Consider the following 55976-nt stretch of genomic DNA (forward strand, 5'->3'; position numbering starts at 1 on the left):
GGGGCGCGGCCGCGGGGGCGCGGCGGCCCGGCCGCGGGGGGGGGGGGGGGGGCCCCGGGGCCCCGGGGGGTGGGGGGGGGGGGCGCGCCCGGGCGGGGGGGGGGGGGGGGGCCCGGCGGGCCCCCGGGGTGACTCGGGGTCAGCGCCAGCGGCTGACCTCGACGTTCTCCAGCACTCCGAGGGCGTCCGGTACCAGAATGGCGGCGGAGTAGTACGCCGTCACCAGGTAGGAGATGATCGCTTGCTCGTCGATCCCCATGAAGCGGACCGAGAGACTCGGCTCGATCTCGTCGGGGATGCCGGTCTGCTGGAGGCCGACGACGCCCTGTTCGGCCTCGCCGGTCCTCATGCAGATGATCGACGTGGTGCGGGCGTCGCTGACGGGGATCTTGTTGGACGGGAAGATCGGCACCCCGCGCCAGGCGGGCACGTGGTGGCCGCCGATGTCGACGCTCTCCGGGACGAGCCCGCGCCGGTTGCACTCGCGGCCGAAGGCGGCGATGGCCTTCGGGTGGGCGAGGAAGAGCTTCGATCCACGGCGGCGCGAGAGCAGCTCGTCCATGTCGTCCGGGCTGGGCGCCCCGTCGTGCGGCTGGAGCCGCTGCCCGTAGTCGCAGTTGTTGAGCAGTCCGAACTCCCGGTTGTTGATCAGCTCGTGCTCCTGGCGCTCGCGCAGCGCCTCGACCGTGAGCCGCAACTGCTGCTCGGTCTGGTTCATCGGCTGGTTGTAGAGGTCGGCGACCCTGCTGTGCACCTTCAGCACCGTCTGCGCGACGCTCAGTTCGTACTCGCGCGGCGCCGCGTCGTAGTCGACGAAGGTGTGCGGGACGAGCGCCTCCCCCACGTGGCCGGCGGAGAGGTCGATCTCCGCCTCGCCGTAGTGGTTGGTCCGCTGATGCGGGATGGTGAGCAGACCGGCGAGGTGGCCTCGCAGCGAGTCCGCGCGCTCCGCGAGGTTGAACACATCGGCACGGCTCAGGGTGAGCAGCGTGCACGGGGTGGCCGCGCGGGCGGTGTACTCCCAGACGGCGTCGCCGTCGACCAGGCTCTGGTCGCCGAAGTACGCTCCGTCGCCCAGGACTCCGAGCTCCGTCTCGTCGCCGTAGGGTCCGGCGCCGATCTTCTCGACCCTGCCGTGCGCCAGCAGGAAGACCCGGTCCGCCGCGTCCCCCGATGCGGCGAGCACCTCCCCCGCGGCCACGTCGCGCTGCTCGCACCTGCGGGCGAGCTCGGCGAGGACCTCCTCGTCCCCGAAGTTACGCAGAGCGGGCAGTTCCCCCAGCTCGGCGGGGATCACGGTCACCCGGTCCCCGGTCTGGACGAACGTCACCCGGCCGTCACCGACCGAATAGCTGAGCCGACGGTTCACCCGGTACGTACCGCCCTGTACCTGCACCCACGGCAGCATCTTCAGCAGCCACCGCGAGGTGATCTCCTGCATCTGCGGCGCGGATTTGGTGGTCGTCGCGAGGTTCCGCGCAGCTGCCGTCCCCAGACTCTGCTGCGGCGGCGCCTGCGTGTCGCGAACCTCTTCACCAACGGACATCTGACGTCCTTTCGATCATGGGCTGACCTGCGTGCAAAAGCCTTTCAGCAGGAGGGCCCGGCCGCCATTACACAAAAGAGTGCGACTAATCCGCCTTCGGGTGGGGCACGTTGATCACCGTCGCCGGGCGGACCGCTTAATTTGCATCCCCCATGCCACTTATCTACGGTGGGCTCATGCGGTTGACGAGATTCACCGACGTGGCACTCCGCGTCCTCATGCGGCTGGCGGTCGCCGAGGGCCAGGAGCCCCCGACCACCCGCGAGGTGGCGGCCACCATGCGGGTCCCGTACACGCACACCGCGAAGGTCGTCGCCCGGCTCCAGCACCTCGGCCTCCTCGACGCCCGTCGCGGCCGGGGCGGCGGGCTCACCCTGACCTCAGCCGGCCACTCCGCGTCGATCGGCTCACTGGTGCGGGAGCTGGAGGGGCCGGAGGAGGTCGTCGAGTGCGAGGGCGACACCCCCTGCCCGCTCCGCTCGGCCTGCCGGCTGCGCGGAGCCCTGCGCGGAGCCCAGGAGGCCTTCTACGCGGCACTGGACCCGATCACCGTCACCGACCTCGTCGCCTCCCCCACCGGCCCGCTGCTGCTGGGCATCGGCAGCGGCCCGCCGCCCGACTGAGCCCGCCCACAACTCCCCCCTCCGCCCCTCCGCCCCACCGCCATCCCGGCCGCCCGAACGCATCCATGCGCACCGACGGGCCACCCTTCGCCCCTAAATACGCATCCATCATTCCAATTAGGAGCCCTTCATGCTCTCCGACCGGTCCACCGCCACTGTCCGCGCCACCCTCCCCGCCGTCGGCGCGGCCATCGGGGACATCGCCGACCTCTTCTACGAGAAGCTCTTCGCCGCCCACCCCGAGCTGCTGCGGGATCTGTTCAACCGGGGCAACCAGGCCTCCGGCGACCAGCGGCGGGCGCTCGCCGGCTCCATCGCCGCGTTCGCGACGCAGCTGGTGGAGCAGCCCGGCACCCGACCGGACGTGATGCTGGACCGGATCGCCCACAAGCACGCCTCGCTCGGGGTGACCCCGGAGCAGTACGAGGTGGTGCACACCCATCTGTTCTCGGCCATCGCCGATGTCCTGGGCGACGCGGTCACCCCGGAGGTCGCCGCCGCCTGGGACGAGGTCTACTGGCTGATGGCGGGCTCACTGATCGCCGTCGAGGAGCGCCTCTACGCGCAGCAGGGCGTCCTGGCGGGCGATGTGTGGCACACCTGGGAGGTGGCCGCCCGGGTCGAGGAGACCGAGGACGTCGCCACCTTCCTGCTGCGCCCCGCCGAGGACACGCCCCCGCCCGCCTTCCGGCCCGGCCAGTACGTCTCCGTACAGGTCGAACTCCCGGACGGGGCCCGCCAGATACGCCAGTACAGCCTCTCCTGCGCCCCCGGCTCCCGGCTGCGGTCGATCACTGTGAAGCGGGTGCGCGGCCAGAGCTCGCCCGACGGCGAGGTCTCCCGGCACCTGCACGAGCACACCCGCGCGGGCGACCTGCTGCGCGTCTCCGTCCCCTACGGGGACCTGGTGCTCGATCATCTGGACGCGCCCCTGCTGCTGGCCTCGGCGGGCATCGGCTGCACCCCCATGCTGTCGATGCTGGAGCACCTCGCGCAGGAGGGCCACCGGGGCCCGGTCACCGTCGTGCACGGCGACCGCTCACCGGCCGACCACGCCCTGCGCACCGACCACGTCCGGCTGACGGAGAAGCTCCCGGACGCCGAGGCGCACTTCTGGTACGAGACGCCGGAGGCCGGGCACCCCGTGAACCGCACCGGTCTCGTCGACCTGGACGGCATCACCCTACGACCGGGCACGCACGCCTATCTGTGCGGCCCGCTCCCCTTCATGCGGGCCGTCAGGACCCGGCTGCTGGAGGCGGGGGTGCGGCCGGCCGACGTCCATTACGAGGTGTTCGGCCCGGACCTCTGGCTGGCCGCTTCCTGAAGAGGCACGTTTCCGGGAAGGCGACGGAGGCGACAATGGGCGGGTGAACCACCCGCCCCGCCTCGACGCCCTCCTGAAGCCCGAAGTGCCGTCCCCGTCGCACGAGGTTCAGGATGATCGCTTCGCACGCCACGGGGTCACCCTGCTCCTCAAGCGGGACGACCTGATCCACCCCGACCTGCCGGGCAACAAGTGGCGCAAGCTCGTCCTCAACCTGGAGGCCGCCGCCGGGCGCACCGTGCTCACGTTCGGCGGCGCGTACTCCAACCACCTCCGGGCCACCGCGGCGGCCGGGCGGCTGCTCGGGTTTCCCACCATCGGCGTCGTCCGCGGCGACGAGTTGGCCCACCGGCCGCTCAACCCGTCGCTCGCCCGGTGCGGGGCCGACGGCATGCGTCTGCACTTCGTGGACCGCACGACGTACCGGGCGAAGGCCTCCCCCGAGGTCCTGGAGGGGCTGCTGAGCCGGTACGGGGACGTGGAGGTCATCCCGGAGGGCGGCAGCAACGCGCTGGCCGCACAGGGCTGTACGGCGCTGGGGCGCGAGCTCGCCGGAGAGGCCGATGTGGCGGCCGTGGCCTGCGGCACCGGCGGCACCCTGGCCGGGCTCGCCGCCGGCCTGGACCCCGGGCAGCGGGCGCTGGGTGTCCCGGTGCTGCGCGGCGGCTTCCTGGGGCGGGAGGTGGAGCGGCTCCAGCGCGAGGCGTTCGGCGGCCCGGCCGGCAGCTGGTCGCTGGACGAGCGCTTCACCTTCGGCGGCTACGCCCGCTCCACCCCGGAGCTGGAGGCCTTCGCCATGGACTTCGAGGACCGGCACGGACTCCCCGTGGAACGCGTCTACGTCGCCAAGCTGCTGTTCGCGCTGACCGCACTGGCCGAGGAGGGGGCCTTCGAGCCGGGCACCCGGGTGGCCGCCGTAATCACCGGCGCCCCCGAGGCGCCGCACGCGCCGCTTCAGGAGTCGTCCGTCTCCCGGTAGGCCGCCGCCTCCTCCAGATCCAGCCGGCGCAGCAGCGTACGCATCATCTCGTCGTCGATCCGCCGCTCGTCCCGGAGCCGGACGAAGACCTCGCGCTCGGCCTCGATCATCTCCCTCGACAGCCGCCGGTAGGTGTCGTCCGCCGACTCCCCGGTGACCGGGTCGGCCGCGCCCAGGCGCTCCCACACGGCGTTGCGACGGCGCTCCAGCACACTGCGCAGCCGGTCGGCCAGCGGCGGCGGCAGGCTGCTGTGCGGATCGGCGAGCAGCTCGTCCAGGCGGGCCTCGGCGGCGGTGGACGCCTCGCTCTGGGCCTGCGCCTCGATGAGCGTGACGGCCTGCGGATCGGGGCCCGGCAGCTTCAGTACGCGGACGAGGACGGGCAGGGTCAGCCCCTGGATCACCAGCGTGCCGATGACGGTGGTGAAGGTCAGGAACAGCACCAGGCTGCGGGCCGGGAACGGTTCGCCGTCGTGCATGACCAGCGGGATGGAGAACGCGACGGCGAGCGAGACGACCCCGCGCATCCCGGCCCAGCCGACGATCAACGGCGCCGTCCAGTCGGTGCCCGGCTCGCGTTCCCGGACGCGGCGCGAGAGCCACCGGGGCAGATAGGTGGCCGGGTAGACCCAGACGAAGCGGACCACGACGACGGCCAGGAAGACGACGGCCGCGTAACCGAGCGCCTGCCACACCCCGAACGGGCCGAGCCCTTTCACGACGAAGGGCAGCTGGAGCCCGATCAGGGCGAACACCGTCGACTCCAGGACGAACGCCACCATCTTCCAGACGGCCGCTTCCTGAAGGCGGGTGGCGAAGTCGACCTGCCAGGAACGGTGGCCCAGGTAGAGGGCGACGACGACCACGGCGAGGACGCCGGAGGCGTGCACCCGTTCGGCCGCCGCGTACGCCACGAAAGGGATCAGGAGGGAGAGCGTGTTCTGGAGGAGCGCTTCCTTGAGATGGGTGCGCAGCCAGTGCAGCGGCACCATCAGCAGCAGCCCGACGCCGACCCCGCCGACCGCCGCCAGCAGGAACTCGCCGATCCCGGCGCCCCAGCTCATCCCCTCCCCCACCGCGGCGGCCAGCGCCACCCGGAAGGCGGTGATCGCCGTGGCGTCGTTCACCAATGACTCGCCCTGGAGGATCGTGGTCACCCGGGCGGGCAGCCCGACCCGGCGGGCGATGGCGGCGGCCGTCACGGCGTCCGGCGGGGCGACGACCGCCCCCAGGACCAGTGCGGCGGTCAGCGGCAGGTCCGGGATGATCCGGTAGGCCAGCCAGCCGACCGCGACGGTCGCGAAGAGGGTGTAGCCCACGGAGAGCAGGGCGACCGGCCGGATGTTGGCCCGCAGATCCAGGTAGGAGCTGTCCACGGCCGCCGTGTAGAGCAACGGCGGAAGCAGCAGCGGGAGCACGACGTGCGCGTCCAGGTGGTACGTCGGGACGCCCGGCAGATAGCCCGCCACGAGCCCCACGGCGACCAGGACGAGCGGGGCGGGCACCGGGGTGCGGCGGGCCGCGCCGGCGACCGCCGCACTGGCCGCGACCAGGGCCACCAGCGGCAGCGCGTCCATCCCACCGTCCTCGATCCGTCGTAACCTGCCCATCATGAGCGAGTGTGCGCATGTAGCGGATCTGCCACGCCCCGAGCCCGTGCCACTCGGCGAGACCTGTCCCGAGTGCCTGGAGGCGGGCACCCACCCCGTGCAGCTGCGGCTCTGCCTGACCTGTGGGCACGTCGGCTGCTGCGATTCGTCGCCGCTGCGGCACGCCACCGGACACTTCCGGGCGACCGGTCACCCCGTGATGCGGAGCTTCGAGACGGGCGAGAGCTGGCGCTGGTGCTTCGAGGACGGTTCGATCGTCTGAGGCCTGGGTACGTCAATGCGGCGCTGGTTCTTCGTAATTGGACGCCGCAGACCCCTAGCCACTGTGCGTACTCATGGGCTTACCATGAGTGACGGTCGGGGTATGGGGTCCGTACGACACGGCATCATGGATCCGATAACGTCGCCGAGCCGAAGAACCGTCGACGGACCGCATGGCTCCGGGCCACCCTTCCCGGAACCTCGAAAGAGTTTGTGCCACCTTGGAGGTGAGGGTGTCCCAGATCGCAGGCGAGCCCGGGAATCAGGACTTCGTAGAAGTCCGACTGCCCGCTGCGGGTGCCTACCTGTCGGTGCTGCGAACGGCCACGGCCGGTCTCGCAGCGCGTTTGGACTTCACTCTCGACGAGATCGAGGATCTTCGTATCGCGGTCGACGAGGCCTGCGCGATCCTGCTCCAGCAGGCCGTGCCGGGTTCCGTCCTCAGCTGCGTCTTCCGTCTCGTCGACGACTCCCTCGAAGTGACGGTGTCGGCGCCCACCACGGACGGCCGGGCGCCCGAGCGCGACACCTTCGCCTGGACGGTGCTCTCCGCACTGGCCGGCAAGGTCGACTCCACGGTCGCCGACGACCGTACGGTCAGCATCAGCCTCTACAAACAGCGCGGCGCGGGCCCCGGGCCGGCGTGAGCGACGGGAACGGGGACGGTCCTGTGCGGGACGAGACGATCCGATCCGGGGTGGTGCGCCCAGCAGGCATCCCGGAGCAACAGGCCCGGCCGCATCCGGTGGACGGAGCGGACGGGCCCGAGAGCCTCAACGTCGCGGTGGAGCAGCAGTCGCAGGCAGAGCGGGCGGGCCAGATGAGCGAGCACGGGCACCACGATCCACACGACCGCAGCGGGGCCCGGGCCCTGTTCTTCGAGCTGCGGGAGCTGCCCGACGGTTCGGCGGAGAAGGCCGAGCTGCGCAACCGGCTGGTGCGGATGCATCTGCCGCTGGTGGAGCATCTGGCCCGCCGCTTCCGCAATCGCGGCGAGCCGCTGGACGACCTGACCCAGGTCGCCACGATCGGGCTGATCAAGTCCGTGGACCGGTTCGACCCGGACCGGGGGGTGGAGTTCTCGACGTACGCCACCCCCACGGTGGTCGGCGAGATCAAGCGCCACTTCCGGGACAAGGGCTGGGCGGTGCGGGTGCCGCGCCGCCTCCAGGAGCTGCGGCTGTCGCTGACCACGGCCACCGCGGAACTCTCCCAGCAGCACGGCCGCTCCCCGACGGTGCACGAGCTGGCCGAGCGGCTCGGCATCTCCGAGGAGGAGGTGCTGGAGGGCCTGGAATCGGCCAACGCGTACAGCACGCTCTCGCTGGACGTGCCGGACACGGACGACGAGTCGCCGGCGGTCGCGGACACGCTGGGCTCGGAGGACGAGGCGCTGGAGGGCGTGGAGTACCGGGAGTCGCTCAAGCCGCTCCTGGAGGACCTGCCGCCGCGCGAGAAGCGCATCCTGCTGCTGCGCTTCTTCGGGAACATGACCCAGTCGCAGATCGCCCAGGAGGTCGGCATCTCGCAGATGCACGTCTCCCGGCTGCTGGCCCGCACCCTCGCGCAGCTGCGCGAGCGGCTGCTCGTCGAGGAGTAGCCCGAAGGCGTCCTCAGGCCCCGGGGGTCGCCCCGGGGCTCCGGCGGATGCCCAGGATCCGGGTGGTCGCCGGGTTCAGCACGAGCACGAGGCCGGTGACGGCGACGACCGCCAGGACGATCCCGGTGGGGATCAGCGCGCCCTGCGAGCGCAGCAGCGTCCAGGCCACGGGCAGCGCCATGATCTGGGTGATCAGCGCGGGCCCCCGGCTCCAGCCGCGCAGCAGCAGCAGTCCGCGGGCGGCGATCAGCGGGATCGCGCCGAGCGCGATCAGCGTGATTCCGACCGTCTCCGCCTGCTGGGTGCTCTCCAGGTTCCCGAGCACTCCCATGATCAGCAGATAGACGCCGCCGACGGCGAGCGCCACTCCTTCGAGGGCGTTGACCCCGGCGAGGACGGTGATCCGGGTCGGGCGCTCCGCTGCGGAGGGCGACGGCGTGGAGGGGGTCGCTTGAGTGCTCACGCCTTTCAGGTTGGCATCCCCGGGGTCCGGAAGTGAAGCCGGGGTGCGGAGGAGCCTCCCCCGTTCGGCCGTACGGCTCGGCAGCCGGTCACGTTCCGTCACCGGCCCCGAGCGCAGCGAACCGGGACTACAGCACCGAACCGCCCGGTAGGTAGGCTGGCCGTCATGCGCGCACTCCTCGTGGTCAACCCAGCTGCTACCACCACCAGTGCCCGCACCCGTGACGTGCTCATCCACGCGCTGGCCAGCGAGATGAAGCTGGAGGCGGTGACCACCGAGTACCGGGGGCACGCACGGGACCTGGGGCGGCGGGCCGCGGACAGCGACGACATCGATCTGGTGGTCGCCCTCGGCGGCGACGGCACGGTGAACGAGGTCGTGAACGGGCTGCTGCACCGGGGCCCGGACGTGGACAGCCTCCCGAAGCTCGCCGTGGTCCCCGGCGGGTCCACCAATGTCTTCGCGCGCGCCCTGGGACTGCCGAACGACGCGGTGGAGGCGACCGGCGCGATCCTGGACGCCCTGGAGAACCGGACCGAACGCACGGTCGGTCTCGGCCTCGCGGCCGGCACCCCGGGAACCGAGGACGAGTCCGTCCCCGAACGCTGGTTCACTTTCTGCGCCGGTCTCGGCTTCGACGCCGGAGTCATCGGCCGGGTCGAACAGAAGCGCGAGAGCGGGAAGCGTTCGACGCATGCTCTGTACGTACGCCAGGTGGTGCGGCAGTTCCTGAACGAGGCCCACCGCCGACAGGGTCAGATCACGCTCGACGTACCCGGCCAGGACCCGGTCACCGACCTCGCGCTCTCCATAATCTGCAACACCGCCCCCTGGACCTACCTGGGCAATCGTCCGATGTACGCCTCACCGAAGGCCTCCTTCGACACCGCGCTGGACGTCCTCGGGCTGAAGCGTCTGTCCACCCCGGCGGTGGCCCTCTACGGCACCCAGCTGCTCACTTCCAGCCCCGAGAAGGGGCCGCGCGGCAAGCACGCCGTTTCACGGCATGACCTCACGGACTTCACCTTGCATTCAAAGGTCCCACTGCCCTTCCAGATGGACGGCGACCACCTGGGACTGCGTACGAGCGTGACGTTCACAGGCGTACGCCGTGCACTGCGTGTGATTGTGTGAGTGGAAGGGCCTAAAGTCCTTTAACTCGAACGTTTGGACTGGCCCCCACCCCTAAGAAGTGCGGCTGTGACCTAGTCGACACCGAGGAATCAAAAAAAACTTTCCAGAAGGGGTTGTATCCGCCGCCGAGGTTTGCGAATCTCTACATGGCGATCGGGACGGCCCGCAACACCGGCCTCCACTGAGAGCCAGAACCCCTCCTCACCATCACAGACCACACCCAGTCCATCTGGGAGTCGGCCCGTCATCTGCGGGGGGATTCGTGAAAGCGTTCACATTCACAAGCAACAAGCGTGTAATACCAAGGAGAGGTAGCAGCCATGGACTGGCGTCACAACGCCGTTTGTCGTGAGGAAGACCCTGAGCTTTTCTTCCCCATCGGCAACACCGGTCCTGCGCTGCTGCAGATCGAGGAAGCCAAGGCCGTCTGCCGCCGCTGCCCCGTCATGGAGCAGTGCCTGCAGTGGGCGCTCGAGTCCGGCCAGGACTCCGGCGTCTGGGGTGGACTCAGCGAGGACGAGCGCCGCGCGATGAAGCGCCGCGCCGCTCGCAACCGGGCGCGCAACGCAAGCGCCTGAGCGAGAACCGCACCAAGCCTCAGCCCGGCGGCGCGTACAGAGCGTACGCACAGCCCCGCCTTCGAGTCGCAGCGCGCAGTACCCCGAAGCGCATCGCAACGTGAGCATCACGGAGCGGGCCCGGACCGTCACCACGGTCCGGGCCCGCTCTGTTGTGTGCGGTGCGCCTCCGTACCCCGTACCCCTACTTGTCGCCCTGGACCGGGAGGTCCAGCACCACCTGGGTGCCGCGTCCGGGGGCCGGGACCATGCCGAACGTGCCGCCCAACTCCCCCTCCACCAGCGTCCGGACGATCTGGAGCCCGAGGTTGCCGGCCCGCTTCGGGTCGAACCCCTCGGGCAGCCCGCGCCCGTCATCGGTGACGGTGATCAGCAGCCGCCCCTCGGTGGGCGATCCGCCGCGCACGGCGGCGACCTCCACCGTCCCGTGGTCGGCCACCGCGAACGCGTGCTCCAGGGCGTTCTGCAGAACCTCCGTCAGCACCATGGAGAGCGGGGTGGCGACCTCGGCGTCGAGGATGCCGAAGCGTCCGGTGCGCCGGCAGGTCACCTTGCCCGGGGAGATCTCCGACACCATCGCGATCACCCGGTCGGCGATCTCGTCGAACTCGACCCGCTCGTCCAGATTCTGGGACAGCGTCTCATGGACGATGGCGATCGAACCGACGCGCCGGACCGCCTCGTTGAGCGCCTCACGGCCCTGCTCGGAGTCCATCCGGCGGGCCTGCAGGCGCAACAGGGCGGCCACCGTCTGGAGGTTGTTCTTCACCCGGTGGTGGATCTCCCGGATGGTCGCGTCCTTGGTGATCAACTCGCGTTCGCGGCGGCGCAGTTCGGTGACGTCCCGGAGCAGGACCAGGGAGCCGATGCGGACGCCCTTGGGCTTGAGCGGGATGGCCCTCAGCTGGATCACCCCGCCCGCACACTCGACCTCGAACTCCCGGGGCGCGTAACCGCTGGCCACCTTGACCAGGGCTTCGTCCACCGGCCCCCGCGACGGGGCCAGTTCGGCGGTGGTGGTGCCGAGGTGGTGGCCGACCAGGTCGGAGGCGAGGCCGAGGCGGTGGTAGGCGGAGAGGCCGTTGGGGCTGGCGTACTGCACGATCCCGTCGGCGTCGAGCCGGATCAGGCCGTCGCCCACGCGCGGGGAGGCGTCCATGTCGACCTGCTGGCCGGGGAAGGGGAAGGACCCGGCGGCGATCATCTGGGCCAGGTCGGAGGCGGACTGGAGGTAGGTGAGCTCCAGCCGGGAGGGGGTACGCACGGTGAGCAGGTTGGTGTTGCGGGCGATGACACCCAGCACCCGGCCCTCGCGGCGTACGGGGATGGACTCGACCCGTACGGGCACCTCCTCGCGCCACTCCGGGTCGCCCTCGCGCACGATCCGGCCCTCGTCCAGGGCCGCGTCCAGCAGCGGGCGGCGGCCGCGGGGCACCAGGTGGCCGACCATGTCGTCCTGGTAGGAGGTGGGCCCGGTGTTGGGGCGCATCTGGGCGACGGAGACGTACCGCGTGCCGTCGCGGGTCGGGACCCACAGCACGAGGTCGGCGAAGGACAGATCGGAGAGCAGCTGCCACTCCGAGACCAGCAGATGGAGCCACTCGAGGTCGGTGTCACTCAGAGCGGTGTGCTGGCGGACGAGGTCGTTCATGGAGGGCACGTGTGGAGCGTACCTGGGGTTACCGAAGGCGTTCGAACCGATCGGCCCGCCGGGCCGTGCAGTGGGTACGACGATGGACAGGCCCGGCGCGCGGCCGGAGAATGTCGTGCACATGGATGGACACGGGCAATTGGTCTAGTCCACAATGAGTTCATCACGACCTCCGCTCTCCCCGCACAGGAGAGCGGACCGAGGCTCCGGCACTCTCTGCCCTGACTGCGCCGGTGCCTCCAGTGGCCGGAGGCACCGCACACCGCCGGCCAGGTAGGGCCTGCCTTTTGGAACAGGCCGGATCAGCGAGCGGGGTCCGGTGCGTGCAGCTGCAAGGCGGAGGAGGGAGTCGACGCGGAGCGTCGGCGACCGACGACAACGCCGCAGATGTGCGTGCCGGGGCACGCGAGCCCGGCCTGATCCGAAAGGCAGGCCCGCAGCTCCGGGCTGCGGTGCCGGGTGGGCTGAGGGTCCCGCTCTGGCGCCGCGGCCCGCGGGTGTTTCGAGGGCCGTGCCGGATGGGGCTCGTTCAGCGGGTCTCCGTGACCTTGGCCAGAGCGCGGGGCGCGTCGGGGTCCTGGCCCCGGGCGATCGTCACCTCGTACGCCAGCATCTGCAGCGGCAGGATCTCCAGGATCGGCTGCAACTCCTCCGGGACGCCCGCCGTGGGCAGCGAGAAGCCGGCCGACGCCGCCTCCACCTGGGCCTTGGGGCCGACCACGAAGAGATCCGCGCCGCGTCCGCGCAGCCGGTCCAGCACCGGCTGGAGGGCCTCGCCGCCCCGGCCGTCGGTGACCACGGCGATCACCGGGGAGATGTTGTCGACCATCGCCAGGGGGCCGTGCAGGAGGTCCGCGCCGGAGTAGGAGAGAGCCGGGATGTAGCTGGTCTCCATGAGCTTCAGGGCCGCTTCCTTGGCCGTCGGGTAGCCGTAGCCGCGCGAGGTGATCACCATGCGTTCGGCGAAGCGGTAGCGGGAGGCCAGCGCCTTGACCTCGGCCCGGCGGCCCAGGATCGCGCCCGCGAGGTCGGGCAGGCCCGCGGCGGCCGCCGTGCCGTCGTTGCCGCCCAGGCCCTCCACGAAGAGGTACAGGGAGAGCAGGGACGCGGTGTACGTCTTGGTGGCCGGGAGCGCCTTCTCCGGGCCCGCCAGGATGTCGATGTGGTACTCGGACACGGCGGCGAGCGCGGAGTCCGGGTTGTTGGTGACGGCGAGCGTGACGGCTCCGGCATCGCGGGCGGCCTGCGTGGAGGCCACCAGGTCCGGCGAGCCGCCCGACTGGCTGACCGTGATCACCAGGACGTCCCGCAGGTCCGGCTTGGCGCCGTAGGCCGTCGTGGTGGACATCGAGGCCAGTCCGCAGGGCAGGCCGAGGCGGATCTCCAGCAGGTACTTCGCGTACAGCGCCGCGTTGTCCGACGTACCCCGGGCGGTGAGCAGCACGAACCGGGGCTTCCGGGCGGCGATCTCGGCGGCGACCTCGTTGATGCGGGGCGCGCCCTGTTCGAGGATGCGGCGCAGCATCGCGGGCTGCTCGGCCATTTCGCCGGACATGATGCGGCCGGGCTCGTCGCCCTGGCCGTTCCGGTCGGCCGGAGAGGTGGCGGACATGTGGGGGGCCTCCCTGGGCTGTCGGCATCGGCACCCCCAGTCGACCAGGCAATGCGGTGGCCCGCCAGCGGGCAGGGGCGTGCGGGGTCAGGGACGGTGCGAGGTCAGGGGGCGGGCCGGGGTACGGCCGATGGGCGGACTGTTCACCGCACGGCTGCTCGATTCTGCTAAATTGGAACCTGATTGGTCTATACCACCGGCTCCCCTAGTCAGATCGGCAGGCACAGCGTGGAAGTTGTCATCGTCCCGGACGCCACGGCAGGCGGCGAACTGATCGCGGAGGCCATCGCCGCGCTGCTCACCCGCAAGCCCGACGCCCTGCTCGGCGTTGCCACCGGCTCGACCCCGCTGCCCATCTACCGTGCGCTCGCGGCGAAGGTCGCCGCCGGTGCGGTCGACGCGTCGCGCGCCCGGATCTGCCAGCTCGACGAGTACGTCGGGCTGCCCGCGGGCCACCCGGAGTCGTACCGCTCCGTGGTGCTGCGCGAGGTCGTCGAGCCGCTCGGGCTCTCCGAGGCCTCCTTCATGGGCCCCGACGGCTCGGCCGAGGACGTCCAGGCGGCCTGCGAGGCCTACGACCGGGCGCTGGCGGAGGCGGGCGGCGTGGACCTCCAGCTCCTGGGCATCGGCACCGACGGGCACATCGGCTTCAACGAGCCGTGCTCCTCGCTCGCCTCGCGCACCCGGATCAAGACGCTGACGCAGCAGACCCGGGTGGACAACGCGCGCTTCTTCGACGACGACATCGAGCAGGTGCCGCACCACGTGATCACGCAGGGCATCGGGACGATCCTGGATGCCCGGCACCCGATCCTGCTGGCCACCGGTGAGGGCAAGGCGGAGGCCATCGCCCAGACGGTGGAGGGGCCGGTCGCCTCGATCGTGCCGGCCTCGGCGCTCCAGCTGCATCCGCACGCGACGGTGGTCGTGGACGAGGCGGCGGCGTCGAAGCTGAAGCTGGCGGACTACTTCCGGGCCACGTATGCGGCGAAGCCGGGGTGGCAGGGGCTGTAGGTCTTGCCGCCGGCTGCCGTGCACGGCGAAGGGCCGGGACGCCTTGATGGTGTCCCGGCCCTTCGCCGTACTGCCGCCCGTCCGGCGAGAGGCTTTGTCCTCAATCGCCGGACGGGCTTGATTTTCCCCGGACGGGCTTGATGGTGTCAGGCCGTTGTGCCGGTGATCGCTTCCGCTGCCGCCAGGCCGCAGACCCGGGCCGCGCCGTGGGTGGCTATGTACAGCGAGCCCCTCGGGGCCGACTGGGGCAGGCCCATCTCGACCACGATCGTGTCCGGGCGGGCCGCCAGCAGGGTGTCGAGCCCCTCGTTCATCCAGGTGTGCCGGTGCTCGTCGCGGACCACGGCGACGATGCGCCGCTCCCCCGCCGCCGCCAGGATCGCGGCCGCCGGGGCGTCGGAGTCCTCGCCGTAGGTGTCCGTCCCGGTGCCGGGCAGGATCCGGTCCAGCTCGGCGGCGATGCCCCACGGGGTCTCGTCGCCGACCGCGATGTTCGCCTCCGCGCTGAACGAGGCGACGTACGCCGGCTCGGTCAGGCGGTCGCCGGAGCCGGCCACCCGGACCGCGCGGCGGGCGGCGATCAGACCGATGTCGGAGCTGACTCCGGTGCCGGGCGCGGTCCCCTCCTGCACTGCCGCGCCCGACTCCCGGATGTCCCCCCGGGCCCTCTGCGTCCAGGACGCGAGGGCTCGTACACGGGCGGCCGCGTCGGCGAGCCGCTCCTCGGTCAGTTCCCCGCCGCGCACGGCCGCGACGAGGGCGTCGCGCAGCCGCAGCACCGTCTCCTCGTCGGCCAGGCCGCCGCCCACACAGATGGCGTCGGCGCCCGCCGCGAGGGCGAGGACGGACCCGCGCTCGATGCCGTACGTACCGGCGATGGCGTCCATCTCCACGGCGTCGGTGACGATCAGGCCGTCGTAGCCCAGCTCCTGGCGCAGCAGACCGGTGAGGATCTGCGGGCTCAGGGTCGCCGGGCGGTCCGGATCGAGTGCGGGAAGCAGGATATGCGCGCTCATCACCGATTTGGAACCCGCGGCGATGGCCGCCCGGAAGGGCACCAGCTCACGGGCGTGCAGGGTGTCGAGGTCCACATCGATACGGGGCAGCGCGAGGTGCGAGTCGACCGCGGTGTCGCCGTGCCCGGGGAAGTGCTTGGTGCAGGCGGCGACACCGGCGGCCTGGAGCCCCTCGATGTACGCGGCGGTGTGCCGGGCGGCCAGCCGGGTGTCGGCGCCGAACGAGCGCACGCCGATGACCGGGTTGCCCGGGTTGGAGTTGACGTCGGCGGACGGCGCCCAGTTGAGGTTGACGCCGCACTCGGCGAGCCGGCGGCCGAGCTCCTGGGCGACGGCCCGGGTGAGGTGGACGTCGTCCACCGAGCCGAGGGCGAAGTTGCCCGGGAAGGAGGAGCCGTGCGTGACCTCCAGGCGGGTCACGTCGCCGCCCTCCTCGTCGATGGCGACGAGGACGTCGTCCCGCTCGGAGCGCAGCCGCTCGGTGAGGGCGGTGAGCTGTTCGGGCGAGGTGATGTTGCGGCCGAACAGCCCGACGGAGGCGAGGCCTTCACCGACGCGGCGCAGCAGCCAGTCCGGCGCGGTGGTGCCGGTGAACCCGGGCTGGAGCACGGCGAGCGCGTCGCGCGTCACGGTGTCCGTGGTGGAAACGAGGGTGGTCATGGGCCCGCACTATCCCTTCACAGCGCCGGAAGTGAGGCCTGCGGCCATCTTCTTCTGGATGATCATGAAGAACACGACGACGGGGATGGCGATCATGGTCGACGCCGCCATGAGGGCGCCGTAGTCCGTTCCGCGCTCGGTCGTGAAGGTCATCAGCCATACGTTCAGCGTGTACTTGGAGTTGTCGTTGATCAGGATGTACGCGAAGAGGTACTCGTTCCACGCGTTCACCAGGGCGAAGATCGACGCGGCGGCGAGCCCGGGGGCGAGCAGCGGGAAGATCACCCGGCGGAAGGCCTGGAAGCGGGTGCAGCCGTCCACCATCGCGGACTCCTCCAGCTCCACCGGGATGTTCACGACGAAGCCGCGGATCATGATGGTGGCGAAGGGCAGCGTGGAGACCAGATAGACGACGATCAGGCCCCAGTACTCGTCGATCCCGCCCATGGCGTTGAGCTGGGCGTAGATCGGGATGAGCATCGCCGTCGGCGGCAGCATCTGGACCAGGATCATGATCAGGACCAGGGCCTTGCGGCCGAAGAACCGGAACCGGCCGATCGCCAGGGCCGCCAGCGTCGCGATGATCATGCCGCCGACCACCGCGGTGACGGCGACGATCAGGCTGGACTGGATGGCGGTGACGAAGTTCGGCTGTTCGGTGGCCCGGACGAAGTTGTCGAAGGTGATCGACGTGGGCCACAGGGTCTGGTCGTAGCTGCGGATCTCCCGGTTGGGCCGCAGGGCGCTGATGACCAGCCAGTAGACCGGGAAGACCATGACCAGGGCGACGCCGAGACCGATGAGGTCGAAGTGCAGCCGGCTCTTCTTGCGGTCGGGCCGCAGCACCTGTGTTTGGGTCGAGCTGCTCATTCGACCTCTCCCGTCTTCATGAGCTGGCGCAGGTAGTACACGGCCACGCCGGACAGCAGCAGCACCGTGATCAGGGCGATCGCGGTGCCCTGGCTGAAGGAGGTGGACTCGAACGCCTTGGAGTAGGAGTAGAGGCCGAGGGTCTCGTACTCCGGCTCGGGCTTGTTGCCGCGCAGCAGCCAGATCTGGCCGAAGACGTTGAAGTCCCAGATCACCGAGAGGGTGGCGACCATGGTGAAGACCGGCTTGATGACCGGCCAGGTGACGAACTTGTAGATGCCGAACGCGCTGGCGCCGTCGAGGGCGGCGGCCTCCTCCAGTTCCTGGGGGACCTGGGTGAGGGCGGCGTACAGGGTGACGACGACGAACGGGATGGCGCCCCAGACGACCAGCAGGGTGATGATGCCGAAGCCCTGGATCGGGTCGAGGTACCAGTTGTGTCCGAGCCAGTCCTCGCCGACGACCTTGGCGATCAGGGTGTTGATCAGGCCGTAGTCGGAGTCGGCCATGAACCGGAAGATCGAGGCGGCCACCATCAGCGGCATCGACCAGGCGGCGATGAGGCAGGCGGTGAGCACCAGCCGGACCCAGGTGGAGAGCTTGCGCATGAGCAGGGCGACCAGCAGCCCGATGCCCATCGTCAGCGTCACGCAGACGATCATGAAGATGACCGTGCGGAAGGTGACCCACCAGAACTCGGAGTCGCCGAGGATGTTGGTGAACTGCTCGAAGCCGACCCATGGCGCCGGTTCGCCGGACCACAGCTCACGGCGGCCCATGTCCTGGAAGGACATGATGACCGTCTTGCCGAGCGGGTAGAGGTAGACGGCGGCGATCGCCACGATCGCCGGGAGAATCAGGAAGTAGGGGAGCAGCTCGCCCTTCTTCCGCTTCCTCTTCTGCACCCGGGGCGCATCGTCGTCAAAGGACGACTTCCCGGTCACCTGCGGGTCGGGTGGTACGGGGACCGGCGGCCCGGCGGCCTTGGTATCAGCGGCAGACACGTGGCTGACCTTCCATCGCGGGTCCGGGGCGGGCCCCGGAATTCACGGCGTTCACTGTGGGAAAGGAGCGGGGGCCCGGCGCTGACGCCGGGCCCCGCCTGGCGATCGGAAGGTCAGGCTTCCTTGTTGATCAGCGCGTTGATCTTGTCGTCGGCCTTCTTGGTGGCGTCGGCGACGGAGGAGCCCTTGACGATCTCCAGGAGCATGTTCTGGAGGATCTCCTCCTTCTCGATGGAGGCCCAGCCCGGCGCGATCGGCGTGAACCAGGCGTCCGGCACCGCGTTGGCGATGGCGGCGGTCTCCGGCTTGGCCTTCAGCGGCTCGAGCTGCTTCTCGTTGTTGGGGAGGATGTTCTTCGACGCGAGGACCTCCATGGACTTCGCGTTGGTGAAGAGGGAGATCCATTCCTCGCCGAGGTCCTGGACCTTGGACTTGGAGATCGTCGCGAGGTCCGAGCCGCCGATGAAGGACGGGAGGGCCTTGCCCTCGGGGCCGGGCATACCGGCCGTGGCGATCTTGCCCTCGAGCTTCGGGTTGCCGTTCTCGCCCGTGGTGACGCTGCCGGCCTCCCAGGCCTGGCCGTAGATGACCGCGGCCTTCTCGTTGGCCATGACGTTGGCGTGGTCCTGCTCGTCCTTCGTCACGTCGGCCTTGTTGTACTTCTTGACCAGGTCGACGAAGTGCTGGATGCCCTTCTGGGCCTCCGGGGTGGAGAGCGCGGCCTTCCACTCCTTGCTGCCCTCGTCGTACTCGGCTATCTGGCCACCGTAGGCGGCGACGTAGGACATCGCGGCGTACCAGTAGCGGCCCGGGAAGTAGAGGGACGAGGCGCGCTTGTCCTTCTTGCCCAGCTCGGCGTCGACCTTGTCCATCGCGGCGAGGAACTCGTCCTCGGTCTGCGGGAGGGCGTCGCTGCCGGTGCCGGCCTTCAGCATGTCCTGGTTGTACACGGCCAGACGGGCGCTGGCGTAGTAAGGAACGCAGTAGGTCTTGCCCTCGAAGGAGCACGTGTCCTTCAGACCCTTGATCCAGGTGTCCGAGTTCTCGTACTTCTTGGGGTCGATTTCTCCGAGTGCACCATTGAGGATGTACTGCATGGTCTCGGTATTGCCGAGTTCCACGACATCCGGGAATTTGTCGCCACCGAGGGAGGTGTCCAGCTTCTTGACCTTGTCGGCCCACTGCTGGTACTGAACCTTGACCTTGACACCCGGGTACTTCTTGTTGAACTCGGCGTTGACGTCCTTGACCAGCTCGGGCCAGGTGGACTGGGCCTCGCCCATGAGCCAGACGGTCAGGTTTTCCTTACGGTCCTTGGGTTCGGCGGACGAGTTCTTGTCGTCCGAACCACACGCCGCGACCGAAACCAACATGCCCGCGACACCGATAGCCGCGATGAGCTTGCGCTTCACGTCAAACCCTCCTCAGGGATGCTGCAACCCCACCCACCGCGAAGTCATTCGACGAGTTCTGCTGGGGCTGGACCTGGTCTTTAATGGTTTAGACCAGTACCGGGAGCTTGGCCTAGACCTTTAGGGGTGTCAAGGGTGTATAAGAAGTGCACTCGCGTCCGTTATAGGACCGACACCTAAGGGAGGGCGACGACCCGTGACCGGACCGTGCCACCATGTGAGCCGCGACAGACGGAGGAGCCGGTGACGGCAGCAACGCAGCAGTCGGGAAGGCGGGCCATGGGTGCCGACGGGGGCAGTACGGGGAGCGAGACCGGTACCGGTACGCGCACGGCGCGCGTACCGAAGTACTACCGGCTCAAGCGTCATCTCCTCGACATGACGGACACCCTGCCGCCCGGCACCCCGGTACCGCCCGAGCGCACTCTGGCGGCCGAGTTCGACACCTCGCGCACCACCGTGCGCCAGGCGCTCCAGGAGCTGGTCGTCGAGGGCCGGCTGGAGCGCATCCAGGGCAAGGGGACCTTCGTCGCCAAGCCGAAGGTCTCCCAGGCGCTCCAACTCACCTCGTACACCGAGGACATGCGCGCCCAGGGGCTGGAACCGACGTCCCAGCTCCTCGACATCGGCTATGTCACGGCGGACGACACGCTCGCCGGTCTGCTGGACATCTCGACGGGCGGCCGGGTGCTGCGCATCGAGCGGCTGCGGCTCGCCAGCGGGGAGCCGATGGCGATCGAGACCACCCATCTTTCGGCCAAACGCTTCCCGGCGCTGCGCCGTTCGCTGGTGAAGTACACCTCGCTCTACACCGCGCTCGCCGAGGTGTACGACGTCCGCCTCGCCGAGGCGGAGGAGACCATCGAGACCTCGCTCGCCACCCCGCGCGAGGCGGGTCTGCTGGGCACCGACGTGGGCCTGCCGATGCTCATGCTGTCCCGTCATTCGGTGGACGGCCAGGGCGAACCGGTGGAGTGGGTGCGCTCGGTCTACCGGGGCGACCGCTACAAGTTCGTGGCCCGTCTGAAGCGTCCGACGGACTGAGAGTCGGCAGCACGCGCACAGGCGGTGGCCCGGGGATCCGCTCCCCGGGCCACCGCCTGTTTTCGGTCATCCCGGGGCAGGAACGGATCGCGTGAACCGATCCCCCTTCCCGTCCGTGTCGTTACTGCGGAACTTCGGTGGAGACATCGGCGATGCGCGACCGGTATGCGGACAGGGGTTCCGGAGAGCGGCCGCACCACCTAGATTTCGCGCACGTTACGACAGAGATCGCGCGAGGGGACGGATCGATATGCCGGAATCGCCCACATCAGCACCACCGGTTCCACCAGCACCGGGGCGGCGAGCGCCGACCCCGAAGTCCATAGTCGTCTGGAGCCTGGTGGCCCTGGCCGGCGCCGCCGGCTGGGCCACCCTCGCGCTCTCACGGGGTGAGGAGGTCTCCGCCGCCTGGATGCTGGCAGCCGCCCTCGGCTCGTACGCCATCGCGTACCGCTTCTACTCCCGGTTCATCGCCAACCGGGTCCTGAAGGTCGACAAGAACCGCGCGACCCCCGCCGAACGGCTGGACAACGGCGTCGACTTCCATCCCACCGACCGCCGGGTCCTGTTCGGCCACCACTTCGCCGCCATCGCGGGAGCGGGCCCGCTGGTCGGTCCCGTGCTCGCCGCGCAGATGGGCTACCTGCCGGGCACGATCTGGCTCGTCGTCGGCGTCATCTTCGCCGGCGCCGTCCAGGACATGGTGACGCTCTTCTTCTCCACCCGCCGCAACGGCCGTTCGCTCGGCCAGATGGCGCGCGACGAGATCGGCCCGGTCGGCGGGATCGCCGCCCTGGTCGCGGTCTTCATCATCATGATCATCCTGCTCGCGGTCCTCGCGCTGGTCATCGTGAACGCGCTCGCCCACTCGCCGTGGGGCGTCTTCTCCATCGGCATGACGATCCCGATCGCCCTCTTCATGGGCGTCTATCTGCGCACCCTGCGGCCCGGCAAGGTCAGCGAGGTCTCCCTCATAGGCGTCGCGCTGCTGCTCCTCGCGATCGTCTCGGGCGGCTGGGTCGCCGAATCCTCGTGGGCGGACTTCTTCACGCTGGAGCCGGGCACGCTGGTCATCTGGATGATCGTGTACGGGTTCCTCGCCTCCGTGCTCCCCGTGTGGCTGCTGCTGGCCCCGCGCGACTACCTCTCCACCTTCATGAAGGTCGGCACGATCGGGCTGCTGGCCCTGGGCGTGGTCGTCTCCCTGCCGACCCTGAAGATGCCCGCGGTCACCGACTTCGCCTCCAGCGGCTCGGGCCCGGTCTTCGCCGGCTCGATGTTCCCGTTCGTCTTCATCACCATCGCCTGCGGCGCGCTCTCCGGCTTCCACTCCCTGGTCTCCTCCGGCACCACGCCGAAGATGGTCCAGAAGGAGACGCAGATCCGGGTGATCGGCTACGGCGCCATGCTGGTCGAGTCGTTCGTGGCGATCATGGCGATGATCGCGGCCTGCATCATCGACCCGGGCCTGTACTTCGCCATCAACGCGCCGGTCGGCGTGATCGGCGACAGCGTCCAGTCCGCCTCCCAGGCCGTGGCCAACTTCGGCTTCACCATCACCCCGGACGCCCTGGCCCAGGCCGCCAAGGACGTGGAGGAGACGAGCCTCCTCTCCCGGACCGGCGGCGCGCCGACGTTCGCGCTCGGCATGTCGGAGATCTTCTCCGCGGTGATCGGTGGAACGGCCATGAAGGCGTTCTGGTACCACTTCGCCATCATGTTCGAGGCGCTCTTCATCCTCACCACCGTGGACGCCGGCACCCGGGTCGGGCGCTTCATGCTCCAGGACATGCTGGGCAACGCCTACAAGCCGTTCCGCGAGATCAGCTGGAAGCCGGGCGTCTGGTTCGCCAGCGCCGTCGTGGTCGGCGGCTGGGGCTACTTCCTCTGGGTCGGCGTGCACGACCCGCTGGGCGGCATCAACCAGCTCTTCCCGCTCTTCGGCATCGCCAACCAGCTGCTGGCGGCCGTCGCGCTGGCCGTCTGCACCACCCTGCTCGTCAAGTCCGGCCGGCTGAAGTGGGCGTGGGTCACCGCGGTCCCGCTCGCCTGGGACGTGGCGGTCACCCTCACCGCGAGCTGGCAGAAGATCTTCTCGCCGGACGTGAAGGTCGGCTTCTTCACCCAGCGCGACAAGTACCAGGCGGGCATCGACGCGGGCGAGGTGCTGCCGCCCGCCAAGAACATGGACGAGATGCAGACCGTCGTCACCAACTCCACCGTCGACGGGGTGCTGTGCGCGCTCTTCGCGCTCCTCATCATCGTGGTGCTCATCGACGCCGGGCGGGTCTGCTACAAGGCCATCCGCGACCCGGAGAGCGTGAAGCTCCACGAGGCGCCGTACGTCGAGTCCAAGCTCGTCGCCCCGGCCTCGCTCATCGCGACCAAGGAGGAGAAGGCCGAACTGATCGCCGCCGGCGTCGGCCCCGAGGGCGGCGTCCGCAAGGAGGCCGCGGGAACGGGGAGCCCGTCATGACCGTCGCGGACGTACGGCGGGTGGCGGGACGGATCCGCTGGTACGTCCGTGAGCTGACCGGCGAGTCGGCGTACGACCGCTATGTGGCGCACGCGAGGACCCACGATCCGGACGCGCCGGTGATGACCCGCCGCGCCTTCGAACGCAGCCGTACGGACGCCCGCGAGGCGGATCCGCGCGAGGGCTTCCGCTGCTGCTGAGCGCCACCGGCCGGGCCGGGGCCGCCGCACCCCTTCCCGGGGCGCGGCGGCCCCTTCTCGTGCCTCGTACGGGCTCGTCCGCCGCCCGCCGCCGTTCGATTTCCCGGTGCGCGGAGCCTCCACCGTACGAAAGGATGTGCCCATGACATCGCGCTCCCGGCGGCCCCGGCTCCGGCCCGTACTCCTGACCATGACGCTGGCGTTGGCCCTGGCGGCGGCGACGGGCTGCGGCACCGAGCGGGCGCCCGGCTCGGAGGCGGCGGGGCGGAGCGGCTCGACCGCTCCGGCGCCCGACCGGGCGGAGCTGGAGGCGCGGGCACGGGCCGCGCAGACCCTCACGGAGCATGTGTGGGTGACCGAGGTCCCGGGGTACACGCTGGCCCACCAGTCGGTCGGGGTGATCGGCGACGACGGGTTCGGCAGCGTCTACACCACGCCCGAGGGCGGGCAGATCCGGCTGTCGGTGGAGCGCCGCCCGCCCGCCGTGGCCGACTGTACGGAGAATCCCGCGCCCGAGGGCGGCCAGGAGCCCCTGGTGACCTGCGAGCGGCAGGGCGAACAGTGGTACCGCGCCACGGAGTCGGGCCACGCGTACGCCCGGGAGCAGGCGGGACTCGTGGTCACGGTGAGCGGGACGCTCCGGGACGTGGACCGGGCGACGCTGCGGTCGGCCTCGCTGCTCGCCCACCGCGCCGACGACCACGAGCTGGACCGGGTGCTGCCGCCGGCCGGGGAGGCCTCCGGGCGGCAGCCGGTCGAGCGCGGCGACCTGCCGCCGGTGGGCGACGGCGCCCCGAACAACGACGTGGGAGCGAGTGGCTGATGGATCTGACGATCAGGGTGGCGGAGCCCGGCGAGTACGCCGTGCTCGGCGAGATCATCGCCGAGGCGTATCTCGGCGACGATCTGCTGGACGGCCCGCAGGACCCGTATCTGCTCAAACTGCGGGCGGTCCAACAGCGGGCGGCCGAGGCCGAGGTGCTGGTCGCACTCGACACGGACGGGACGGTGCTCGGGGGTGTGACATATGCCGCTCCCGGCACTCCGTGGCGCGACATCGCCGGTCCGGACGAGGCCGAATTCCGGATGCTGGCCGTGGCCCGCGCGGGGCGCGGCCGGGGCGTGGGAGAGGCCCTCGTGCGGGCGTGCGTCGAGCGCGCCCGGTCCACCGAAGGCGTCCGGGGACTGGTGCTGTCGACGCAGCCGGCCATGCTCTCGGCCCATAGGATCTACCGTCGGCTCGGCTTTGTGCGGACCCCCGAACGGGACTGGGAACCGGTGCCGGGCCTGCGCCTCATGACCTTCCGGCTGGAGCTGGGGGCGGTCTCCTGAGGGGCGTATTAAATCGTCGCGACACAACATGTGGGGGCCGCAGCATCTGGCGGCCCCCACATGTATGCTCGACCTCGCTGTCGTCGCAGGGGAATCCGGTGCGAATCCGGAACTGTCCCGCAACGGTGTGATCAGTGTGCTTTTGCACACCTGAAGTCCGAAGACCTGTCGACAGCGCGTCCGGCTCGACCGAACCGGACGCCAGACGTCCGGGCCTCGCGGATAGGCCGGTGGACGCCGTCAGCTGTGCTGCCCTGCCCGGGGTTTCGCGCTGCCCGGCTTCCCCGCCTTCCGCCGGCCCCCTGCCGAGCGAGGGAAAGCCCAGTGACCATCGCGCCCGCCGATCCGGTTTCAGCCACCGAATCCGCCGAGTCCGCAGCGTCCACCACGGCCGGTAAAGCCCCGAACGACGGACCCGGGACCGCCTTGCTGCGGACCCTGACCGACCTCACCGTCGATCTGCCCGACACCGACCCCGGCCGGGTCGCGGCCGCCGCGCTGCGCGGGCGCAACGCCCGTTCCGACGAGGCCGAGCTGCGCTCGCTGGCCACCGAGGCCGCCGCGGGGCTGATCTCCGAGGACCCGGCGTACTCCCGGCTCGCCGCCCGGCTGCTGACCCGCACGATCGCGGACGAGGCCGCGGGGCAGGGCGCGACGTCCTTCTCCGCCTCGGTCGCCGTCGGACACCGCGAGGGCCTGATCGCCGACCGCACCGCCGCGTTCGTGGAGCTGCACTCCACGGCGCTGGACGAGCTCGTCGAGCGGACGCTGGCGGACGGCGCCGACGACCGCTTCGGCTACTTCGGTCTCCGTACGCTGCACAGCCGTTACCTCCTGCGCCACCCGATCACCCGCCAGGTCATCGAGACCCCGCAGCACTTCATGCTGCGCGTGGCCGCCGGCCTCGCCGAGGACGAGTCGGTGCGGGCGCTGGACGAGGTCGCCGCGCTCTACGGGCTGATGAGCCGGCTGGACTACCTCCCCTCCTCCCCCACCCTCTTCAACTCCGGCACCCGGCACCCGCAGATGTCCTCCTGCTATCTGCTGGACTCGCCGAAGGACGAGCTGGACTCGATCTACGACCGCTACCACCAGGTGGCACGCCTCTCGAAGCACGCGGGCGGTATCGGCCTCTCCTACTCCCGCATCCGCGCCCGGGGTTCGCTGATCCGGGGCACCAACGGGCACTCCAACGGCATCGTGCCGTTCCTCAAGACGCTGGACGCCTCCGTCGCGGCGGTGAACCAGGGCGGCCGGCGCAAGGGCGCGGCCGCGGTCTACCTGGAGACCTGGCACGCGGACATCGAGGAGTTCCTGGAGCTCCGCGACAACACCGGTGAGGACCAGCGGCGTACGCACAACCTGAACCTGGCGCACTGGATCCCGGACGAGTTCATGCGCCGGGTCGACGCGGACACCGACTGGTCGCTGTTCTCGCCCGCCGAGGTGCCCGAGCTGGTGGACCTGTGGGGCGACGCGTTCGACGCCGCCTACCGCGCGGCCGAGGCCAAGGGCCTGGCCCGCAGGACGATTCCGGCGCGTGAGCTGTACGGCCGGATGATGCGGACCCTCGCGCAGACCGGTCAGGGCTGGATGACGTTCAAGGACGCCTCCAACCGGACCGCGAACCAGACGGCCGAGCCGGGCCGGGTCGTGCACTCCTCGAACCTGTGCACGGAGATCCTTGAGGTCACCGACGACGGCGAGACGGCCGTCTGCAACCTGGGCTCGGTCAACCTGGGCGCGTTCGTCGCGAACGGCTCGATCGACTGGGAGCGCCTGGACGCCACCGTCCGTACCGCCGTGACCTTCCTGGACCGGGTCGTCGACATCAACTTCTACCCGACCGAGCAGGCCGGGCGCTCCAACTCCCGCTGGCGACCGGTGGGCCTGGGTGCGATGGGCCTCCAGGACGTCTTCTTCCAGCTGCGTCTGCCCTTCGACTCGCCGCAGGCCCGCGCGCTCTCCACGAAGATCTCCGAGCGGATCATGCTCGCCGCGTACGAGGCGTCCTGCGACCTCGCGGAGCGCTCCGGTCCGCTGCCCGCCTGGTCCGAGACGCGTGCCGCGCGCGGTGTGCTGCACCCCGACCACTACGACACCGAGCTGAACTGGCCGGAGCGCTGGGACGCCCTGCGCGCCCGGGTCGCGAAGACCGGCATGCGCAACTCGCTGCTGCTGGCCATCGCGCCGACCGCCACGATCGCCTCGATCGCCGGGGTGTACGAGTGCATCGAGCCGCAGGTCTCCAACCTGTTCAAGCGCGAGACGCTCAGCGGTGAGTTCCTCCAGGTCAACGCCTACCTGGTGGACGAGCTGAAGAAGCTCGGCGTGTGGGACGCCCGCACCCGTGAGGCGCTGCGCGAGGCCAGCGGCTCCGTGCAGGGCTTCGCCTGGATCCCCGACGACGTGCGGGCGCTGTACCGCACCGCGTGGGAGATCCCGCAGCGCGGCCTGATCGACATGGCGGCGGCCCGTACGCCGTTCCTCGACCAGAGCCAGTCGCTCAACCTGTTCCTGGAGACGCCGACGATCGGCAAGCTCTCCTCGATGTACGCGTACGCCTGGAAGCAGGGGCTGAAGACGACGTACTACCTGCGTTCGCGCCCGGCGACCCGGATCGCCCGTGCCGCGTCCGGTCAGACGGCCGCCGCCGCCCCCATTCCCGTACAGCAGGCTTCGGCTCCCGACGCGGACGCCATCGCCTGCTCCCTCGAAAACCCCGAGTCCTGCGAGGCCTGCCAGTAATGAGCACCGACGACAACAAGAACCTGCTCGACCCGGGCTTCGAGCTGACCCTGCGCCCCATGCGCTACCCGGACTTCTACGAGCGCTACCGGGACGCGATCAAGAACACCTGGACCGTGGAGGAGGTCGACCTCCACTCGGACGTCTCCGACCTCGCCAAGCTGTCGCCGGGTGAGCAGCACATGATCGGCCGGCTGGTGGCGTTCTTCGCGACCGGTGACTCGATCGTCTCGAACAACCTCGTGCTGACGCTGTACAAGCACATCAACTCCCCCGAGGCGCGGCTGTATCTGTCGCGGCAGCTCTTCGAGGAGGCCGTGCACGTCCAGTTCTATCTGACGCTGCTGGACACCTATCTGCCCGACCCGGACGACCGGGCGGCGGCGTTCGACGCGGTCGAGGAGATCCCCTCGATCCGTGAGAAGGCGCAGTTCTGCTTCAAGTGGATGGACTCGGTCGAGAAGATCGACCAGCTGGAGACGAAGGCGGACCGCCGCCGCTTCCTGCTGAACCTGATCTGCTTCGCGGCGTGCATCGAGGGGCTGTTCTTCTACGGCGCGTTCGCGTACGTGTACTGGTTCCGCTCGCGGGGTCTGCTGCACGGTCTCGCCACGGGCACCAACTGGGTGTTCCGTGACGAGACGATGCACATGAACTTCGCGTTCGAGGTCGTGGACACCGTCCGCAAGGAGGAGCCGGAGCTCTTCGACGACGCGCTGGAGCAGCAGGTCACCGACATGCTGAAGGAAGCGGTCGAGGCGGAGCTGCAGTTCGGCCGCGACCTGTGCGGCGAGGGCCTGCCGGGCATGAACACCGAGTCGATGCGCCAGTACCTGGAGTGCGTCGCCGACCAGCGGCTCGCGCGCCTCGGCTTCCCGACGGTGTACGGCTCGGAGAACCCGTTCTCCTTCATGGAGCTCCAGGGTGTCCAGGAGCTGACGAACTTCTTCGAGCGCCGCCCGTCCGCCTATCAGGTGGCCGTGGAGGGCTCGGTCGGGTTCGACGACGACTTCTAGGCCTTGACCAGGTGGTCCCGGGCACCGGTCGGTGCCCGGGACCACGTCTGTTGCCTGGTCTGCACCCGGGGCTGAGAGGGATGGCGTGGGGCCTGTTGGGAGAATGCCCCCATGAGCAAGATCGTGAATTACAGCATGGCGAACCGCGGAGAGATCGCACGATTCCTTCCCGCGAAGGATCTGACCGCCGACAACCTGCAACTGCTGGACAGGATGCAGGCGGTGGCCCGAGCCCGCCAGGATGATCTGGACGCCCAAGGCGTGGACTGGGGACTGCCGGTGCAGGACGCCCTGGAGCAGCTGGCCTCCGGGCGTGCCGACTCCACCGCCGAATGGGCCGGAAGCGCCTACTACGCGGCTCTCCAGATCATCATCGACCACAACGGCAGCGACATATCCACGCTGGCGAGCTACCGCAGCCCCATCACCGTCTTCACCACTCTGGACGACGAGTTGAGCACGGCGGGCGTCGCAGCGGACCTGCTGCCCAGTCAGTACATCTTCAGCGGACCGCCGACCGAGATCGCGTTCCGCATTCCCCGGCCCGTGGAGGGGTCACCGGAGATCGGGTACTGGCCGATGCAGAAGGCCGGGCCCGCCATCAAGGCTTACCGTGAGGCGCTGGACCGGATCGACCCCGACCTCAGGTACGAACTGAAGGAGCTGATCGATGCCCTCGACGGCTGGTACTCCGAATGGGCTGACGGTGAAGGCTCCTTCTGGTGGGCCGAGGACACTTCGGTCTTCTTCTCCGTCGTCGGCTGAGCAGGATTCCCCTTCGGAGCGGCCGGGCAGAGCCGTGGTCGGACCGGCAGGGCTCCCCTAGACGTTCGCCCACCCCTTCGGGTAGGAGCGCCGCGTGACCTCATGAGGTCGCGCGGCTCTTTCCGTTTCTGTCAGCGCCACCTCCCCCCGTTCCGCCTCCCGCAGCTGGCGGTCGATACGGAGTTCGCGGGCGGCGCCGAGGACGACGGGCGCGAGGACGAGGGCGAAAAGTGCTGCTACGACCAGGTAGTTCAGGAATGTGTTCATGTCTCTACTCTGGACCGCCGGAGCGAAAATCATCAGTGGCAGGACTGCCATGGGACGTCAAATAGCTGCCACACTCGCTCCATGCTGACCAATGTCGCCGCCCTCCTCCTCGATGAGGTCCACCCCTTCGAACTCGGCGTCCTGTGCGAGGTGTTCGGCCTGGACCGCAGCGACGAGGGGCTGCCGGTGCACGATTTCGCGGTGGTCTCCGCCGAGGGACCCGTCCTGAACACCCACGCGGGCTTCACCATCACCACACCGCACGGCCTGGAGCGGCTGGAGGAGGCCGATCTCATCGCCGTGCCGGCGGGCAGCAACTTCATGGCGCGGGAGTATCCCGAGGAGCTCCTCGACGCGCTGCGCCGGGCCGTGGAGCGCGGCTCGCGGGTGCTGAGCGTCTGCTCGGGGGCGTACGTCCTCGGCGCGGCCGGGCTGCTGGACGGCCGCCGCTGCACCACCCACTGGCGGCACGCGGCGGAGCTGGCCCGGCGCTACCCGAAGGCGATCGTCGAGCCGGACGTGCTGTACGTGGACGAGGGCCCGGTGATCAGTTCGGCGGGCACCGCCGCCGGGATCGACGCCTGCCTGCACCTGATCCGGCAGGAGTACGGCCAGGAGGCGGCCAACACCCTCGCGCGGCGCATGGTGGTGCCGCCGCACCGGGACGGCGGGCAGGCGCAGTACATCAGCCGCCCGCTCCCCCGGAACGCCTGCGACACGGTCGGCTCGACGCTGGCGTGGATGGAACAGCACCTCGACCAGGAGATGAGCGTGGAGCAGCTGGCCGCGCTGGCGCACATGTCGCCGCGCACCTTCGCCCGGCGGTTCCAGCAGGAGACCGGGACCACGCCGTACCGCTGGCTGCTGCGGCAGCGGGTGCTGCTGGCCCAGCATCTGCTGGAGACCTCCGACCGGACGATCGACACGATCGCGGGGCAGACGGGCTTCGGTACGGCGGCGACGCTGCGACACCAGTTCGTGCGGTCACTGGGCACCACGCCGAACGCCTACCGCCGTACGTTCCGGGGCCCGGCGGCCACGGCCGTGCCCGACGTCGCCTGAGAGCGGCGCGGAAGGGTCAGACGCCGCAGCTGGGCGCCGACCAGAAGCGGCTGGGGCCCTGGTTGACGTGCACGTGGTCGTTGTGGCCGGCGTAGCCCGGGCCGAGGATCCCCCGGAAGCCGTGGTTGCGGGCCTGCTTGGCCAGCGTGCAGAGCGAGTGCGGGGAGACGCCGAGGTCGACCGCGTCACCGTACATATGACGGCTGTTGGAGGCTCCGCCGACGGCCGCGTTGCAGGAGGCGGAGCGGAAGCCGCTGGTGACGCGGATGGACTTGTCGCCGAGCGCGTGGCGCAGCGCCTCCAGCTTCCACATGCTGCTCAGCGCGTTGGCCTTGGCCGTGCCCGCCGCGACCTTCCCGCCGGCCCAGGTGCTGTTGCACTTGTTGAGCTCGGGGTACGTGAAGTGGATCGGCGTGCAGTCGTTGTCCTGGAGCGCGTAGAGCTTGGCCTGGGTGGCGGGGCCCGCGACCCCGTCGGCGGCCAGGCCGTAGGCCGCCTGGAACCGCTTGACGGCGGCGGTGGTGGCCGGGCCGTAGGAGCCGTCGATGGCGAGCACCGCGTTGTAGCCCGGGTAGCCGGCCACCCGGATCTGGAGCTGGGTGACGTCGTTGCCGGTGGCACCGGACTTCAGGGTCCGGTGCCAGGTGTAGCAGCCGTCGGCCTGCGCGGTGCCGGCGGTCAGCACCGCACCCCCCAAGGCGAATGTAACGGTCATGACAAGTCCGAGCAGAACGCGTGCGGTACGTCTCAGCACAGGGGTCTCCCTCTGAACGTCACGGTCGATGTGCCCGTGAGCCTGCCCCCGGTCAGCTACGCGCGTCAACTACCCCTGGGGAAACTGCAGTTATCTGCCAAGGGTCCGCGAAAAGCGGCAGGGGCCCGGCACCGGCGAACCGGTGCCGAGCCCCTGCCACGACGTCCTGCGGCGTCCCACGACGTCCTCAGTCGTTCGGGACGACCTCGTAGCGCGGCGTGCCCTCGTCCATCTGCCGCAGCGCGTCCTTGCGCTCCCGCTTGGAGAGCCGGTCGATGTACAGGTAGCCGTACAGGTGGTCCGTCTCGTGCTGGAGGCAGCGCGCGAAGTAGCCGCTGCCCCGCACCTTGATCGGGTTGCCCTGCGCGTCCTGTCCGCGCACCACCGCGTAGTCGGGGCGGGCGAGCGAGGCGTACGCGGTCGGCACCGAGAGGCAGCCCTCGTTGGAGTCGTCCAGCACCCGTGCCTCGGGGGCCAGCTCCTCCAGGACCGGGTTGCAGACCACTCCGGTGTGCCGGTTGCCGTCGTCGTCCGGGCAGTCGTAGACGAAGACCTTCAGGTCCACGCCGATCTGGTTGGCGGCCAGGCCCACGCCCTCGGCCGTCTTCTGGCTGGCGAACATGTCGTCGATGAGCCGCGCCAGCTCGTCGTCGAACGCCGTGACGTCCTTGCACTCCTTGTGCAGCACCGGGTTGCCCACGACCGTGATCGGACGGGAGGTACCGCGCTCGCGATAGGCCGCCTCGCGCTCCTCGCAGTCCTCCGTGTCGACGAGGAACCCCTCGTCGTCCACGCCGATCCGCCCGTCCGTCTCCTGCTGCGACATGTCCGCCGTACGCCTTCCTGCAAAACCTGAACTCGGTGACCCCGCCGCTTCCCGTCAGAGCCCGGGAACCACGGGTGGAACAGCACCGCGATCGGTGCGCGTACAGCCTACGGGCACAGGTCAGCAGACTTCTTCGAGATCCCGCCACTCGCGGCTGTCCGGGCTGTCGGCGACCCAGCCGTCCAGCAGCCCGCGCACCAGACCGGCGGGGGCCGCGAGACCGCACTCGCGCTCCGGGACCCACAGGTCACCGGCGCCCGCGGTGCGATGGCCGAGCGGTCCCGGGTGGCCCGGCTCGCTGTGGTCGTGCGGGTCCAGGTGCTCCCCGTCGCCCTCGTCGCTCTCCATCCGGCTCTCCGAACACGCCCGGCACAGCAGCCGCACGGACGAGGACCAGTCCTCGGCGGCGAACCCGGCGTCCGACGCCAGCTTCTCCAGCGCGTCCCGGTCGTCCTCGGTGGCCGCCTCCAGCAGCACCACCCAGGTCGGCACCGGGGAGGGCGCCCACAGCTCGATCTCGTCGAACACCGGATACGCGGGCCCGGCCGCGGTGACCCGCTCGCCGTTGGGCACCCCGTCGTGCAGGACGACCTCGCCCCAGCGCCGCCCGGAGGACGGCAGCGGGATCGAGAGCACCTCGATCCGGGCCGGGTCGAGCCGGCGGCCCCAGACCACCTCGGCCTCGCCCTCCGGCGAGAGCCGCACGGCGGCGCTGCCCAGCTCCATGCCGGTCGGCTCGGTGGTGGCCGCGCTGTGCTGGCCGCCGCCGGGGACCTTCAGTCCGTACGCCTGCCAGGCCCGCCGCGCCAGCGGCCAGTCCTGGAGCGCGGTGGCCGCGATCCCCACGTTCCACCAGTCCGGGGCGCCGGACTCCCGGTCGAGCAGCGCGACGGCCCGCAGGCCCGCCGCCCTCGCCTGCTCCCAGTCGTGCCGGAACTTGTGCAGCAGCGCCAGATTGAACCAGGACTCCGAGAGCCAGGGCTCCAGATCCGCCGCGCGCGTCAGCAGCGCCCCCGCGTCCTCGTACCGGCCGTCGCCGATCAGCGTGAACGCGCGGTCCGTGGCCTGCCGCCAAGAGGCGGACGGCCGATGCCGTACCTTCCCGAAGATCCTCACGATTCCCGCCTGTCCCGACTGGACACCCTCGTCATCCGCTCTGCTTTCGCATCCAACCATGCCCGGCCGGACGCCCGCTCATTACCCATGGGTTACCCAGCTCCGGCCGGGGTCAGACCGCCCCGCGCGAGGACGCGTCCCAGCGCCTCCACCACCTGCGGCTGGTGGTCGTGCCCGGTGGAGAGCCTGAGCCGCTCCAGCGCGCCGAGCGGCCCGCCCACGCATTCCCCGCGCAGGTCGTCGTATGCGTTGACCGTCCTGACGATCCTGGCGGCGGGCAGTTGTTCCCGGTACGGATCGGCCTGCTGCTCCACCACCGCCGCGACCGCCGGATCGACCCCGGTGCGGCGCACCACCGCCCCGCCGAGCAGGGCGATCCGGCGCTGCTCGGCGGCGGGCAGCCGGGCGGTCGCACCGCCGGTGACCGGGTCGAGGAGGGAGAGCTGGCCGATGTCGTGCATCAGGGCGGCGTGCTCCAGGACGGTCAGCTGCGGCCCGGTCAGCCCCAGCTCCCGCCCCACGGCGACGGCGAGCGCGGCGACCCGATGGGCATGGCCGGGCGGGGTGTACCCGGCGATCTCGGTGGCGCGGGCGAGCGAGGCCATCGTCTGCCGGCGGGTCGTGCGGACGGCCGCGTACCGGCGGATGGAGACCTGCGTGAGCAGCAGCGGCCCGCAGAGCACGGGCAGCGCCCACGGCCCGGCGACCGCGACCCCCAGCGCCAGCACCACGCCGGTCGCGCCGACCGCGGTCCCGATCCCGGCGAGCGCCCGCACCTCGTCGGCCAGGAGCGGACCGTACGGGGGCGGGGCGCCGAGCCCTTCGGGGCGGGCCGCCGAACGCGCCAGGAGGGCGGCCAGCAGGGCGTCGCACAGGGCGGTCAGTGCCAGGACCGCGAGCGGGAACAGCGCGAAGTACGGCCCGTCGCCGAACCAGCGGGCGGCCTGGCCGGAGTTGTACAGCGGCTGGAAGCAGACCGCCGCGAAGCCCACGGTCAGGGTCCGGCGGGCGGCCCGGTCCGCGTCCACGCACCGGCCGCCCGCCACCCGCGGGACGCCGGCGAGCACCTGCGCGGCGACCACCACGGCGATCACCTGGAGCGCCCCGTGCGTGGTCGGCCGCCCGGCGCTGTCCCCGAGCAGGGCGTACGCGAGGGCCCCGGCGGCGGCGAGCGGCGCGGGCTCCCGCTCCCCGGGGGCGGCGCCCCGGCGGGCCAGTTCCCCGGCGGCGACCAGGAGCCCGAAGGCCAGGGCGTGGCCGGGTCCGGCGAGCCCGTGTACCAGGGTGTGGGCGAGGGCGACGAGGGCGAGGAGAAGCGCGGCCCCGCGCACCGCGAGGACGGCGGGGGCGGGCAGGCCACTCCCGTACGGGGCCCTCATCGGCGGCGGACCCGGGACGGACGGGTGCCCGCAGGCGGCCGGGGACCGGCGACCGTGTGCCCCGCCGACCGGGCGGCGGGCACGGGCCCCGGTCCACGGCGGGCCCCGTCGACCGCACCGTCCAGCGCTCCGCCTGCCGCACCGTCCACCGGGCCGTGCGGTTCGTCGGCCGTGACGGCGGTGTCGGCGGCGCTCCAGCCGTGCCGGTCCAGCGCGCGGTCCAGCGCCCGCACCATCCGGGGGTCGAACTGGCTGCCCGCGCACCGCTCCAGCTCGGCGAGCGCGGCGGCCACCGGGCGGGCCCGGCGGTAGGAGCGGGTGGAGGTCATCGCGTCGAAGGCGTCGGCGACGGCGACGACCCGGGCGAACTCGGGGATCCGCGAGCCGCTGAGCCCGTACGGATAGCCGCTGCCGTCGAGCCGTTCGTGGTGGTGCAGGATCGCGTCGCGGGCCTCGTCCAGGAAGCCGATGCCCCGGACGATCTCGTGCCCGTACTCCGGGTGCAGCTCCATGATCCGGCGCTCCTCGGGGGTGAGGGGCCCGTCCTTGCGCAGGACCCGGGTGGGGACGCCCAGCTTCCCGACGTCGTGCAGGATCCCGGCGAACCGGAGTCCTTCCACCCGGCTCTCGTCCATGCCGAGTTCACGGGCGATCAGGACGGAGGCCCGGCCGACCCGCTCGCTGTGGCCCCGGGTGTAGGCGTCCTTGATGTCGACGGCGTGCACCAGGGCGCGGATGGTGGCGCGGTGGGCGGCCTGTTCACGGTGGTACTGGGCGAAGACCCAGCAGGAGAGGTACATCGGCAGCAGGACGAGGAGCGCGGAGAGGGGACCGTACGGGCTCCGCCACAGGACGGCCATCATCAGCCCGGCGAGCGCGTGGACCAGATGCGGCCCGAGCGCGCGCGGCAGCAGTGTGCGGGCCGTACGGAGCGGGGGCCTGCGCTCGGCCGCCGCGAGGATGACGCCGTCCAGCGCGGTCAGCACCAGGCTGAAGGCGACCGCCGCGGCGCAGGCGGGCAGCAGGGCGCGGGGGAAGTCCGGGGCCGCTCCCCCGCCGCCGAGGGTCGCGGGGCCGCCGAGGGCCGTGTGGACCCAGGAGGCGGCGGCGCAGGTGAGGGCGAGCTGGGCGGCCCGCCAGATCCGGCGGGCCGCGTACGGCGGCTGCTCCACCCGCCCGGCCAGTGAGCCGCCCACCGCCACCAGCGCGGCGGCCGCGGGCGGCAGCAGGAAGACGGCGGTGAGGAGGATCGGGAGGAACGACCCGGCGGCGAGCGGTCCGGAGCCCTGGGCGAGCACGCGGCGGCCGGCCGACTCGCAGCCGATACCGAGTGCGGCGAGCAGGGCCGCCGTGCCCCACGGAACCGGGGCGTCGGGGGCGTACGCGGGGAGCGCGCACCAGATCGCGCAGAGGACGGCGGCCAGGATGCAGGCACGTGCCGCCGCCGGTGTGCCCCTCACGCCCGCACTCGCCCCCAGCATGGTCGATGGACGCGCCACGCTAGCGAGTTGAGCGGCTCACCGAGCCGCTACGGATCCGATTAGCACATTCGGGTGACTATTCGGCGGCGGTCGCCGACCGGTCCGCGTCCTGCACGGACACATCGTGATCGGGCACGGTCTCACCGGCCCGGATCAGATCGATCCGGCCCATCACCTTGGAGCGCAGGTCGGTCGGGACGTCGTCCTGTCCGCAGCAGCGCTTGACCAGCTTCTTCACGGCCTGTTCGAGGCCGTACTTCTCCAGGCACGGGGAGCACTCCTCGAAGTGCACCTCGAACTTCGTGCAGTCGCCCTCGGGCATCTCCCGGTCGAGAAACTCGTAGAGATGGTCGAGGACCTCCGAGCAATCCGTCTCGTGCGGCTCTCCGCAGCTCATGAGGCCGAGCCCTTCCGATCGTCCGAGTCACCGGCACCGGCCGCGACGAGCCCGCGCTCACGGGCGTAGTCCTCCAGCATGCCGCGCAACTGACGGCGGCCGCGGTGCAGCCGGGACATCACCGTACCGATGGGAGTCCCCATGATGTCCGCGATCTCCTTGTAGGCAAAGCCCTCGACATCGGCGAGATACACGGCGATGCGGAACTCCTCGGGAATCGCCTGGAGCGCCGACTTCACGTCGGAGTCCGGGAGATGGTCGAGCGCCTGGGACTCCGCCGAGCGCAGACCGGTCGACATGTGCGACTCGGCCCGGGCCAGCTGCCAGTCCTCGATCTCCTCGGCGGCGCTGCGCTGGGGCTCCCGCTGCTTCTTGCGGTACGAGTTGATGAAGGTGTTGGTGAGAATGCGGTACATCCACGCCTTGAGGTTGGTGCCCTCACGGAACTGGTGGAAGGAGCCGTACGCCTTGGCGTAGGTCTCCTGGACCAGGTCCTCGGCATCGGCGGGGTTGCGCGTCATGCGCAGTGCGGCCGAGTACATCTGGTCGAGAAAGCCGAGGGCGTCCCGCTCGAAGCGCGCGTTGCGCTCGGCTGACGTCTCCGGTGCACGGCCGTCGTCGGTCCCTGTGTCGGTCCCAGTGACCGGACCCACCTCCTCCAACGATGTGGCGGAGCCGAAACCGGACCCGCTCGCCTCGGAGAATAGTCGACCTTGCTTGGCGGCGGCCTGTCGATTACCGGCGCCCAGGGGCCGCTCGGGGGTGGTCCTCGCCGCAGGCAGCACGCTCCACTCCAGGTCAGCGGCGTTCGAGCGGCTGGGGCAGATGGTCGAACCCATGCGACGGACTCCCTCTCCACGTACGACGTTGTTGTACCGACGTCCCGAACAACAGCGCCCCCGCGCGGAGCATTCCCGGGGCCTGTGCCACGCGCGGGAGGCTCCGGGCCACCCATGTCGCCCGCTACGTCGTCCCCTGCGCCACCCGTTACGTCATCCGCTACGTCATCCGAGTGACGTGAGCCACCCGGCGACCGCGTCGGTGAGGAGGCGCATTGTCTGCTCCTCGGTCGTCCCGGACCTCTTCGGCACCGCGAACCCGTGGTCGCCGTGCGGCACTTCGGTCAGCTCGTAGGGGCCGGGCGGGAACTCGTCGGGCCGGCCGAACGGGTCGTTGCCGCCCTGGACCACCAGGGTGGGCACTCCGGCGCCGAGCAGTTCGTCGGCGCGGGACCTCTCCGGCTTGCCCGGAGGGTGCAGCGGAAAGCTGAGCGCGAGGACGGCCGCCGCGCCCAGCTCCGTGGCCGTCCGGCAGGCGACCCTGGCCCCGGCGCTGCGGCCCCCGGCGACGACGGGCAGCCCGGGAGCGGCCAGGGCGGGCCACAGACCGCGCCAGCCGGTGTCCAGGGTCTTCGGGGCGGGGGCCACCTTCTTGCCGGCCACCCGCCAGGGCTGCTCCACCAGGGCGACGGTGACACCGTGTCCGGGCAGGACGGCGGCGAGGGCCTTCAGATCGCGGGCCTCGATGCCGCCGCCCGCCCCGTGGCCGGCGGCCAGCACGAGGCGGGGCGCGGACGCGGGGACCCAGGTGATCCTGGCCTCACCGGCGTCGGTGGTGACGTTCTGCGTACTCCTTTGACGGCTCACCGGGCCATCCTCCCCCGCGCGCCGTTCAGAACAGCGTGGACTCCTCCGGCGCGGCCAGCTCCGCCAGCAGTTCGGGCCCGTTGTTGCGGACGTTGCTGACGGCGGTGGCGACCGGGTAGGCGCGCATCAGCCCGCCGGGCGGCGGCTCCAGCAGGGCCCGCAGATCGTCCTCGCCGGTGTGCGAGGGGTCCAGCCAGGTGTCCCAGCGGTCGGGCGTGAGCATCAGCGGCATCCGGGGGTGGATGTCGGCGAGGGCGCCGGGCCCCTCGGCGGGGGCGACGGCCAGCGGGGTGGTCTCGGCCTCGGTGGTGATCACCGAGCACGTCACCCACCAGGCGTTCTCGTGGTCGCCGGGCAGCGTCGTATCGCGCCAGAACTCGTACAGTCCGGCCATCGCGAAGACCGAGCCGTCGGCCGGGGTCACGAAGTAGGGCTGTTTCCGGGCCCTTTTCTTGCCCTTCTTCTCCTCCAGCTGCCGCTCCTGAGAGCCGGTGACCCACTCGTAGTAACCGTCGGCGGGCAGGATGCAGCGGCGCTGGGCGAAGGCGCGGCGGAAGGAGGGCTTCTCGTGCACGCTCTCGGCGCGGGCGTTGATCATCCGGGCGGCGCCCTCGGGGGTTTTCGACCAGGACGGCACGAGTCCCCATTTCAGGGCGCGCAGCTGACGAACCGGACGCCGGTCGTCGGCGTCCTTAACAGGACGCTCCAGAACCGCGTAGACCTCTTTGGTCGGCGCCACGTTCCAGTCCGGCTCCAGGGTCTCGGTGGGTTCCCACTTCTCGACGCCGAAGAGCTGGGTCAGGTCCTCGGGCGCCCGACTGGCTGCAAACCGTCCGCACATGGATGCCAGACTGCCACGACCGCCCACCCTCACCGCAAGGAGTCGCCCGCCGATGAACAGCACCGAACTGGGCGATCTGTGGGATCGCGTCACCGGAACCCAGTCCGCTCCCGAACAGTGGCTGGTGGTGGTGACGGCCGCCCTGGCGCTCATCGCCGTCGTGCCGAACCCGATATGGCGGCTCGCGCGCAACACCATCACCATCGCGCACGAGGGCGGCCACGGACTGGTGGCCCTGCTCACCGGGCGGCAGCTCTCCGGCATCCGGCTGCACTCGGACACCAGCGGGCTGACCGTGAGCCGCGGCAAGCCGACCGGGATCGGCATGATCCTCACGGCGGCGGCCGGCTACACGGCCCCCTCGCTGCTGGGCCTGGGCGGCGCCTGGCTGCTGACGAACGGCCGGATCACCCTGCTGTTGTGGGTGGCGACGGCCCTGCTCGCGGTGATGCTGGTGATGATCCGCAATGTGTACGGGGCCCTCACCGTCATCCTGACCGGCACGGCCTTCCTGCTGGTGTCCTGGCTGGCCTCCTCGGACGTGCAGTCGGCGTTCGCGTACGCGGTGGTGTGGTTCCTGCTGCTGGGCGGGGTGCGGCCGCCGTTCGAGCTCCAGTCCAAGCGGCGCCACGGCGGCGCCCCGGACTCCGACGCCGACCAACTGGCCCGGCTGACCCACGCCCCTGCGGTGCTGTGGCTGTTCCTCTTCCACGCGGTGTCGCTGTCCTCGCTGATCGGCGGCGGACGGTGGCTGCTGGGGTGGTGAGACCGGGCAGGGCGCTCCGGTCCGTACCACTCTCTCGTTACGAGTCGGTTTCCGCCCTTTTGGTCAGGATCAGGGTCGGCGGGGAACCACTAAAGTGATGGCCATGACCGAGAGTTCCGTGCACCCCGCCCTCTGGCCCGCCCCCCACGCGAGCGGAGCCGTCGACGCGACCGTCACCGTGCCCGGATCCAAATCGGTCACCAATCGCGCGCTCGTGCTGGCCTCGCTGGCCGCCGAGCCGGGCTGGCTTCGCCGCCCGCTGCGCTCCCGCGACACCCTGCTGATGGCCGAGGCGCTGCGCGCGATGGGCGTCGGCATCGAGGAGACCGTCTCCTCCTCGTCCGCGACCAGCCCGTCCGCCGCGGCCTCCCCGGACAGCTCCGGCGAGGCCTGGCGGGTCATCCCGGCGGGGCTCCACGGTCCGGCCACGGTCGATGTCGGCAACGCCGGCACGGTGATGCGCTTCCTGCCGCCCGTCGCCACGCTCGCCGACGGCCCGATCCGCTTCGACGGCGACCCCCGGTCCTACGAGCGCCCGCTGACCGGCGTGATCGAGGGGCTGCGGGCGCTCGGCGCGCGGATCGACGACGACGGGCGCGGGGCGCTGCCGCTGACCGTGCACGGCGGCGGGGCGCTGGAGGGCGGACCGGTGGCGATCGACGCCTCGTCCTCCTCGCAGTTCGTCTCGGCGCTGCTGCTGTCGGGGCCGCGCTTCAACCAGGGCGTGGAGGTCCGGCACACCGGTTCCACGCTCCCCTCGATGCCGCACATCCGGATGACCGTCGACATGCTGCGGGCCGTCGGGGCCCAGGTCGACGAACCGGAGACGGGCGGCGAGCCGAACGTGTGGCGGGTCTCCCCCTCCGCCCTGCTCGGCCGGGACCTGACGATCGAGCCGGACCTGTCCAACGCCCAGCCGTTCCTGGCCGCGGCCCTGGTGACCGGCGGCCGGGTCACCATCCCCGACTGGCCCGAGCGGACCACTCAGCCGGGTGACGCGCTGCGGGAGATCTTCACCGCGATGGGCGGCAGCTGCGAGCTGACCGAGCGCGGGCTGACCTTCACCGGTACGGGCCGGATCCACGGCATCGACGTGAACCTCGGCGAGGTCGGCGAGCTGACCCCCGGCATCGCGGCGGTCGCGGCGCTGGCCGACTCCCCCTCCACGCTGAGCGGCGTCGCCCATCTGCGGCTGCACGAGACGGACCGGCTGGCCGCGCTGACCAAGGAGATCAACGAGCTGGGCGGCGATGTCACCGAGACGGCCGACGGGCTGCACATCCGCCCGCGCCCGCTGCACGGCGGCGCCTTCCACACGTACGACGACCACCGTATGGCCACCGCCGGGGCGATCATCGGCCTGGCGGTGAAGGGCGTGGAGATCGAGAACGTGGGCACGACCGCCAAGACCCTGCCGGACTTCCCGGACATGTGGACCGGAATGCTCGGGGCCTAGAAGATGCGCCGCTACGGGAAGAACCCCGACGAGGACGACATCCGCGTCCGCCCCAACCGCAAGGGCAACCGGCCGCGTACGCACATCCGGCCCAAACACGAGGACGCCGAGGACGGCATGGTCCTCACCGTCGACCGGGGCCGGCTCACCTGCCTCGTCGAGGGCCGGACCGTGGTGGCGATGAAGGCCCGCGAGCTGGGGCGCAAGGCCGCCGTGGTGGGCGACACCGTCTCCATCGTCGGCGATCTCTCCGGCGAGAAGGACACCCTGGCCCGGATCGTGCGCATCTCCCCGCGCCGTACGGTGCTGCGCCGCACGGCCGACGACGACGATCCGTACGAGCGCGTGGTCGTCGCCAACGCGGACCAGCTGGCGATCGTCACCGCGCTGGCCGACCCGGAGCCGCGCCCGCGCATGATCGACCGCTGTCTGGTGGCGGCGTACGACGGCGGGCTCACCCCGCTCCTGGTGCTGACCAAGTCCGATCTGGCGTCACCGGACAAGCTGCTGGAGGCGTACACCCCGCTCGGCGTCCCGTACATCGTGACCAGCCGTGAGGAGCTGGAGAGCGGGGACGCGGCGGACCAGGTGCGCGCGTTCCTCAACGACCGGGTCACCGCCTTCGTCGGGCACTCCGGGGTCGGCAAGACGACGCTGGTCAACGCCCTGGTGCCGAAGGACAGGCGGCGGACCACGGGCATCGTCAACGCGGTCACCGGCCGGGGCCGGCACACCACCACCTCGGCACTCGCGCTGCCGCTGCCCGGCGACCGGGGCTGGGTGGTCGACACCCCGGGCGTGCGGTCCTTCGGGCTGCACCACGTCGACCCGTCCCGGGTCATCAACGCCTTCCCCGACCTCCAGCCGGGCACCGAGAACTGCCCGCGCGGCTGCACCCACGACGAGAACCAGCCCGAATGCGCGCTGGACGCCTGGGTGGCCGAGGGGCACGCCGACCCGGCACGGCTGGACTCCCTGCGCAGGCTGCTCGCGACCCGGGAACGGCGCGAGGGCGACTGACGGCGCATGCGGCCGGAATCGGCCGCGACGGCGCGGGCATGTTTGCGAGCTTCAACGACTGGTAAAGGCATAATCGCACCGAGCGGGACGAAGCCGTCACCTATGCGGGAGGCAACCGACGATGCCCTGGCTGCTGGTCGTGGTCGCAGGACTGCTGGAGACCGGCTTCGCCGTGTGTCTGAAGCTCTCCCACGGATTCACCCGGCTCTGGCCGACGATCGCGTTCGCCGCGTTCGCGCTCGGCAGTTTCGGTCTGCTGACCCTGGCGCTGAAAAAGCTGGACGTCGGTCCGGCGTACGCTGTGTGGACCGGGATCGGGGCGGCCGGGACCGCGATCTACGGCATGATCTTCCTCGGTGACGTGGTCTCCACGCTGAAGCTGGTGTCGATCTCGCTGGTGATCATCGGTGTGATCGGCCTCCAGCTGTCCGGCTCCGCCCACTGAGACCCGCCGCCCCCTGAACCACCGGCCGCGACGCCTCCCGGACGAGGCGGAGCGCCCGGCTGTCCGCGGTGTCGTCGCCCGGCACCGGGACGATCACACAGGACAGCGCGAGGCGTAGCGCGATCTCGCAGCGCCCGGCGGCCGCCTCGGGCACCGCGGCCGCCAGCCGGTCCCGTACCAGCGCGAGCAGCTCCCCGGGGGCCGGCGGCGGCAGTCTCCCGCCCGTACGCCCTTGGGAGCCCGGACCACGGTCCGGGCGGGGCAGCCCCTCGGCCCAGTGCCCCGTGAGCAGCGCCTTGACGAGCGCGTCCTGGCGGGCGGCCCGTACGGTCCACAGCGCGACGGCGGCCGGACGGTCGGGCGCGGGGGCGGTCAGGGCGCGGTCCACCCCGGCGAGATAGCCGTCGGCGGCCCGGCGCAGCAGGGCCCCGGCCAGTCCGCTCTTGGTGCCGAACTCGTTGTAGAGGGTCTGCCGTGAGACGCCGGCCAGAGCGGCGACGTCGACCATCCGCACGGTGTGCCAGGGCCGGTCGGCGAGCGCCCGGAGGGCGGCGTCCAGCAGTGCCTGCCGCGCTGTCGGCATCGTCGCCACCCCCGCCCCGGGACCCTGCGGTTCAGAGTTGACGCGCTCCCGGGGGCTGTCAAGGGTCCCGGGGGCGGCGGGGGCGCTGTAGCCCGCGGCCGACCGCGCTGGATACTGTGACGGCATGCCCGACTACCACGATGATCTGCGCCTCGCCCACGTACTGGCGGACGCCGCCGACGCGACGACGATGGACCGGTTCAAGGCGCTCGACCTGAAGGTGGAGACCAAGCCGGACATGACGCCGGTGAGCGAGGCCGACAAGGCCGCCGAGGAGCTGATCCGGGGCCACCTGCATCGAGCCCGCCCGAGGGACGCGATCCTGGGCGAGGAGTACGGGATCGAGGGCAGCGGACCGCGGCGCTGGGTGATCGACCCGATCGACGGCACCAAGAACTATGTGCGCGGCGTGCCGGTGTGGGCCACGCTGATCTCGCTGATGGAGGCCGGCGAGAACGGCTTCCAGCCGGTGATGGGCGTGGTCTCCGCGCCCGCGCTGAACCGGCGCTGGTGGGCGGCGAAGGGCGCGGGCGCGTTCACCGGCCGCAGCCTCACCTCCGCGACCCGGATGCAGGTGTCGAAGGTGGAGCGGATCGCCGACGCCTCGTTCGCGTTCTCCTCCCTGGCCGGCTGGGAGGCGCAGGGCCGCCTCGACGGCCTCCTGGATCTCACCCGGGCCTGCTGGCGGACGCGGGGATACGGCGATTTCTGGCCGTACATGATGGTCGCGGAGGGTTCCGTGGACATCTGCGCGGAGCCGGAGCTGTCGCTGTGGGACATGGCGGCGACCGCGATCATCGTGCAGGAGGCGGGCGGCCGGTTCACCTCGCTGGACGGCGTGGACGGTCCGGGCGGCGGAAACGCGGCGGCCTCGAACGGGCCGCTCCACGACGAGCTGCTGGGCTACCTCAACCAGCGCTACTGAGACCCGGGCCGGTCACCGGGGGTGCGGCGCGTGCTCGCGCACTCCCCCGGTGCACGCCCGTCCACCCCTTGTCGACCCGCCCCAAGGGTGCAACTCTGAGAGTCCCCCCACTTGTGAACTTGTGAATCGACTCACAGAGTCGACTCACCGAGGAGGTGGCTCGTTTCATGCTCGTCCGTGACGCCATGAGCACGGTGGTCCTCACCATCGGCCCCACCCACACGCTCCGCCAGGCGGCCCGGCTGATGTCGGCCCGCCGTATCGGGGCAGCTGTCGTCCACGACCCGGACACCTGCGGACTCGGCATCATCACCGAGCGCGACATCCTCGACGCGGTCGGATCGGGGCTGGACCCCGACCGGGAGACCGCGTCCGCCCACACCACCACCGACGTGGTGTTCGCCGCCCCGGCCTGGACCCTGGAGGAGGCCGCGGAAGCCATGACGCACGGCGGGTTCCGGCATCTGATCGTGCTGGACGGAGACGGCCCGGTGGGCATCGTGTCGGTGCGCGACATCATCCGCTGCTGGGCGCCCGTGCGCCGTACGGTCGCGGCCGCCGGCTGACGCCCCGGGCACCGGCGGGGCTCCGGAACGACCGGTGGGCCGGACCCCCGCGAGGAGGTCCGGCCCACCGGTCGACGACAGGCGTCCGGTCAGCCGCGAAGGGCCTGGACCGCGGCTTCCAGCCGCTTGCCGAAGTCGCCGTCCGCCTGGCGGAAGTTGTTGACCGCGCGCTCGGCGATGTCGTCGCGCGAGACCTTGGCGATGAACCCGGCGAGGTTCTCGATCAGCCGGACCTTCTCGTCCTCGGAGAAGAGCCGGTAGAGGTCGCCCGCCTGCACGAAGTCGTTGTCCTCGGCATGGGCGGGGGCCTCGGTGTTACCGGTGGCGCCGGTGACCGGGAGCGGCTGCCACAGCGGCCGGTCGGTCTGGAACGGGCCGCCGAAGCTGTTCGGCTCGTAGTTCTTGGCGCCCTTGTGACGGCCGTCGTAGAGGAAGCCGTCCCGGCTGTTGGTCCGCGCCTCGGTGGCGTGCGGGCGGTTCACCGGCAGGTGGTCGGCGTTGATGCCGACGCGGTAGCGGTGGGCGTCGCCGTACGCGAAGAGGCGGCCCTGGAGCATCTTGTCCGGGGAGGGGCCGATGCCCGGCACGAAGTGGGCGGGGCTGAAGATCGACTGCTCGACCTCGGCGAAGATGTTCTCCGGGTTGCGGTTGAGCTCCAGCTTGCCGATCTCGATCGGCGGGTAGTCCGCGTGCGGCCACACCTTGGTGAGGTCGAACGGGTTGAAGCGGTAGCCGGCCGCGTCCGCCGCGGGCATGATCTGGACCTGCACCGTCCAGGACGGGAAGTCACCGCGCTCGATCGCCTCACGGAGATCACGCTGGTGGCTGTCGGGGTCCTCGCCGGCGAGCTTGTCGGCCTCGCCCTGGGTGAGGTTCTCGATGCCCTGGTCGGTCTTGAAGTGGTACTTGACCCAGAAGACCTCGCCGGCCTCGTTGTTCCACTGGTAGGTGTGCGAGCCGTACCCGTTCATGTGGCGCAGCGTGGCCGGGATGCCGCGGTCGCCGAAGAGCCAGGTCACCTGGTGCGTCGACTCGGGCGACAGACCCCAGAAGTCCCAGACGTTGTCCGCCTCCTGCGAGCCCGTGTACGGGTCGCGCTTCTGGGTGTGGATGAAGTCGGGGAACTTGATGGCGTCCTTGATGAAGAACACCGGGGTGTTGTTGCCGACGAGGTCGTAGTTGCCCTCTTCGGTGTAGAACTTCAGCGCGAAGCCGCGGGGGTCGCGCACGGCGTCGGCGGAGCCGAGGTTGCCCGCGACGGTGGAGAAGCGCAGGAAGGTCTCGGTCTGCTTGCCGACCTCGGAGAGGAACTTCGCCCGGGTCCACTGCGAGACGTCGCGGGTCAGCGTGAACGTGCCGTACGCACCGGCGCCGCGGGCGTGCACGATGCGCTCCGGGATGCGCTCGCGGTTGAAGTGGGCGAGCTTCTCCAGCAGCGCCTGGTCCTGGACGAGAACCGGACCGCCCGCGCCCGCGGTCTCACTGTTCTGGTTGTCCGCGACCGGAGCCCCGGCCTCCGTGGTGAGCGGTCCCTGCGTCACGTGCGCCTCCTGCGTCATGTCCTGCACAGCCTTCTGTCCTCTGTACAGCCCTGTCCCTTGGCGTATGCCGGTCTCGATCCTACAATGGACATTGTCTAAGTCAAGTGAGCATCCAAAGTCACACTCGATCGGGACTCGGTCCCTCCACTGTTAGGCTGGGCTGCATGAGCGACCTGCTGGAACGACTTCGTGGACGCGGCTGGCGTATGACGGCGCAGCGGCGTGTCGTGGCCGAGGTCCTCGACGGGGACCACGTACACCTGACGGCGGACGAGGTCCACGCGAGGGCCGTTTCCCGGCTGCCCGAGATCTCGCGCGCCACCGTCTACAACACCCTCGGCGAGATGGTGTCCCTGGGTGAGGTGCTGGAGGTCTCCACCGACCGCCGGGCCAAGCGCTACGACCCGAACGCGCACCGCCCGCACCACCACCTGGTGTGCGCGCAGTGCGGCGCGATCCGGGACGTGCACCCCGCGGGCAACCCGCTGGCGGACCTGCCGACGGACGAGCGCTACGGCTTCATGGTCTCCGGCGTCGAGGTGACGTACCGCGGCATCTGCCCGAACTGCGCCGCCACCGCCTGAGCCGACCAGACACGTCCGGGCCCGCCTGTCGAACAGGCGGGCCCGGCTCTTGTCTTGTGCCGGTCGCCTCTTCTACTGGTCGTCTCTTTGTGCCGGTCGCCGGACATGACGAAGGCCCGGATCTCGATGAGATCCGGGCCTTCGTCTTCAGTAGCGGGGACAGGATTTGAACCTGCGACCTCTGGGTTATGAGCCCAGCGAGCTACCGAGCTGCTCCACCCCGCGTCGGTGAATGCAACATTACGCCAGCGGGTCGTACGGCGCAAATTCCTTCACACCGGCCTCCTGGGCCCCGGTTTTCCGGCGTCAGGCGGCGATTGCGGTGTTACGCGGTCAGCTCCTGGTGCAGCGCCTCGCGCAGCCGTGCGGCCCGCTCGGCCACCTCGGCCGGGCCCAGCTCCACCGCCCGCGCGCACCAGCGCTGCCCCTCGGTGAGCTCGCCCCGCCGGGCGGCGAGGAGCGCCAGACGCAGCGCGGCCCGGCCGTGTCCGGCGCCGGCCGCCCGGCTCCACCACAGGGCGGCCTCGCGCTCGCTGCCCTCGCGGGCCAGCAGCAGCCCGAGGTTGAAGGCCCCGTTGCGGCTGCCCGCCTCGGCCGCCTCCCGGTACCAGTGGGCGGCGCTCTCCACGTCCCCGCGGGCGGCGGCGAGCATGCCGACCCGGACCTGGGCGCGGCGGTGGCCCTGCTGGGCGGCCCGCTCGTACCACTCCTCGCACTCGGTCTTCTCCGGCATCGGCTCGCCCAGCGCGGGCGGTCCCGGCGGCGGCTGGCGCGCGTCCAGCACTCCGGCCAGCCGGAACGCGGCCTCGGCGCTGCCGCCGCCCGCGGCGCAGCGCAGATGCCGCTCGGCCTCCCGGTCGTCGCCGTCCCGCAGCAGGGCCATGCCGACCTGGAGCGCGGCGTCGGTGTGCCCGGCGGCCGCGGCGCGCTCGTACCAGCCCAGCGCCGTACGGTCCTCGTCGCGCCCGGCGTGCAGGATGCCGAGGTTGAAGGCCGCGTCGACGCTGCCCGCCTCGGCCGCCTTGGAGAACCAGGGCTCGGCGCCGGTGTGGTCGCCCGCCTGGAGCAGCAGCACCGCGAGCGCGTTGGCGGCCTCGCGATGTCCGGCGTAGGCGGCGCGGCGATACCACTGCTCGGCCTGCGGGGTACGGTCCTGGGCGGCGCAGAGCAGCCCGAGGTTGTACGCCCCGTTGACGTCACCGGCGTCCATCGCGGCCCGGTACCAGCGCTCGGCGGTCTGCTGCTCACCGCGTGCGGCGTGCAGTGCGCCGAGTGCGTTGGCGGCGTTGCCGTCGCCGTCCTGGGCAGCGCGCAGCCACCACACGGCGGCGCTCTCCTCGTCGCCCGCGTCGCGCAGCAGGAAGCCCAGCGCGCAGGCGGCGCGCGGCTCGCCGTCCTTGGCGGAGGTGAGGTACCAGCGTCCGGCCTCCTTGAGCTCGCCGCGCTGCTCCAGGATCGCGCCGAGGTGCAGGGCGGCACGCCGGTGGCCCCGGGCGGCGGCCTGGCGGTACCACTGCTCGGCCTCGCCGACCCGGCCGGCCGCGGGCCCCGCCACGGGGCTGTCGCCGTCGGTCGCGCTCTTCGCACCGGACTCCCGCGCGTCGGGAGCGGGTGTGGGCGTGGGCGTGGGCGTGGGCGTGGGCGTGGGCAGGCCTCCGGGCAGTCCGAGGCCGGTTCCGGTTCGTCCGGAAGTGGCACTCCGGCCCAGGCCGAAGGCGTCGTGCGGGTCATCGACGGCATTCCGCTCCAGGGTGCGGGCCAGTCGGTAGGCGGCCTCCCGGTGCCCCTGCTCAGCGGCGGCGCGCAGCCAGCGCTCGGCGCCGACGTCGCTGCGGTGCTCCAGCAGGTCGGCCAGCGCGTACGCGCCCAGCGCGTGCCCCTGCTCGGCGGACTGGCGCAGCCAGTACTCCGCGCCGGGCTCGTCGCCGCGCTCGCGGAAGTGCCGGCCGAGCGCGTGCGCGGCGGCGGCGGAGCCGGCCACGGCGGCGATGCGCCACCAGCCCGCGGCCTCGTCCGGGTAGCCGCGCTGATGGAGCAGGACGCCCAGGTTGTTCGCGGCGGCCCGGTCCCCGTCGGCGGTGGCGGCGCGCAGATACCGCTCGGCGCTGTCCAGCTCACCCCGGCGCAGCAGCAGCGCGCCCAGGACGCTCATGGACGCGGTGTCCCCCGCATCGGCGGCGCGTCGGTGGCGCGCCTCGCTCTCGGCGCTGTCCGCGGCGTCGACCGCGTCCGTGGTGTCCTCGTCGGACGTGCTCGCGACGGGGCTCGGGTCGGTGGCGCCGGTCCGCTGGACCGGTGCGCCCGCCCCGGCGATGGCAGCGGCGAAAGCCGCGTCTACCGCGCTTTCCACATCTTGGCCGCGCTGCTGCACAAACCGCCCTGTCTCCAACAGAGTTGCCCTGTCCCCCATAAATACCATCGTCGCACCACCTGTAACCCGCGTACACCTGGTATATCGCGGCCAGTGAGGTCACTACAGCGTTTTGTCGACATGCCCACAGGGAGACAAGTCAAACACGTCCGGAAGCAACTGCTGCCCAGCGAACCGCACTTCACGCTCACAGCCTGGGATAGACACGGCCTCACGCACGACGGACATGACGAAGGCCCGGATCCCTTGGGATCCGGGCCTTCGTCTTTTCAGTAGCGGGGACAGGATTTGAACCTGCGACCTCTGGGTTATGAGCCCAGCGAGCTACCGAGCTGCTCCACCCCGCGTCGTTGTGTTCAAACCGTACCACGACGCGGGGTGGATTCTGCTCAGCTGCCCTGGTCGGAGCCCTTCTCGGCTCCGTCGGCCGCATCGGGCTTCCTCGCCGGATCCGCCTTGTCCGCGTCCGCCGGCTTCGTGGCGGACGCGGGCTCGGCCGAGCTGTCCGGCTTGGCGTCACCCGCCGGCTTCTCGGCGTTGTCGGCCTTGTCCCCCTCGCTGCCCGCCTTGGGCTGCGCGGCGGCGGCTCGTTCCAGGGCCTCCTGGAGAGCCTCCTGGGCCTTGCCGTAAGCCGGCCAGTCCTGCTCCTTCAGCGCCTTCTCACCGTCGGAGTACGCCTTCTGGGCGTCCGCGATGGCCTTCTTGAGCGCTGCGCTGCCGGTGGCCGGGGGCTGATCGGTCTCGCCCGGCGGATCATCGGCGTCGGGCGGGGTCGTGGCCCCGTCGTCCTCGACCCCGAAGACCGCGTTGAGCGCGTCCTTGAGGTTGTTCTCGAAGACGATCTTCGAGCCGTACGAGGCGGCCACCTTGCGCAGCAGCGGGTAGTTCTGGTTGCCACCGCGCGTGTAGACCGGCTCGATGTAGAGGAACCCGCCCTCCAGCGGAACCGTCAGCAGGTTCCCGTACTCGATGTCCGAGTCGGTGCCCTTGAGGTTCCTCACGAACTCGGCGACGTCGTCGTTGCCGTTGAGCTCACTCTGTACCTGGCCCGGGCCCTTCACCGTGGAGGTGACCCGTAGCAGCCGCATGGTGCCGTAGTCCTTGCTGGCCGCGTCCGCGTTCACCGCCATGAACGCCCCCAGGTTGGGGCGCCCTCTGGGGGTGAACGTGGTGGTCAGCGAGAACTGCTGCGCCTGTTCGCCCGGCATCTTCATGCTCAGGTAGTACGGCGGAACGGAGCCCGGCTCCTTGTTGGTCGGGTCGTCCGGCACCTGCCACGCGTCGGAACCGCTGTAGAACTGCGCGGGGTCCTCGACGTGGTAGCGGGTGAGCAGCTCGCGCTGGACCTTGAAGAGGTCCTGCGGATACCGCAGGTGGTCCATGAGCTCCTGCGGGATGTCCGCACGGGCCTTGACGGTGCCCGGGAACGCCTTGCGCCAGGTCTTGAGGACCGGGTCCTTGGTGTCCCACTCGAAGAGCTTGACCTTGCCGTCGTACGCGTCGACGGTGGCCTTCACCGAGTTGCGGATGTAGTTGACCTGGTTCTGCTGGGCGACGACCGCGCGCTGGTTGGTGGTCAGCGAGTCGGCCGTGGTGTCGCCGAGCGTCGTCCGGGACGCGTACGGGTAACCGTTGCTCGTGGTGTACGCGTCGACGATCCACTGGATCCGGCCGTCGACGACCGCCGGGTAGGCGTCGCCGTCGATGGTCAGCCACGGGGCGACCGCCTCGACGCGCTCCTTGGGCGTGCGGTTGTACAGGATCCGCGAGCCGTCACCGATGGCTCCCGAATACATGATCTGCGGCTCACTGAAGGAGACCGCGTACGCGGCACGGTTGAAGGCGTTGGAGAGACTGACCCCGCTGTCGCCCTCGTAGCTGGTGGTCTTCTCGCCGTCCTCCTCGTAGTCGAGCTCCTTCTGGGGCCCGCCGACGATGGAGTACTGCTCGGTCTTCTCGCCGTAGTAGATCCGCTGCTCGTACTTCCCGAACTCACCGGTGGAGGGCAGACCCGACTCGGTGAAGTCCGGAGACCCCGTCGGGTTGGTGCCGGTGGTGGTGCCGCGGGCCGCGATGGCGCCGTAGCCGTGGGTGTACGTGAAGTGGTCGTTGATCCAGTTCCGCTTGGGCAGGCCCTGGATGTTCAGCTCACGCAGGCCGATGACGGTGTCCTGCTCCTTGCCGTCCTTGCCCTTGTAGCGGTCGACGTCCAGCGTCTTGGGGAACTGGTAGTAGTTCCTCCGCTGCTGGAGCTGCTGGAAGGCCGGGGAGACGACGTTGGGGTCCATCACCCGGTAGCTGGCGGCGGTGTTGGCCGCGGCCCGCAGCTTGGTGTCGTCGTTCGTCGTCGACTGACCGTCGTAGTCATCCACCTTGGCGTCATCGATGTCGTACGCGTCGCGTGTGGCATTGATGTTCTTCTTGATGAACGGCGCTTCCTTGGCCTGCTCGTTCGGCTGGACCTGGAACTTCTGCACGATCGCCGGGTAGAGCCCGCCGATCAGGATCGCCGAGAGCACCATCAGGCCGAAGCCGATGACCGGGAGCTGCCAGGTGCGGCGCCACAGCGTCGCGAAGAACAGCACCGCGCAGATCGCGGCGATGCAGAACAGGATGGTCTTCGCCGGGAGATAGGCGTTGGCGTCGACGTACCGCAGGCCCGTCCAGTTGTCGGTGGCCTTGAAGTCACTGGACTTCACGGCCAGCCCGTACCGGTCGAGCCAGTACGCCACGGCCTTCAGGGAGACGAAGACGCCGAGCAGCACCGAGAGGTGGCCGGTGGCCGCCCCGGTGGCGCGGGCGCCGGGGCTGGTGATGCGCAGCCCGCCGTACAGATAGTGGGTCAGCGCGGCGGCGATCAGCGAGAGCACCGTCGCCGCGAAGCCGAAGCCCAGCATGAAGCGGTACCACGGCAGGTCGAAGGCGTAGAAGGAGACATCCAGCTGGAACTGGGGGTCCTTCTGCCCGAACGCCACGCCGTTGACGTACATCAGCCACGTGCGCCACTGGCCGGAGGCGGATGCTCCGGCGATCAGTCCGACGAGCGCCGTGACGGCGAGCAGCACCCACTTCTTGTAGGGGGCGATGCTCATGCGGTAGCGGTCCAGGCTCTGCTGTTCCAGCGACATCGCGCTCAGCGGCGGCCTGAGCCGGTGCGCGAGCCAGATGTTCACACCGATGGCGAGCGCCATCAGCAGTCCGAAGACGAGGAACAGCCCGATCTTGGTCCACAGGGTGGTGGTGAAGACGGATGAATACGCGACCGACCTGTACCAGAGCCAGTCCGTCCAGAACCCGGCGAACATGACGAAGGCCATGGCGAGAACCGCCAGGACACCCAAAGTCATGAGCAGGGTACGGGCGCGCCGGGACGGGCGGCCGACTCTGATCCGTGGCCCTGTCGGGCCTCCGCCGCGGTCCGGCATCTGGAAAGCCAACGTGCGCACCTCGAAGTTCGCGGTCGTGTGGAGACAGGCCCAGCGATCCTAGAGCCCACCTATGCAACTTACTAAGGCTTTACCTAGTTCCCGTTCCGGGGGCGGAAGGAGGCAGGATATTGCCCATGCCCAACGTTTCCCCCGCAGGACCCCCGATGGCCGCGAGTCCGCTCACCGTCGCCGTCCTCGAAATCGACGCCTACGCCTCCACGCTCGGCTGGGACCAGCCCGCCCGGCTGTTCGCCCTGGTCGACACCGCACAGCTGCGGGTCCAGGAGCCCAATCTCGCCGCTCAGCTGGGCCTTGAGGACCCCAGCTCCTCCGTCGCCGCGCTCACCCCGATCGAGCAGGACGAACTTCCCCCGGGCACCGCGCTCGACGACTTCCTCGGCACGATCGCCTGGCCCGACGCCGTGGTCGGCTGCGCCATGACGGTGGAGCGGCTGATGCTGCCGCCGTCCGCCGAGACCTCCGTACCGGAAGGTCTCAGCGACAAGCAGCTGACCCAGTGGGTGGCCAAGCACCCCGACCGGCAGGAGGTGCGGATGACCGTGGCCGTCCTGCGGGACGGGGCCCGCGAGTCCGCCGTACGGCTGCGCGAGAAGGACTCCCCCACCGAGGTGCTGACCGGCGCCGGTCTGGTGCCCGGCCTCGCCGAGGCCCTCGCCGCGACGTTCGAGTCCTGATCCGGCCGCTGCCCGGGGCCGTCGCAGGGTCCCGGGCGGCGCGGCCGTCAGCCGGTCGAGCAGCTCGGCAGGCCGGCGGTCTTCCCCGCGCGGATCTGCTCCAGCGACTTCGTGGCGTCCTCGATGGTCTTGACCCGCACCAGGGTGAGCCCGTCCGGTGTGTCGGCGGCGGCCGAGGCGCAGTTGTCGTCGGGCGTGAGGAAGTAGCGGGCGCCGGCGTTGCGCGCGCCGACCAGCTTCATGTTGATGCCGCCGATCGGGCCGACCTTGCCCGCCTCGTCGATGGTGCCGGTGCCCGCGACGAACTTGCCGCCGGTCAGATCGCCCGGAGTGAGCTTGTCGATGATGCCCAGGGAGAACATCAGCCCGGCGCTCGGCCCGCCGACGTCCGCGAGCTTGATGTCGATCTCGAACGGGAACGTGTGGTCCGTCCCGGCCCTGATCCCGACGATCGCCCGGTCCTTCCCGTCCTCCTCGCCGCCGCCTTCCGCGGCGGGAGCCTTCGCGGTCCTGATGGTGATCTTCTCGCCGCCCTCGGGTTCCCGGCCGGCCTTCTCCGCCGCGGCGGCCTCCTTGGCCGGAACGATGGTGAAGGTGACGTCCTCGCCCGGCTGGTGCTTGGTGACGAGCTTCGCCACGTCGCCGGGCTCCTTCACCGCGGTGCCGTCGACGGCCTTGATCACGTCGCCCGCGTGCAGCTTGTCCTCGGAGGGACTGTCCTTGACCACCGTGGAGACCACGACCTGCGTGGAAACCGGGATCTTCAGCTCCTTCAGGGCGGCCACCTTGGCGCTCTCCTGGGACTGGCTGAACTCCTCGGCGTTCTCCTGGGTGGACTGCTCCTCGGTCTTGCCGTCCGGGTAGAGCGTGTCGTGCGGCACCACGACGTTGTCGTGGGTCAGCCAGCCGTGGACGGCCTCGAAGATGTTCATCCGGTAGTCCGCTCCGGTGACGCGGACCGTCGTCATGTTGAGATGGCCGGAGGCCGGGTAGGTCTTGCGGCCGGTGATCTGCAGTACGGGCTCGCCACGCGCTTCGCCGAGAGTGTTCACCGTCGGTCCGGGAGACATCTCCGCGAACGGCACTTTGATCAGCACGCCTGCGCAGAGCAGCGCGATGAGGACGAGGGCGGAAGCGAGCATCGTCGCGGTGCGGCGTGGCATGGAACGACAGTACGGGAAGGGCCTGTCAGTGCACCGTCGGGGCCGGTCCGTACGAGGCGACCGGAACGCGGCGGAAGGTGGTCACGCGGCGTGCTGCGGTCTCAGAGAGCCTCGGAACCGGAGTGCGATTTCTCCATCGCGTCTCGGAACCTTGCGTAGCCGGCGAGTTCGGTGACATCGCCGGTCGTGCGATTGCGGGCAGCCCAACTCGCCCATATCGCACCGCCGACAGCAGCGAAAAGTGGAATCAACAGCCAAGCGAGTGCCGCCATCACGACCTCCCTACCCCATGAGCGACCGGATGCCCGATCAGCAGATTAACGATCCGGAAGACCAACGCTCGTGGCGGGGGTGCGGTTACGCAAATCGGGGCTGATGCGCCCCGGGGCGGTTTGCGCTCAGCAGGCTCCGACCCACTCCTCCGTGCCGTCCGAGAAACGCTGGTGCTTCCAGATCGGAACCTCGTGCTTGAGGTCGTCGATGAGCTTGCGGCAGGCCTCGAAGGCCTCGGCGCGGTGCGGGCAGGCGACGGCGACGACCACGGCCAGATCGCCCACCTCCAGTTCACCCACTCGGTGGACGGCCGCCAGGGCACGGACCGGGTAGTCGGCGACGACCTTCTCCGCCACTCGGCGCAGCTCGTCCCCGGCCGAGGGGTGACAGGAATAGCCGAGCGCGCCGACGTCCTGTCCGGAGTCGTGGTTGCGTACGGTGCCGACGAAGAGCGCGATGCCGCCCGCCGCGTCGTCGCCGACGGCCCGGAAGACCTCGTCGACGGAGAGCGGGGCGTCCCGGATCGCCAGCAGCCGGATGGGGTCCGCTGCCGCGTGCTCGCCGGGGTGGTCGTGGGTGCGTGCCATGCTCCCATCGTGCCGTACGGCACCGACATCTCGGAATTGCCTGTTCTTCCGGCGGCCGACCGGCCGGTTTGGAGCCTCCTACAGACCCGCGGGCACGGTGGACGGTGGACGGTCAGATGCGGCGGCGGGCCTTGCGGGCGCGGCGGACCACGGCGGCGGCGCCGAGCAGGGCGACCGTGGCTCCGGCGGCTCCGGCGGCGGTGGCGTCCTTACGGCCGAGGCGGCGTCCGGCGAGCGTGTGGCGGCCCTCGACCTCTTCGAGGAGGGCGCCGAGCACCTCCTCGTTCGTCCACTTCGGCCGCCAGCCCACATCGTGCAGCCGGCTGACGCTGACCACCCAGGGGTGCATCGTGTACGCCAGGTCGCCCGCCGGGGACGGGGTGAGGCCGATCCGGTGCAGCCGGGCGGCGGCGCCGAGCGCGACGGCGGAGGGCAGCTCCATCCTGCGTACGCCGCTGAGCTCCTCGACCTCCTCCTGCTCCAGCCAGCCGTCGCAGCCGACCGCGAACTCGCCGTCGATCTTCTCCAGGGCGGCGTACTCCAGGGCCGTGACCAGGTCCTCCACGTGGCAGAACTGCCAGGTGGGGCGTGATCCGGCGACGACCAGGAGGCGCGGGGACTCGAAGTAGCGGGTCAGGGCGGTGTCGGTGCCGCCGACCAGGACGGTGGGGCGCACGACGGTGACGTTGAGCCCGGGGTGGGCGCGCGGGGCCCGGCGGCCGAGCCGCTCGATCTCCAGGAGGTCGCCGACGCCGGTGGCCTCCGCGGTGGCCCGCAGCTCGGCGTCCTCGGAGAGCGGCACGTCGTTGTCGGCGAGCGCCCCGTAGACCATCGCCGAGGTGCACAGCACGACCCGGTGGACC

Annotated in this window: 52 protein-coding genes, 2 tRNA genes and 1 riboswitch (1 of these 55 running past the window's edge); of the genes, 26 read left to right on the plus strand and 28 right to left on the minus strand. The window is 70.8% G+C overall.

The window, feature by feature from the left end; all coding sequences use genetic code 11:
- Positions 1 to 139: 139 nt before the first annotated feature.
- Positions 140 to 1546: a family 2B encapsulin nanocompartment shell protein gene (locus ACIQPT_RS29880; protein ID WP_401160349.1), complete on the minus strand. Its 1407-nt coding sequence runs from the start codon at positions 1544 to 1546 to the stop codon at positions 140 to 142.
- A 176-nt stretch (positions 1547 to 1722) separates the two neighbouring features.
- On the opposite strand from ACIQPT_RS29880, the gene ACIQPT_RS29885 reads away from it, so the two are divergent.
- The 3 genes from ACIQPT_RS29885 (at position 1723) to ACIQPT_RS29895 (ending at position 4475) form a co-directional block, all read left to right on the plus strand.
- Positions 1723 to 2169, plus strand: a complete 447-nt coding sequence (locus ACIQPT_RS29885) for an RrF2 family transcriptional regulator (RefSeq protein ID WP_401160350.1) — start codon at positions 1723 to 1725, stop codon at positions 2167 to 2169.
- 130 nt (positions 2170 to 2299) lie between these two features.
- A complete protein-coding gene (locus tag ACIQPT_RS29890; RefSeq protein ID WP_401160352.1) occupies positions 2300 to 3496 on the plus strand; it encodes a globin domain-containing protein in 1197 nt (398 codons plus the stop codon).
- Positions 3497 to 3539: 43 nt separating this feature from the next.
- On the plus strand, positions 3540 to 4475 hold the full coding sequence (locus tag ACIQPT_RS29895) for a 1-aminocyclopropane-1-carboxylate deaminase/D-cysteine desulfhydrase (RefSeq protein ID WP_401160354.1): 936 nt from the start codon (positions 3540 to 3542) through the stop codon (positions 4473 to 4475).
- Here ACIQPT_RS29895 and ACIQPT_RS29900 read toward each other — a convergent pair.
- Complete coding sequence (locus tag ACIQPT_RS29900) at positions 4451 to 6052, minus strand: Na+/H+ antiporter (protein ID WP_401160532.1); 1602 nt, start codon at positions 6050 to 6052, stop codon at positions 4451 to 4453. The genes ACIQPT_RS29895 and ACIQPT_RS29900 overlap by 25 nt on opposite strands.
- Before the next feature lie 34 nt (positions 6053 to 6086).
- Between ACIQPT_RS29900 and ACIQPT_RS29905 the strand changes: the two genes are divergently transcribed.
- From ACIQPT_RS29905 to ACIQPT_RS29915, 3 genes are all read left to right on the plus strand, one after another.
- Complete coding sequence (locus ACIQPT_RS29905; protein ID WP_137231779.1) at positions 6087 to 6347, plus strand: UBP-type zinc finger domain-containing protein; 261 nt, start codon at positions 6087 to 6089, stop codon at positions 6345 to 6347.
- Between the two features lie 232 nt (positions 6348 to 6579).
- A complete protein-coding gene (locus tag ACIQPT_RS29910) occupies positions 6580 to 6993 on the plus strand; it encodes an anti-sigma regulatory factor (protein ID WP_003966375.1) in 414 nt (137 codons plus the stop codon).
- The gene (locus ACIQPT_RS29915; protein ID WP_374202247.1) at positions 6990 to 7946 is read left to right on the plus strand and encodes an RNA polymerase sigma factor SigF; all 957 of its coding nucleotides are present in this window, start codon (positions 6990 to 6992) and stop codon (positions 7944 to 7946) included. The genes ACIQPT_RS29910 and ACIQPT_RS29915 overlap by 4 nt, the downstream gene beginning before the upstream one ends.
- A gap of 13 nt (positions 7947 to 7959) precedes the next feature.
- Here ACIQPT_RS29915 and ACIQPT_RS29920 read toward each other — a convergent pair whose 3' ends face one another.
- A complete protein-coding gene (locus ACIQPT_RS29920; protein WP_401160357.1) occupies positions 7960 to 8409 on the minus strand; it encodes a hypothetical protein in 450 nt (149 codons plus the stop codon).
- Positions 8410 to 8574: 165 nt separating this feature from the next.
- On the opposite strand from ACIQPT_RS29920, the gene ACIQPT_RS29925 reads away from it, so the two are divergent.
- Both ACIQPT_RS29925 and ACIQPT_RS29930 read left to right on the plus strand, forming a co-directional pair.
- Positions 8575 to 9543 carry a diacylglycerol/lipid kinase family protein gene (locus ACIQPT_RS29925; RefSeq protein ID WP_401160358.1) on the plus strand — a complete coding sequence of 323 codons (969 nt, stop codon included), beginning with the start codon at positions 8575 to 8577 and terminating at the stop codon, positions 9541 to 9543.
- Positions 9544 to 9863: 320 nt separating this feature from the next.
- Positions 9864 to 10121 carry a WhiB family transcriptional regulator gene (locus ACIQPT_RS29930; RefSeq protein WP_003953983.1) on the plus strand — a complete coding sequence of 86 codons (258 nt, stop codon included), beginning with the start codon at positions 9864 to 9866 and terminating at the stop codon, positions 10119 to 10121.
- 184 nt (positions 10122 to 10305) lie between these two features.
- Here ACIQPT_RS29930 and ACIQPT_RS29935 read toward each other — a convergent pair whose 3' ends face one another.
- Both ACIQPT_RS29935 and ACIQPT_RS29940 read right to left on the minus strand, forming a co-directional pair.
- Positions 10306 to 11772 (minus strand): sensor histidine kinase, encoded by a 1467-nt coding sequence (locus ACIQPT_RS29935; protein ID WP_401160533.1) that lies wholly within the window; start codon positions 11770 to 11772, stop codon positions 10306 to 10308.
- Positions 11773 to 12301: 529 nt separating this feature from the next.
- The gene (locus ACIQPT_RS29940; protein ID WP_401160360.1) at positions 12302 to 13384 is read right to left on the minus strand and encodes an SIS domain-containing protein; all 1083 of its coding nucleotides are present in this window, start codon (positions 13382 to 13384) and stop codon (positions 12302 to 12304) included.
- A 228-nt stretch (positions 13385 to 13612) separates the two neighbouring features.
- Here ACIQPT_RS29940 and nagB point away from each other — a divergent pair, with 228 nt between their 5' ends.
- A complete protein-coding gene (gene nagB / locus ACIQPT_RS29945; protein WP_401160361.1) occupies positions 13613 to 14398 on the plus strand; it encodes a glucosamine-6-phosphate deaminase in 786 nt (261 codons plus the stop codon).
- A 146-nt stretch (positions 14399 to 14544) separates the two neighbouring features.
- Here nagB and ACIQPT_RS29950 read toward each other — a convergent pair whose 3' ends face one another.
- From ACIQPT_RS29950 to ACIQPT_RS29965, 4 genes are all read right to left on the minus strand, one after another.
- On the minus strand, positions 14545 to 16074 hold the full coding sequence (locus tag ACIQPT_RS29950; RefSeq protein ID WP_401160362.1) for a glycoside hydrolase family 3 protein: 1530 nt from the start codon (positions 16072 to 16074) through the stop codon (positions 14545 to 14547).
- 9 nt (positions 16075 to 16083) lie between these two features.
- The gene (locus ACIQPT_RS29955; RefSeq protein WP_401160363.1) at positions 16084 to 16944 is read right to left on the minus strand and encodes a carbohydrate ABC transporter permease; all 861 of its coding nucleotides are present in this window, start codon (positions 16942 to 16944) and stop codon (positions 16084 to 16086) included.
- Positions 16941 to 17948: a carbohydrate ABC transporter permease gene (locus ACIQPT_RS29960; protein WP_401160364.1), complete on the minus strand. Its 1008-nt coding sequence runs from the start codon at positions 17946 to 17948 to the stop codon at positions 16941 to 16943. The genes ACIQPT_RS29955 and ACIQPT_RS29960 overlap by 4 nt, the downstream gene beginning before the upstream one ends.
- 113 nt (positions 17949 to 18061) lie before the next feature.
- On the minus strand, positions 18062 to 19360 hold the full coding sequence (locus ACIQPT_RS29965) for a sugar ABC transporter substrate-binding protein (RefSeq protein ID WP_401160365.1): 1299 nt from the start codon (positions 19358 to 19360) through the stop codon (positions 18062 to 18064).
- Between the two features lie 279 nt (positions 19361 to 19639).
- Between ACIQPT_RS29965 and ACIQPT_RS29970 the strand changes: the two genes are divergently transcribed.
- From ACIQPT_RS29970 to ACIQPT_RS30005, 8 genes are all read left to right on the plus strand, one after another.
- Positions 19640 to 20404, plus strand: coding sequence for a GntR family transcriptional regulator (locus tag ACIQPT_RS29970; protein ID WP_018959126.1), 765 nt, complete (start codon positions 19640 to 19642; stop codon positions 20402 to 20404).
- Between the two features lie 250 nt (positions 20405 to 20654).
- Complete coding sequence (locus tag ACIQPT_RS29975; RefSeq protein ID WP_401160367.1) at positions 20655 to 22880, plus strand: carbon starvation CstA family protein; 2226 nt, start codon at positions 20655 to 20657, stop codon at positions 22878 to 22880.
- Positions 22877 to 23080 carry a YbdD/YjiX family protein gene (locus tag ACIQPT_RS29980; protein WP_401160369.1) on the plus strand — a complete coding sequence of 68 codons (204 nt, stop codon included), beginning with the start codon at positions 22877 to 22879 and terminating at the stop codon, positions 23078 to 23080. The genes ACIQPT_RS29975 and ACIQPT_RS29980 overlap by 4 nt, the downstream gene beginning before the upstream one ends.
- A 142-nt stretch (positions 23081 to 23222) precedes the next feature.
- Positions 23223 to 23903 carry a hypothetical protein gene (locus ACIQPT_RS29985; RefSeq protein WP_401160370.1) on the plus strand — a complete coding sequence of 227 codons (681 nt, stop codon included), beginning with the start codon at positions 23223 to 23225 and terminating at the stop codon, positions 23901 to 23903.
- Positions 23903 to 24412 (plus strand): GNAT family N-acetyltransferase, encoded by a 510-nt coding sequence (locus tag ACIQPT_RS29990; protein ID WP_401160372.1) that lies wholly within the window; start codon positions 23903 to 23905, stop codon positions 24410 to 24412. Before ACIQPT_RS29985 ends, ACIQPT_RS29990 begins: the two co-directional genes overlap by 1 nt.
- A 52-nt stretch (positions 24413 to 24464) precedes the next feature.
- A riboswitch (cobalamin riboswitch) is annotated at positions 24465 to 24600 on the plus strand.
- 136 nt (positions 24601 to 24736) lie between these two features.
- A complete protein-coding gene (locus ACIQPT_RS29995) occupies positions 24737 to 27160 on the plus strand; it encodes a ribonucleoside-diphosphate reductase subunit alpha (protein WP_401160374.1) in 2424 nt (807 codons plus the stop codon).
- Positions 27160 to 28176 (plus strand): ribonucleotide-diphosphate reductase subunit beta, encoded by a 1017-nt coding sequence (locus tag ACIQPT_RS30000; RefSeq protein WP_401160375.1) that lies wholly within the window; start codon positions 27160 to 27162, stop codon positions 28174 to 28176. The genes ACIQPT_RS29995 and ACIQPT_RS30000 overlap by 1 nt, the downstream gene beginning before the upstream one ends.
- Before the next feature lie 111 nt (positions 28177 to 28287).
- On the plus strand, positions 28288 to 28941 hold the full coding sequence (locus ACIQPT_RS30005) for a hypothetical protein (protein ID WP_401160377.1): 654 nt from the start codon (positions 28288 to 28290) through the stop codon (positions 28939 to 28941).
- A gap of 57 nt (positions 28942 to 28998) precedes the next feature.
- On the opposite strand, the gene ACIQPT_RS30010 is transcribed toward ACIQPT_RS30005, so the two are convergent.
- The gene (locus ACIQPT_RS30010; protein WP_401160378.1) at positions 28999 to 29208 is read right to left on the minus strand and encodes a hypothetical protein; all 210 of its coding nucleotides are present in this window, start codon (positions 29206 to 29208) and stop codon (positions 28999 to 29001) included.
- An 81-nt stretch (positions 29209 to 29289) separates the two neighbouring features.
- Here ACIQPT_RS30010 and ACIQPT_RS30015 point away from each other — a divergent pair, with 81 nt between their 5' ends.
- Positions 29290 to 30270, plus strand: coding sequence for a GlxA family transcriptional regulator (locus ACIQPT_RS30015; protein WP_401160380.1), 981 nt, complete (start codon positions 29290 to 29292; stop codon positions 30268 to 30270).
- Between the two features lie 16 nt (positions 30271 to 30286).
- Here the strand turns inward: ACIQPT_RS30015 and ACIQPT_RS30020 are convergent, their stop codons facing one another.
- The 9 genes from ACIQPT_RS30020 to ACIQPT_RS30060 form a co-directional block, all read right to left on the minus strand.
- Positions 30287 to 31024, minus strand: coding sequence for a D-Ala-D-Ala carboxypeptidase family metallohydrolase (locus ACIQPT_RS30020; protein WP_401160382.1), 738 nt, complete (start codon positions 31022 to 31024; stop codon positions 30287 to 30289).
- Between the two features lie 187 nt (positions 31025 to 31211).
- Positions 31212 to 31850 carry a peptide deformylase gene (def, locus tag ACIQPT_RS30025; protein WP_401160384.1) on the minus strand — a complete coding sequence of 213 codons (639 nt, stop codon included), beginning with the start codon at positions 31848 to 31850 and terminating at the stop codon, positions 31212 to 31214.
- 120 nt (positions 31851 to 31970) lie between these two features.
- Positions 31971 to 32966, minus strand: coding sequence for a hypothetical protein (locus ACIQPT_RS30030; RefSeq protein WP_164219453.1), 996 nt, complete (start codon positions 32964 to 32966; stop codon positions 31971 to 31973).
- A 92-nt stretch (positions 32967 to 33058) separates the two neighbouring features.
- Entirely contained in the window at positions 33059 to 34345 is a 1287-nt protein-coding gene (locus ACIQPT_RS30035; protein WP_401160386.1) for an HD-GYP domain-containing protein, read from the minus strand.
- Positions 34342 to 35805, minus strand: a complete 1464-nt coding sequence (locus tag ACIQPT_RS30040) for an HD-GYP domain-containing protein (protein WP_401160534.1) — start codon at positions 35803 to 35805, stop codon at positions 34342 to 34344. Before ACIQPT_RS30040 ends, ACIQPT_RS30035 begins: the two co-directional genes overlap by 4 nt.
- A gap of 97 nt (positions 35806 to 35902) precedes the next feature.
- Positions 35903 to 36223 (minus strand): mycothiol system anti-sigma-R factor, encoded by a 321-nt coding sequence (gene rsrA / locus ACIQPT_RS30045; protein ID WP_401160387.1) that lies wholly within the window; start codon positions 36221 to 36223, stop codon positions 35903 to 35905.
- Positions 36220 to 36876 carry a sigma-70 family RNA polymerase sigma factor gene (locus tag ACIQPT_RS30050; RefSeq protein ID WP_007458152.1) on the minus strand — a complete coding sequence of 219 codons (657 nt, stop codon included), beginning with the start codon at positions 36874 to 36876 and terminating at the stop codon, positions 36220 to 36222. Before ACIQPT_RS30050 ends, rsrA begins: the two co-directional genes overlap by 4 nt.
- A gap of 351 nt (positions 36877 to 37227) precedes the next feature.
- On the minus strand, positions 37228 to 37869 hold the full coding sequence (locus tag ACIQPT_RS30055; protein ID WP_401160389.1) for an alpha/beta family hydrolase: 642 nt from the start codon (positions 37867 to 37869) through the stop codon (positions 37228 to 37230).
- Between the two features lie 25 nt (positions 37870 to 37894).
- Positions 37895 to 38710 (minus strand): SOS response-associated peptidase, encoded by an 816-nt coding sequence (locus ACIQPT_RS30060; RefSeq protein ID WP_401160391.1) that lies wholly within the window; start codon positions 38708 to 38710, stop codon positions 37895 to 37897.
- A 52-nt stretch (positions 38711 to 38762) separates the two neighbouring features.
- Between ACIQPT_RS30060 and ACIQPT_RS30065 the strand changes: the two genes are divergently transcribed.
- From ACIQPT_RS30065 to ACIQPT_RS30080, 4 genes are all read left to right on the plus strand, one after another.
- Entirely contained in the window at positions 38763 to 39476 is a 714-nt protein-coding gene (locus tag ACIQPT_RS30065; RefSeq protein WP_401160393.1) for a M50 family metallopeptidase, read from the plus strand.
- Positions 39477 to 39579: 103 nt separating this feature from the next.
- A complete protein-coding gene (aroA, locus tag ACIQPT_RS30070) occupies positions 39580 to 40932 on the plus strand; it encodes a 3-phosphoshikimate 1-carboxyvinyltransferase (protein ID WP_401160395.1) in 1353 nt (450 codons plus the stop codon).
- Between the two features lie 3 nt (positions 40933 to 40935).
- The gene (gene rsgA / locus ACIQPT_RS30075; protein ID WP_401160396.1) at positions 40936 to 41952 is read left to right on the plus strand and encodes a ribosome small subunit-dependent GTPase A; all 1017 of its coding nucleotides are present in this window, start codon (positions 40936 to 40938) and stop codon (positions 41950 to 41952) included.
- Between the two features lie 121 nt (positions 41953 to 42073).
- Positions 42074 to 42397 (plus strand): multidrug efflux SMR transporter, encoded by a 324-nt coding sequence (locus tag ACIQPT_RS30080; RefSeq protein ID WP_010061553.1) that lies wholly within the window; start codon positions 42074 to 42076, stop codon positions 42395 to 42397.
- Here ACIQPT_RS30080 and ACIQPT_RS30085 read toward each other — a convergent pair.
- Complete coding sequence (locus tag ACIQPT_RS30085) at positions 42354 to 42980, minus strand: TetR/AcrR family transcriptional regulator (protein WP_401160399.1); 627 nt, start codon at positions 42978 to 42980, stop codon at positions 42354 to 42356. The genes ACIQPT_RS30080 and ACIQPT_RS30085 overlap by 44 nt on opposite strands.
- A 124-nt stretch (positions 42981 to 43104) precedes the next feature.
- On the opposite strand from ACIQPT_RS30085, the gene hisN reads away from it, so the two are divergent.
- Together hisN and ACIQPT_RS30095 are read left to right on the plus strand one after the other, a co-directional pair.
- Positions 43105 to 43905, plus strand: a complete 801-nt coding sequence (hisN, locus tag ACIQPT_RS30090) for a histidinol-phosphatase (RefSeq protein ID WP_401160401.1) — start codon at positions 43105 to 43107, stop codon at positions 43903 to 43905.
- 167 nt (positions 43906 to 44072) lie between these two features.
- Positions 44073 to 44471: a cyclic nucleotide-binding/CBS domain-containing protein gene (locus ACIQPT_RS30095; RefSeq protein WP_401160403.1), complete on the plus strand. Its 399-nt coding sequence runs from the start codon at positions 44073 to 44075 to the stop codon at positions 44469 to 44471.
- An 89-nt stretch (positions 44472 to 44560) separates the two neighbouring features.
- Here ACIQPT_RS30095 and ACIQPT_RS30100 read toward each other — a convergent pair whose 3' ends face one another.
- Positions 44561 to 46030 carry a catalase gene (locus ACIQPT_RS30100; RefSeq protein WP_401160536.1) on the minus strand — a complete coding sequence of 490 codons (1470 nt, stop codon included), beginning with the start codon at positions 46028 to 46030 and terminating at the stop codon, positions 44561 to 44563.
- A gap of 146 nt (positions 46031 to 46176) precedes the next feature.
- Here ACIQPT_RS30100 and ACIQPT_RS30105 point away from each other — a divergent pair, with 146 nt between their 5' ends.
- Entirely contained in the window at positions 46177 to 46596 is a 420-nt protein-coding gene (locus ACIQPT_RS30105) for a Fur family transcriptional regulator (protein ID WP_010061558.1), read from the plus strand.
- Between the two features lie 151 nt (positions 46597 to 46747).
- On the opposite strand, the gene ACIQPT_RS30110 is transcribed toward ACIQPT_RS30105, so the two are convergent.
- The 4 genes from ACIQPT_RS30110 to ACIQPT_RS30125 form a co-directional block, all read right to left on the minus strand.
- Positions 46748 to 46821 (minus strand) — tRNA-Met (locus tag ACIQPT_RS30110).
- Between the two features lie 100 nt (positions 46822 to 46921).
- On the minus strand, positions 46922 to 49015 hold the full coding sequence (locus tag ACIQPT_RS30115; protein WP_401160405.1) for a tetratricopeptide repeat protein: 2094 nt from the start codon (positions 49013 to 49015) through the stop codon (positions 46922 to 46924).
- Positions 49016 to 49240: 225 nt separating this feature from the next.
- Positions 49241 to 49314, minus strand: a tRNA-Met gene (locus tag ACIQPT_RS30120).
- Positions 49315 to 49356: 42 nt separating this feature from the next.
- Positions 49357 to 52392 (minus strand): UPF0182 family protein, encoded by a 3036-nt coding sequence (locus ACIQPT_RS30125; RefSeq protein WP_401160538.1) that lies wholly within the window; start codon positions 52390 to 52392, stop codon positions 49357 to 49359.
- Between the two features lie 137 nt (positions 52393 to 52529).
- Between ACIQPT_RS30125 and ACIQPT_RS30130 the strand changes: the two genes are divergently transcribed.
- The gene (locus tag ACIQPT_RS30130) at positions 52530 to 53090 is read left to right on the plus strand and encodes a PPA1309 family protein (RefSeq protein WP_401160407.1); all 561 of its coding nucleotides are present in this window, start codon (positions 52530 to 52532) and stop codon (positions 53088 to 53090) included.
- 47 nt (positions 53091 to 53137) lie between these two features.
- On the opposite strand, the gene ACIQPT_RS30135 is transcribed toward ACIQPT_RS30130, so the two are convergent.
- The 3 genes from ACIQPT_RS30135 to ACIQPT_RS30145 form a co-directional block, all read right to left on the minus strand.
- Positions 53138 to 54253: a PDZ domain-containing protein gene (locus ACIQPT_RS30135; protein WP_401160409.1), complete on the minus strand. Its 1116-nt coding sequence runs from the start codon at positions 54251 to 54253 to the stop codon at positions 53138 to 53140.
- Positions 54254 to 54651: 398 nt separating this feature from the next.
- Positions 54652 to 55113: a molybdenum cofactor biosynthesis protein MoaE gene (locus tag ACIQPT_RS30140; protein ID WP_401160411.1), complete on the minus strand. Its 462-nt coding sequence runs from the start codon at positions 55111 to 55113 to the stop codon at positions 54652 to 54654.
- A gap of 112 nt (positions 55114 to 55225) precedes the next feature.
- Positions 55226 to 55976, minus strand: partial view of an SDR family oxidoreductase gene (locus tag ACIQPT_RS30145; RefSeq protein ID WP_401160413.1) — the 3' portion only. It continues 401 nt past the right edge of the window; only the last 751 of its 1152 coding nucleotides appear in the window; its start codon lies off the right edge, out of view — the gene reads right to left on this strand; it ends in the stop codon at positions 55226 to 55228.

Origin of the sequence: Streptomyces sp. NPDC091289 (assembly GCF_044757365.1) — a bacterium.
Taxonomy (GTDB): Bacteria; Actinomycetota; Actinomycetes; order Streptomycetales; family Streptomycetaceae; genus Streptomyces.

Bases quoted from the DNA above. Each gene is read 5' to 3' on its own strand.
- ACIQPT_RS29880 (WP_401160349.1), bottom strand. From the start codon at position 1,546: ATGTCCGTTGGTGAAGAGGTTCGCGACACGCAGGCGCCGCCGCAGCAG.
- ACIQPT_RS29885 (WP_401160350.1), top strand. From the start codon at position 1,723: ATGCGGTTGACGAGATTCACCGACGTGGCACTCCGCGTCCTCATGCGG.
- ACIQPT_RS29890 (WP_401160352.1), top strand. From the start codon at position 2,300: ATGCTCTCCGACCGGTCCACCGCCACTGTCCGCGCCACCCTCCCCGCC.
- ACIQPT_RS29900 (WP_401160532.1), bottom strand. From the start codon at position 6,052: ATGGACGCGCTGCCGCTGGTGGCCCTGGTCGCGGCCAGTGCGGCGGTC.
- ACIQPT_RS29905 (WP_137231779.1), top strand. From the start codon at position 6,087: ATGAGCGAGTGTGCGCATGTAGCGGATCTGCCACGCCCCGAGCCCGTG.
- ACIQPT_RS29925 (WP_401160358.1), top strand. From the start codon at position 8,575: ATGCGCGCACTCCTCGTGGTCAACCCAGCTGCTACCACCACCAGTGCC.
- ACIQPT_RS29930 (WP_003953983.1), top strand. From the start codon at position 9,864: ATGGACTGGCGTCACAACGCCGTTTGTCGTGAGGAAGACCCTGAGCTT.
- ACIQPT_RS29935 (WP_401160533.1), bottom strand. From the start codon at position 11,772: ATGAACGACCTCGTCCGCCAGCACACCGCTCTGAGTGACACCGACCTC.
- ACIQPT_RS29940 (WP_401160360.1), bottom strand. From the start codon at position 13,384: ATGTCCGCCACCTCTCCGGCCGACCGGAACGGCCAGGGCGACGAGCCC.
- ACIQPT_RS29950 (WP_401160362.1), bottom strand. From the start codon at position 16,074: ATGACCACCCTCGTTTCCACCACGGACACCGTGACGCGCGACGCGCTC.
- ACIQPT_RS29955 (WP_401160363.1), bottom strand. From the start codon at position 16,944: ATGAGCAGCTCGACCCAAACACAGGTGCTGCGGCCCGACCGCAAGAAG.
- ACIQPT_RS29970 (WP_018959126.1), top strand. From the start codon at position 19,640: ATGGGTGCCGACGGGGGCAGTACGGGGAGCGAGACCGGTACCGGTACG.
- ACIQPT_RS29975 (WP_401160367.1), top strand. From the start codon at position 20,655: ATGCCGGAATCGCCCACATCAGCACCACCGGTTCCACCAGCACCGGGG.
- ACIQPT_RS29980 (WP_401160369.1), top strand. From the start codon at position 22,877: ATGACCGTCGCGGACGTACGGCGGGTGGCGGGACGGATCCGCTGGTAC.
- ACIQPT_RS29985 (WP_401160370.1), top strand. From the start codon at position 23,223: ATGACATCGCGCTCCCGGCGGCCCCGGCTCCGGCCCGTACTCCTGACC.
- ACIQPT_RS29990 (WP_401160372.1), top strand. From the start codon at position 23,903: ATGGATCTGACGATCAGGGTGGCGGAGCCCGGCGAGTACGCCGTGCTC.
- ACIQPT_RS30000 (WP_401160375.1), top strand. From the start codon at position 27,160: ATGAGCACCGACGACAACAAGAACCTGCTCGACCCGGGCTTCGAGCTG.
- ACIQPT_RS30005 (WP_401160377.1), top strand. From the start codon at position 28,288: ATGAGCAAGATCGTGAATTACAGCATGGCGAACCGCGGAGAGATCGCA.
- ACIQPT_RS30010 (WP_401160378.1), bottom strand. From the start codon at position 29,208: ATGAACACATTCCTGAACTACCTGGTCGTAGCAGCACTTTTCGCCCTC.
- ACIQPT_RS30015 (WP_401160380.1), top strand. From the start codon at position 29,290: ATGCTGACCAATGTCGCCGCCCTCCTCCTCGATGAGGTCCACCCCTTC.
- def (WP_401160384.1), bottom strand. From the start codon at position 31,850: ATGTCGCAGCAGGAGACGGACGGGCGGATCGGCGTGGACGACGAGGGG.
- ACIQPT_RS30035 (WP_401160386.1), bottom strand. From the start codon at position 34,345: ATGAGGGCCCCGTACGGGAGTGGCCTGCCCGCCCCCGCCGTCCTCGCG.
- rsrA (WP_401160387.1), bottom strand. From the start codon at position 36,223: ATGAGCTGCGGAGAGCCGCACGAGACGGATTGCTCGGAGGTCCTCGAC.
- ACIQPT_RS30060 (WP_401160391.1), bottom strand. From the start codon at position 38,710: ATGTGCGGACGGTTTGCAGCCAGTCGGGCGCCCGAGGACCTGACCCAG.
- ACIQPT_RS30065 (WP_401160393.1), top strand. From the start codon at position 38,763: ATGAACAGCACCGAACTGGGCGATCTGTGGGATCGCGTCACCGGAACC.
- aroA (WP_401160395.1), top strand. From the start codon at position 39,580: ATGACCGAGAGTTCCGTGCACCCCGCCCTCTGGCCCGCCCCCCACGCG.
- rsgA (WP_401160396.1), top strand. From the start codon at position 40,936: ATGCGCCGCTACGGGAAGAACCCCGACGAGGACGACATCCGCGTCCGC.
- ACIQPT_RS30080 (WP_010061553.1), top strand. From the start codon at position 42,074: ATGCCCTGGCTGCTGGTCGTGGTCGCAGGACTGCTGGAGACCGGCTTC.
- ACIQPT_RS30085 (WP_401160399.1), bottom strand. From the start codon at position 42,980: ATGCCGACAGCGCGGCAGGCACTGCTGGACGCCGCCCTCCGGGCGCTC.
- hisN (WP_401160401.1), top strand. From the start codon at position 43,105: ATGCCCGACTACCACGATGATCTGCGCCTCGCCCACGTACTGGCGGAC.
- ACIQPT_RS30095 (WP_401160403.1), top strand. From the start codon at position 44,073: ATGCTCGTCCGTGACGCCATGAGCACGGTGGTCCTCACCATCGGCCCC.
- ACIQPT_RS30100 (WP_401160536.1), bottom strand. From the start codon at position 46,030: ATGACGCAGGAGGCGCACGTGACGCAGGGACCGCTCACCACGGAGGCC.
- ACIQPT_RS30105 (WP_010061558.1), top strand. From the start codon at position 46,177: ATGAGCGACCTGCTGGAACGACTTCGTGGACGCGGCTGGCGTATGACG.
- ACIQPT_RS30115 (WP_401160405.1), bottom strand. From the start codon at position 49,015: ATGGTATTTATGGGGGACAGGGCAACTCTGTTGGAGACAGGGCGGTTT.
- ACIQPT_RS30125 (WP_401160538.1), bottom strand. From the start codon at position 52,392: ATGCCGGACCGCGGCGGAGGCCCGACAGGGCCACGGATCAGAGTCGGC.
- ACIQPT_RS30130 (WP_401160407.1), top strand. From the start codon at position 52,530: ATGCCCAACGTTTCCCCCGCAGGACCCCCGATGGCCGCGAGTCCGCTC.
- ACIQPT_RS30135 (WP_401160409.1), bottom strand. From the start codon at position 54,253: ATGCCACGCCGCACCGCGACGATGCTCGCTTCCGCCCTCGTCCTCATC.
- ACIQPT_RS30140 (WP_401160411.1), bottom strand. From the start codon at position 55,113: ATGGCACGCACCCACGACCACCCCGGCGAGCACGCGGCAGCGGACCCC.